This is a genomic window from Paenibacillus sp. J22P165, from assembly GCF_059692015.1.
The window spans coordinates 288,358-345,121 of sequence record NZ_JCAUAP010000010.1 but is presented as its reverse complement, the minus strand read 5'-3'; the positions used below and the strand labels follow the sequence as shown (position 1 = coordinate 345,121).

Here is a 56,764-nt window from a genome sequence, read left to right as displayed (position 1 = left end):
TGTAAGACCCCTTGTAGACGACGAGGTTGATAGGTTCGAGGTGGAAGTGCGGCAACGTATGCAGCTGACGAATACTAATCGGTCGAGGGCTTAACCAAAATTCCTAAGTAATCTAACTTTACGTTGAAGTTTCGTATCTAGTTTTCAGGGAATACTATTCCTGAATCGTATATATATCTTGGAGAGATACCCAAGTGGCTATAAGGGGACCCTCTGCTAAGGGGTTAGACTGCGTAAGTGGTGCGAGGGTTCGAATCCCTCTCTCTCCGCCAGTTCCAAATATATATACACTTTTATGTGGCGGCGTAGCTCAGCTGGCTAGAGCGTACGGTTCATACCCGTAAGGTCGGGGGTTCGAGCCCCTCTGCCGCTACCATAAAACCAAAACACCAGATGGAGGCTTAGCTCAGCTGGGAGAGCATCTGCCTTACAAGCAGAGGGTCGGCGGTTCGATCCCGTCAGCCTCCACCATCTTTACGCCGTTGTAGCTCAACTGGTAGAGCAACTGACTTGTAATCAGTAGGTTGGGGGTTCAAGTCCTCTCGACGGCACCATTTTTATGGTTTAACCTTTTTGTAGCATGGAGCTGTGGTGTAGTGGCCTAACATGCCTGCCTGTCACGCAGGAGACCGCGGGTTCGAATCCCGTCAGCTCCGCCATTTCTTTTACAATTAATGTAGGACATGCTATAAATAATCATTTTGGCTTTGTAGCTCAGTCGGTAGAGCAGAGGACTGAAAATCCTCGTGTCGGCGGTTCGATTCCGTCCAAAGCCATTGAGATGGTTGTATTGCTTTGGCAGTACGGGTATCTCGTATCTGGAGGCTTAGTGAAGTGGCTAAACACGGCAGACTGTAAATCTGCTCTCTTCGAGTTCGGTGGTTCGAATCCATCAGCCTCCATTTTCCCTACGAGTCATTAGCTCAGTTGGTAGAGCACCTGACTTTTAATCAGGGTGTCGTAGGTTCGAATCCTACATGACTCACTTTTATAAGTAAACTCAAGACCGTAGGGTCTTTTTTTTGTTTTTAGGCTATAAGAAAAAGCATCCCTTCAAAAGGATGCTTTTTTGTATGCAGGCCTGTTCAGAGCTTGTCTGCGACAGACTGCATTTTTTGTTCCATGGAGGCGGGCTTGTCGCGGCGATCATCGATTTTGATGGACGTGGAAACACGCGCAGCGCCATGCAAGAAGGGAACCTCGTGGACGGCACGGATGACCTCGAATAAACGGTCTAGGGGGCCTTCCAGGATGGTGCCCATGGGTGTCATTTGAAAGCGGATATCAGTATGACGCTCTAATTCTTTATGGAGGTCAGCGACATAGCCGCTTAGGCTGGTTGTGGCTGTTCCGATGGGGATGATGGTGAATTCAGCAATTGCCATAGGGATACAGGCTCCTTCTTTTTATGTACTTGCTGTTAAGGATAACAATCAGGAGCTAGCAAGGTCAATAATGTAATCAGCTGTTCGTGCTGCTAGGGCCATTACGGTAAGCGTAGGGTTGCCTCCACTGGAGGTGACGAATACGCTAGCATCGCAAATGAACAAGTTAGGTATGTCGTGACTCTGTCCATATGAATTAACTACGGATGTCACAGGGTTATTCCCCATCCGACAACCACCCATTAGATGTTGTGTATCTGGAACGGTATAGGCGATCTCGCCACCAGCGGCCCGGAGAATCAGCTTCATATTTTCAACAGCATGATTAAGGAGTTTGAGATCGTTCTCGCAGTAATCAAAGGTCAGGGATGCCAGGGGCATACCGTATTCATCTTTTTCATCAGAGAGGGCTATGTGATTGTTCCAAGCAGGCAGCACTTCACCTACCATTTTGAGACGACCATAATAGTTGTAATCTTGCATAGCTTGTCTGAATGATGAGCCCCATAAAGGGGCATCTGTGGCTTTACGAATACCTTCTGCCATTTCAATAGGCCTAGAGCCATGAGCGTGCAAGGTATAGCCGCGGACAAAGCCTCTACGTGGATCAGTTTCATAGAAATCTTGGGTGGACGCTAGCACGGGAGTTCCTTTGTACAAGCGAACTTCCTCTTCAAACTTAGCATAAACGTCGTTACTGCTATGTGTCATTATCGCCCTGCCAACCCAACCGCTGGAATTTGCCAAACCATTAGGGAACAGAGGTGTAGCTGAATGTAGGAGCAGGCGAGGTGTCTCTATCACATGCGCGCAGAGGATGACGGTTTTGGCTCGTTGGCGATAGGTAACACCTTCATGGACAAACAGAACGCCGCAGGCATGCCCATAGTCATTAACTTCAATTTGAGTGACTCTGCAGTCCGCTAGAATTTCTGCACCAGCCTGAACGGCTTTAGGAATGTGCATAATCAAGGTGCTAAATTTGGCATTAGTCATACAACCTTGTAGACAAAAACCGCGATTGGTGCAAGAGGAGCGGTCTTCTAGTGGCGTAGATAGGATGGCTAAAGGTGTAGGTGTAGATTGGATGCCAAGAGATTTGCAGCCTTTGTGAAATAAGACAGCATTGGGGCTAAGCGAATCTAAAGCTGGAAAGGGATAGGGACCTTGAAAGTTCCCCCATGGGAAGTGCTTCGGGCCGGATACGGATACTTCTTTTTCAATTCTCGTGTAATATGGCTCCAAATCTTTGTAATGTATGGGCCAATCTTCTCCAACGCCATCGATAGCCTTTGTTTTGAAATCAGACTCATGAAATCGCAGAAATACACCAGTAAAGTTCTGAGTGCCTCCTCCAATCCCCATACCTGATTGATGCTTGCCTGTAACGAAAGGCTGAGCAGCATCCACAAGGCGCGTATCCTCCCAACCTAATCGTTTCATGCTGAGCTCATCACTAGCGAAATCCCTCTCTGGATCGCGCCACGGTCCCGCATCAATGACAACGACTCCAAGTCCTGCTTCACTGAGTTCCTTGGCTAGAACCCCTCCAGCAGCGCCAGCTCCTACGATGACAATATCCACGGTATCATTTTCAAAGCGCCACTTCATAGTCATTTCACAGCCTCCCAGGACTCTAATTCACCAGGACTGTTAAGTGTGTACCCGCGTGGATAAGCAGGTCCTCCAAAACCAATTTCGGACCAAACCAAAGGATGAGCATAGTAAGCTTCAATACTTAGTTGAAGAAGCTTTTGAAACAAGATTTTCTGAGGGATACCTTCCAAATTTGTCGTTGGTGGATAGCTGTCGTTGCTGATCTGAAGCATGATGCTGCGTTGGTTCGTCTCATCCAATTGAAAGAATGGCTGACTATTCGCAATCCATCCCGTTTCATCAATGGCTTTAAGACCTTGACGGATAAGAGTTCGAATCGGAGGTGCGTCCGCTTTTCTGTTTCCTTCACCTTTATTGTTAGCTAGTACTTGATCGATATGGCTAATGATGTATTGAATGATTTCTCCACGATGATCATCCATAAGCAGGGAACACCAAATACGCAGATTTTCGGCCTCAACGAATGTTAAATAGCCATACGCCTGCTCACGAAGGAGGCGGCCCGTCACAATAGATCTGGTGTGGGCATCCCATTCCTTGCTTTCTTCCATGACATCATAAGTTGGGTAATGATTATGATTTTTCATGCTTATCACCTCCATAGTTACGAGAATAAATTCGAAATAAAGTGCTACTACAATTATTTCCAATTCCACGGAGAATATGAGACTAGCTATGAGGATGTTGATTGAAATCACAAAATGAAACAATTGGCATCATTGCCAATGTCATGGATGTTAGGAAATATTTTAGGAATGAAAGTCTTTTCATTACCATGGTAATCTTGTACTAGTAACTGAGAAGTTTTCCATTTTAGCCAATTCAATTCACCCAAGAGAGCATGTACAGGAGGAAATACAATGTTAAAGAGTCTTGCACAACGCACATTAGGAATCACTGCTGCGATCACGATCGCCTTATCAGCTACAACAGCTGTTTCCGCGTATGCCGCAAATGATGATATGGATGCCGTTTCTTTAGCCAAAAAAATGGTGGGTGTCGATTACGCTAAAAGTAATGAAGCACCGTCTGCCGGATTTGATTCGTCTGGACTGATCTATTATGTCTATGAAACGCTAAATTACACAGTACCTAGAACTTTAGCAGCGCAATTCAACATGAAATCAACGAAAATTACAAAAATAGATAAGGCAGAACCAGGGGACATTTTGTTCTTTGGGAGTGGTTCAAAACCTTCTTTTGCTGGGATCTATGTGGGCCAAGGCAAAATGGTTATGGCATCCCAGAGCAAAGATGAAGTTATCACTCGCAATGTTAGTGAACTTAAGGGCAGCTTCATTGGCGGAAGAAGTATTCTTTCCTCTAAGGATCGTTTGAAAGCAGAACTGATTTTGACAGCTCAGAAATATCTTGGAGTTCCCTATGAATTTGGTGCCAAATATGGTCAAACCAAAACCATGGACTGTTCTTCTTTTACCAAAACAGTGTTCGCTGCTTATGGAATTACGTTGCCGCGTGTATCGCGTGACCAAGCTAAGGAAGGCGTTTTCGTTAGCAAAAGCAATTTGCAAACCGGGGACTTGGTTTTCTTTACAACGGTTGACTCCGGTAAAAACATTGGACATGTAGGGATTTATGTTGGTAACGGCATGATGATTCATACGTACGGTGAAGGTGGCGTGAAATTCACATCTATTAATAAAGATTGGTGGGCTGATCACTACGTAACAGCTCGTCGCGTAATCAAATAGCACTTCTTACATAAGGGCCCTCAAGTCAATCTGACTGGAGGGTTCCTTTCCATTCACAGCAATAGGCAGACATATGATACAATAGAGAGAAAAATATAGAAGATGCTATAGGCAATAAGGAGTGAAGGCAGATGATTTGGGAGCATGTCAAAGAGCGATTGGAAGCGGTCTTACAGTCGCCAATACAGATAAGCCTGATACCTGAGTCCGATTGGCACCAGCTTGTGGAGGATCAGGGAGAGCGCCACGAAGGATTAAGTCGAAGCGTGATCCGGGGCCAGGAAGTTCTTTTTTTCGTTTCAATGGAGCATAAAGAAGTTCGTGTCCTGCAGATGGATGGGAGTAAACTTACTACATCAGAACGCAAGCTTGTTGAACTAACGATTGAATCCAAACAAACCTTAGAGAAGAAGCAATTTGGTTCGTATCTGTCGGAAGATGAAAGAAAATCTAACCAATTAAGAGAATGGCTGCTGCAGCAAATGGAACGTGGCACGAGTCATGCTGAGTTGCCAGATGCGCTTGCTTCGCAGTCATCATTGTACTCCACCAAAATTCCATTGCTGTTATATGGAGACTATCCTCAGAATCAGCGTGTTTCCTATACGGAGCTTAAAAAGCTTTTGGAATCATTTTTTGAAGCCGAAATTATTCTTATTCCTTTATTGGAAAAGGAGTGGTTGATCCTCGCACCAGAGGTCCTTATTACTAGCGGTAGTGAGGAACGTGATGGAGACGAGGAAGAGAGTGTTGAGCAGACGCTCGATGCACTAGGCTCAGGTTTATATGAGATGTTGGCAAATGAATGGGTAGGCGAATGCCACTTAGCGATTGATTTCCCTGTAAAACCAGCGAAGTCTATGTTTGCTACGGTGCTTAAGCTGCGCGAGACCATTATGCTGGGTAGATCCTTCCATGTAGGCAGTTTTATTCATTTGCGTTGGGAACTTCGCTTAGAGAAGTTGCTGCACCTCATTGAGGAAGAAGAAAAAACTGATTTCCTAGAGCAGGTGCTCCGCGGCACGGATCATGTGCTGGATAGCGAGACGGTAACGACGCTGGAGCATTTCTTTACACTCGATTGTAATGTTAGTGAAACAGCGAAGAAGCTTTATATTCATAGAAACACGTTGCTCTATCGGTTGGACAAGTTCAAGAACGAGACCGGACTGGATGTTAGAACGTTTAATCATGCGGTTTTGGTACGTCTGGCCTTGCTATTGTACAAAGTAACGAAAAGAAAGTGATTTTTTTGTAGGGATTGTGCATAGTCAGTCCGCCGTTCGTAGGGTAAGATGTGTATATAGAAATGTTGAAAAATAAAGCAGTTGAACGATAAATTGTAGGGGGAATGAAATCATGGCAGGCGTACGTTTAAATCATATCGTTAAAAGATATTCTGGTGCAGAAGAATCAACAGTTAAAGATTTCCATCTTGAAGTTGCTGACAAAGAGTTCGTAGTACTTGTTGGTGCATCCGGTTGCGGAAAATCCACAACTCTTCGTATGATCGCAGGCTTAGAGGAAATCACTGAAGGTGAACTTTACATCGGAGACCGCCTTGTAAATGACGTAGCTCCAAAAGATCGCGATATCGCGATGGTATTCCAATCCTACGCTCTTTATCCGCATATGACTGTTTATCAAAACATGGCATTCGGATTGAAACTTCGTAAATTCAAAAAAGCTGATATCGATGCTCGCGTCCGCGAAGCAGCGAAAATTCTAGATATCGTTCACTTGCTTGATCGTAAGCCAAAAGCTCTTTCCGGTGGTCAACGTCAACGTGTTGCCTTGGGTCGTGCGATTGTTCGTGAGCCACAAGTATTCTTAATGGATGAGCCGCTTTCCAACTTGGATGCGAAACTTCGTGTACAAATGCGTGCGGAAATTACTAAATTGACAAAACGTCTTGGTGTTACGACAATCTACGTAACGCATGACCAAATCGAAGCTATGACAATGGGAGATCGTATCGTTGTTATGGATAAAGGTATCATTCAACAAGCTGCTACACCTGAAGAAATCTACAACTTCCCAGTTAACATGTTCGTTGCGGGCTTCATTGGATCCCCATCCATGAACTTCATGTCCGGAACATTGGCTGCTGAAGGTGGCGGTGTATTCTTCAAAGCTGGTTCCGTAAACGTTGAAGTTCCAGCAGGTAAAGCACAAGTTCTTAAAGACAAAGGATTTGTTGGCAAAGAAGTGATTCTGGGAGTTCGTCCAGAAGATATTCACGAAGAGCCAGTATTCTTGGAAGCTTCCCCGAACACAGTATTCAACGTTAACGTTGAATTGACTGAGAACTTGGGTCACGAAATGTACTTGTACTTGAACGGTATCGGCGCTAACACAGTAATCGCTCGTGTTGACGGTCGTTCCGGAATCAAAGAAGGTACAAACGTTAAATTGGCACTAGACATGAACAAAGTTCATTTCTTCGATAAAGAATCCACACTTTCCATCTTGGTTAACCCTAACCTATAAGGATTGTACTGAAAGGCCAGCCGTTATCGGCTGGTTTTTTTGTTTATTTTGAGCATCATGAAACACAGTAGTTGATTTCAACTAGGTATTCCATTACGATGAAACTATTGGAAGCCTGCGTGCGTGCTACAAAGGCAAGCACATGGTACATAAGCAAATTCGAAGGAGCTAGGACGATGGCCAAAAAGGTAAAGGTTTCCGAAATGATGGAACAGCTACATATGGAAGTACTGGCAGGTGAGGGTGGCTTAAAGCGTCCAATTACAACAGGGGACCTCTATCGACCTGGTCTTGAGATGGCTGGATATTTCAACTATCATCCCAAAGAGCGTATTCAAATGCTGGGAAAAACAGAAATTACGTTTATAGAAATGTTGACGACTGGTGTTCGGAGAAATCGGGTTGAGCAGCTTTGTGCTTCTGAGGAAACGCCATGTATTATTGTAACAAGAGGGCTCGATGTTCCCGTTGAGTTGCTTGAAGAGGCGACCAAACGGGACTTGCCGGTGCTTCGAACGCAGCTATCTACGACGATTTTTGCAAGTCGCTTAACAGGGTTTCTCGAAAACAAGCTAGCTCCAAGCACGACTATACACGGTGTACTTGTTGATGTGTACGGTGTAGGTATGTTGATTACCGGAAGCAGTGGAATTGGAAAAAGTGAAACAGCCCTAGAGCTTGTGAAAAGGGGACACAGACTTATTGCGGATGACGCAGTAGAGATCAGGCAAAATGGAGATAAAGTACTGACGGGTAACGCGCCAGAACTTATTCGGCATTTACTTGAAATCCGCGGCGTTGGTATTATCAATGTGATGACGCTGTTCGGCGCGGGCGCGATTCGTAACGTGAAGAAGATCTCGGTCGTGGTTAAATTAGAAAACTGGCAGCAAGAAAAACAATATGATCGTTTAGGCTTAGATGAGGAGCTGACTCGGATTATTGATACCGACTTGCCACTCGTTACGATACCTGTGCGACCAGGTCGAAACTTAGCCGTCATCGTCGAGGTTGCGGCGATGAATTATCGTTTGAAACGTATGGGCTACAACGCGGCTCTGCAGTTTACGAATAAATTGACAGAATCGTTGAATGAGGATTTTGAGGATTTTGATTGACCACAAACTAAGGGAGTGAAACTATGTTAGAAAGTGTTGCGTTCTCCCTCGGACCGATTCATGTCCGGTGGTATGGCATTATTTTAGGTACAGCAGCATTAATAGGTTTAATGTTGGCGATCAGAGAAGGAAAACGATTCAAAATCGTGCCTGACTTCTTCATGGATTTATTGTTAATTGGGGTTCCATCTGCCATTATTGGGGCTAGAATTTACTATGTTGCCTTCCAATGGGATGATTATAAGGATAATTTATGGGAAGTATTCATGATATGGCATGGTGGGATTGCGATTTATGGCGCACTCATCGGTGCTATCATTGGGACCTCGTTCTACATTCGAGCGAAGGGCTATAACTTCTTTCGTATCGCCGATATCCTTGCGCCAGGTCTGATTGTAGGACAAGCGATTGGCCGTTGGGGAAATTTCATGAATCAGGAAGCTCACGGGGGGCCAGTTGAGGAGTCATTCCTGAGAGATAGCCTGCATTTACCTAACTTTATCGTGAATCAAATGAATATTGAGGGTACATTCTACCACCCAGCGTTCCTCTATGAATCGGTTTGGAGCTTTGTAGGGCTGCTGCTCTTGTTATTGATTCGTCGGAGACCGTTCTTGCGGGCAGGGGAGCTATTCCTAGGATATTTCATCTGGTATTCAATCGGACGCTTCTTCATCGAAGGGGTACGTACAGATAGTTTGGATATTACAGGGCCTTCGTGGCTGGCTTCCTTAATGAATACGCTTTGGTCACCTATGAAAATTATATTTGAACCTGGCGTTCTTACTTATGGAGGCAACATCAGATTCTCACAATTGCTGGCGCTTCTGATCGTTATCGCGGCAGTGACGATGATTATCATTAGAAGGAAAAAAGGGTACTCGAATGCGCGTTATTCGGATCCTATTGTGTCGACATTAGCGGTAGATAAAAACAAAGTGATGAAAGAGGAAGAGACAGATAAAGGAGTTAACTATGATTCAAACCGTACTCTTTGATTTAGATGGCACGATTGTAGATACAAATGAGTTGATTGTACAATCGTTTTTGCATAGTTTGGAAGGTGAAACGCCAGAGCCTGTTAGTCGGGAACTGATTATTCCCAATATGGGGCGTCCGCTAGTGGAGCAGATGGAGTTTTTTACAGGTCGTAAAGAAGTTGAAGCGCTCATTACAAAGTATCGTGAGTTTAACTTATCTAAACATGATGAGCTTGTGAAAGAGTTCCCGAACGTACGTACGGTGATGGCGAAGCTTCATGAAAAAGGTATTAAAATCGGCATCGTGACGAGCAAGATTAGACTTACGACGTTGATGGGACTGAAGCTTTGTGGGTTGGATTCTTATATCAGTGTGATTGTGACCGTGGATGATGTTAAGGAGCCGAAGCCAAGTCCTGAGGGCATCTTTGCAGCGTTGAAAGAGTTAGGCAGCAAGGCGGAAGAAGCCATGATGGTAGGCGATAGCCATTATGATATTGAGGCTGCGCAGAATGCAGGAGTTACCTCTGTCGGTGTATCCTGGTCATGGAAAGGGCGCTCCTATCTGGAGCAGTATAACCCTGATCATATTGTTGATGATATGTTTGACCTGTTACCGTTAGTAGGGATCTCGGCGGAAGTGAAGGCTGATTGAGGCAGACAGAGAAGTACCCAGTAGATGGCCCGAACGCGCTATGGCAGATTTACCAGACCGTAAGCAGATGGAAGGCTATGCGGAATTTCATTTTTATTCAAATTACGCGCTATTCCCCGTCCTTGCGTTTGAAAAACTGGATTTATCGTCATGTTCTAGGTATGACCGTTGGTGAGAATTCGGCATTTGCTCTGATGGTGATGGTAGATGTTTTTTTTCCAGAAAGGATTCATATTGGAGGCAATACGATCATTGGCTATAATACGACGATTCTGGCGCATGAGTATCTAACAAAGGAATATCGATTAGGTGATGTAAATATTGGATCCCATGTGATGGTTGGGGCTAACACAACGATTCTGCCGGGTGTAACAATTGGTGATTACGCGATTATCGGCGCTGGCTCTGTTGTTCACAAGGATGTAGCTCCACACAGTTTCGTTGCGGGCAATCCTTTGCAAGTCATTCGATCGGGTAGTGCGTAATAGGCATATAGTGGATTCAACATCTTAGGATGTTGGGTCTTTTTTTTGTGCCAATAATTGTTAGAGTTTCCTTATTTGTTCGAGCAGAATTTCAAAAAAACGACTAATACAAATGACAGATAGGGAATAGTAAAGACGCAGTGAAATTATAGTCAAAGGGAAGGTGTCGCTTAAGTGCAGCAATGGAATCGTAGTAAAAACGTAGATGGGAAAAAAGGTAACTTTGGATGGTCGATAAGAAAGCGTGTAGGTGCAATCGTGTTTGCCCTTATGCTAATTGTAGCCTTGCCAACGACGAGTTTGGCCGTAGGTAAGCCGGCACATGGACCTGATGTATTTGTTATCCAAGGGATGCTGAAATCACTAGGCAGTTATTCTGGTGATATTAACGGTTACTACGATAACGCGACAGTTCAAGGCGTCAAGTATTTTCAAAAAAAGCATGGATTGCCGGTAACCGGCGCAGTTGATAATCGTACGCTCGAGTCAATTACTTATGGTTATCTGAAACTTAAAGGCGTTGGTCAGGGTCAAGGCCGCGGTAAAGGCGGAGGCAAGGGCCAAGGTGGCGGTAATGGCTTTGGCGGAGGTCAAGGCCAAGGTGGAGGTAACGGCGGTGGAGGAGGCCAAGGCCAAGGTGGAGGTAATGGCGGTGGCGGAGGCCAGGGCCAAGGTGGAGGTAACGGCGGTGGCGGAGGCCAAGGCCAAGGTGGAGGTAATGGCGGTGGCGGAGGCCAAGGTCAAGGTGGAGGTAAAGGCGGTGGCGGAGGCCAAGGCCAAGGTGGAGGTAATGGCATTGGCGGAGGCAAAGGTCAAGGCGGCGGTAAAATCGAAGGTGGAGGCAACGGTGGAGGCCAAGGTCAAGGCCCGAGCGCTACGCAAACACCTGGTCCTAATGGTGGACCAAAGCCAGCACCAAACGGTGGACCAAAGCCAGCACCAAACGGTGGATCAACGCCAGCGCCATATGGCAATGGCAACGGAAATGGACAAGCTCCAATGCCAAATGGCAATGGAAATGGCAATGGTCAGTATCAGTCGCCAAATGGAAATGGGAATGGCAATGGTAATGGTAATGGGCTAAATGGAAGTAAAGCGCCGAATGGTGGTCAAATACAGGCACCTAATGGTGAAAAAACGCCGAATGGGCCCGTAGAGGAAGATTAATTCATCGTTATTTTCAAGAAGGCATGCTGCCGTGACAGCATGTCTTTTTTACTTGTTTAGCACAGTTGACGTGGTATGGGTTTATATGCCATTCTTAAAACGGATTTCATAAATAAAAATCATGTCAAATATGTTCTGCAAATTGAGCTGTTCAACATGGCCTAGATGATTGACGCTCTATAGGATACGTGTTAAAATAGCCGTACATTCTTTATTTTGGTAGTATGGTAGCACGTTAACGCACTAAAGTAATTTGAACTAAGATATATGAAGATAACGATTATACTCCTACTTATTGAGGTGAGACGGTGTCTAAGCCAAAAGTATTTGAAAAGCCGTTAGGCGCGAAAGATTATTTGCCTGATGCGGTTACGAAACTAAGAAATATAGAATTCCGTGTATTGGCCTGTATGGGACGCTGGGGATACAACCAGATTATTACACCTACACTTGAATATTACGATACAGTTGGCGTTGCTAGCTCCACAGAAGATAAGAAGCTGTTTAAGCTCCTAGACCGTAAGGGGAAAACACTAGTTCTGCGCTCTGAACTTACAGCTCCTATTGCACGTGTTGCTTCTTCACTTTTAAAGGAACAAGCATTTCCACTCCGTCTTTCCTATCATTCAAATGTTTTCCGTTCGATTGAGGAAGAAGCGGGCAGAGATTCGGAATTTTATCAGACTGGCGTTGAACTGATCGGGGATGTGTCGTCGGAAGCTGATGCAGAAGTTGTGGCGTTAGCGATCGCTTCACTGCAGGCAGCTGGCGTAGAGAAATTTAAAATCGCATTGGGCCATGTTGGCTTTCTGAACGGATTATTCCAAGAAACCCTGGACGGGCGCACAGAGGCTCAGCTTGCTTTGAAGGAGCATCTGCTTAGCCGTGATTACGTTGGGTACCGGGAAGCTATCAAAACGTTATCCCTAGCGCCTGATGTAGAGCGTGAGCTGGACGGCGTGCTAAGGCTGCGTGGCGGTGACGAGATTTGCGAGCAAGCTCGCATGGTTTCTCAACATCCAATCGCTCAGGATGCGATTCGACACCTTTGTGAAGTATGGGACGTTCTGAAGGCATATGGCGTGAGTGAGCATGTTGTGATTGATTTAACGATGATTGGAGATTTCTCCTATTATACAGGTATGACGTTTGAGGGGTATGCAGCTGATTTGGGCTTCCCTGTGTGTAGCGGGGGGCGTTACGACAACTTACTGAGTCAGTTTGGACGTCCAGCACCAGCAACAGGGTTCGCGTTGAAAACAAATCGCATCCTCGAAGTAACAGGTAAGGAGCAGGTGACACAACCGAAGCGTGTGCTCATTGCCTATGATGCGGAGCATCGCGAAGAAGCTTTGCAGCAGGCAAAGAACCTGAGAAGCGATAACAACTTGGAAGCTAGTGTGGTTATCACGCAACTTATTACGCCTACTCAGATCAAAGATCTGGATGAAGCAGGATATGCTGAAGTCATTAAGTTGATAGCGGAATAACCTCTCAGCGAGATGAGGGAAGTTAGAAGGAGGTTGGAACGGTGGATGACATTCTAAAAGTAGCGATGCCGAAAGGCCGTATCTATAAACAAGCAGCAAAGCTGTTTACGAAAGCAGGATTGCCTATTCCTGAGGATTTGGAAGAAGGTCGTCGTTTAATTATCCCTGTGCCAGGTGCGAAAATGGAATTCATTTTGGCCAAACCGGTTGATGTGCCGACCTATGTGGAATACGGTGTAGCTGATATCGGGGTTGTAGGGAAAGATGTTCTAATGGAAGAAAATCGGAATGTTTACGAATTATTGGATCTAGGAATCGCGCGATGCCGCATGTCGGTCATCGGTCTACCGGATTGGAAAGAAGTCATCAACCCGCGTGTTGCGACCAAATATCCGAATGTGGCCTCTCAATATTTCCGTGAAAAGGGACAACAAGTCGAAGTAATCAAGTTGAACGGTTCTATCGAGTTGGCTCCCCTGATTGGACTAGCTGACCGCATCGTAGATATGGTGGAGACCGGACAGACTTTGAAGGAAAATGGGCTTGTTGAGCAAGAAGAGATTTTTCAAATTACGAGCCGCTTAATTGCGAATCGAGTAAGTTACCGGATGAAGAACGATTCCATCCAACGGTTGTGCGATATGCTGCAGGTAGTATTGCCGACAGTGAAGCTATAAATTGAAGCGGGAAGTTCGAAATGCTTGAGTGAGTGCAACAAAAAGTTCTGAAGAACGCAAGATGAGAGAGGATGATGAAGATGCGGATCATGCCCGCCTCCGAATTTCAATTAAACCGCGAGGTCGAATACGGCTCACCGGAGCAAAATGAGTCCGTCCGCCGCATCATCGATGAGGTGCGGCAGGACGGAGATACCGCACTGCGGCGCCTAGCGCAGCAGTTCGACGGTGTTGAAGTCGCTGAGCTTCGCGTCAGCGACGAAGAGATCCAGGCGGCGTACGCGCAAGTCGACGCCGCATTCTTAGCGGCGCTGCGTCAAGCCGCCGCTAACATTCGTGCGTTTCATGAGAAGCAGAAACGCAACTCTTGGATGGACCTGCAGCCGGACGGCAGTCTGCTGGGCCAAATCATCCGACCGCTGAAGCGGGTCGGATTGTACGTGCCCGGAGGGAAGGCGGCATACCCGTCCTCCGTGCTCATGAACGCCATCCCTGCGATCGTCGCAGGGGTGCCAGAGATCGCGATGGTGACGCCACCGTCCACCGCGGGCGAAGAAGGCATTAACCCGCATATTCTCGTGGCAGCAGCCGAAGCGGGTGTGAAAGAGATCTACCGCGTAGGCGGGGCGCAGGCGATTGCCGCGATGGCCTACGGGACAGAGTCGATCGCGCCGGTCGACAAAATCGTCGGCCCGGGCAACATCTACGTCGCGCTGGCGAAGCGCTTCGTGTTCGGCGTCGTCGATATCGACATGATCGCCGGACCAACGGACATAGTCGTGCTCGCTGACGAGCATGCCGATCCTGAGTACGTCGCGGCCGATTTGCTGGCGCAGGCCGAGCATGATGAGATGTCACCGTCGATTCTGGTGACACCTTCACCTGAGCTAGCCGAAGAAGTACGGCTAGCGTTATGGCGGCAGCTGGATGTGCTGCCGAAGAAAGCCATTGCCGCCGTCTCGACGGCGACGAAAGGCGCGATCCTGCTTGTCGACTCACTCGACGAAGGTGTGGACGTGATCAATCGCTTGGCTCCAGAGCACTGTGAGCTGCTCGTGCAGGATCCTTTCACGTGGCTGCCGCGCATTGAAAATGCAGGTGCCATTTTCCTAGGCGCCTACAGCACAGAGCCTGTCGGTGATTATTTCGCCGGTCCTAACCACGTGTTACCGACGAATGGTACAGCACGTTTCTCATCGCCACTGAATGTGGACGATTTCCTCAAAAAATCAAGCGTCATTCACTATAGCAAGGAAGCATTACTCGCGAACGGTGAGATGATCATGACTTTGGCCCGGAATGAAGGGTTGGAAGGTCATGCGCGTGCCGTAGAAATCAGACTTAAAAAGGAAGGGAAGTTGACCTAGATGGCGGAACAGGATCAAGTAAGAACTCGCTCAGCGAGTGTAGCCCGTAGGACGAATGAAACGGACATTAAACTTTCTTTTGACGTAGACGGTACAGGAATTTCGGAACTCCAAACGGATGTTCCTTTTCTGAATCATATGCTCGATTTGTTCACGAAACACGGTATCTTTAACTTGAAAGTGGATGCGAAAGGCGATATCGAAATCGATGATCATCACACCGTAGAAGACATCGGGATTTGTCTAGGCCAGACCCTGCGCGAAGCGCTTGGCGACAAAAGAGGCATCAAACGCTACGCAAGTGTATTCGTTCCGATGGACGAAGCATTGGCACAAGTTGTGATTGATATCAGCAACCGTCCGCATTTTGAGTACCGTGCCGAATACCCGACAGCGAATGTTGGCAGCTTTGAAACACAGCTGGTAAAAGAGTTCCTTTGGAAATTTGCGCTAGAAGCACGTATTACTTTGCATGTTATTGTGCATTACGGTGAAAACACACATCACATGATCGAAGGTGTGTTCAAAGCGTTGGGACGTGCGCTGGATGAAGCAACATCGATTGATCCTCGTGTGCAGGGGGTTCCTTCGACGAAGGGAGTGCTGTAAGAATGATCGCCATTATTGATTATGGAATGGGTAATTTACATAGCGTGAGCAAAGCAGTCGAGCGGCTCGGCTATGAAGCAGTTGTCACCGGAGATCCGGCGCAAATTATGGCGGCAGAAGGCGCGATTCTTCCTGGTGTCGGAGCGTTCGGGGATGCGATGGAGCATCTGCGTGAATCGGGCTTGGATGAGGTTGTTAAGCAGTATGCAGCGTCTGGCAAGCCTATGATCGGCATTTGTTTAGGGATGCAACTATTGTTCTCCAGCAGTGAGGAACATGGACAACATGAGGGGCTAGGGCTTCTGCCAGGTACAGTTGTACGTTTCCGCGGAGACTACAAAGTGCCGCATATGGGCTGGAATCGCCTGAGCTATAAGCAGAGTGAGAGCCCTATTTTCAAAGGGATTGAAGAAGGGCATGTGTATTTCGTACATTCCTACCATGCGAAGCCGGAGCGGGAAAGCGATCTGTTGGCAGTAACGGACTACTATCAACCCGTAACGGCCATTGTAGGTCGTGATAATGTCTACGGCATGCAATTCCACCCTGAAAAAAGCGGCGATATCGGTATGCAGCTGTTGGGTAATTTTTTGACCCTGTGTAAATAAGGTGAAATAGTCTCAAGGAGGTGCTGAGCATGTTAGCCAAAAGAATTATCCCTTGTCTCGATGTCAAGGATGGCCGAGTGGTGAAGGGCGTAAATTTCGTGAATTTACGTGATGCTGGTGATCCGGTTGAGCTTGCGGCGATTTATGATAGGGAAGGCGCGGATGAGCTCGTGTTTCTCGATATTTCGGCTTCGGTCGAAGGGCGGGCAACGATGGTTGAGGTCGTTCGTCAAACAGCAGGCGAGATTACAATTCCGTTCACGGTAGGCGGTGGAATCTCAAGCGTCGAGGACATGAAACGTCTTCTTCGTGCAGGTGCGGACAAAATCGGGATTAACACGGCAGCGGTTCTTAATCCTCAGCTTGTTTCGGATGGTGCGCGGAAGTTTGGTTCCCAGTGTATCGTGGTGGCGATTGATGCGAAGTTCAACTCGGAGTGGGGCGAGTGGGAAGTGTACACCCATGGTGGACGCAAACCAACCGGTATCCGAACTTTGGAATGGGCTAAGCGCGTTGAAGAGCTAGGTGCAGGAGAAATTTTGTTAACGAGTATGGATGCTGACGGAACGAAGGATGGTTTCGATTTGAAGCTGACACGTGCGGTATCCGAGCTGCTGACGATTCCCGTGATTGCTTCTGGCGGAGCGGGAAAAGCCGAGCATTTCTACGAAGTATTCACCGAAGGTAAGGCTGATGCGGGGCTGGCGGCAACGATTTTTCACTATAAAGAATTAACGATAGACGGGGTCAAAGCTGACCTGAAAGGTAAAGGGGTTGAAATTCGATGACATTTTCAGTAGATCAAATTAAATATGACGCGCAGGGGCTAGTACCTGCCATCGTGCAAGATGCGGTAAGTAAAGAAGTTCTTATGCTGGCTTACATGAACAGCGAGTCCTTGCAACGCACGATTCAAACGGGGGACACTTGGTTCTGGAGCCGTTCACGTAATGAGCTTTGGAATAAAGGGGCAACTTCGGGTCATACGCAAAAGGTAAAAGCACTTCGCTACGACTGCGATGCGGATACGCTGCTTGTACTAGTTGAGCAAGTGGGACCTGCTTGTCACAACGGGACCTACACATGCTTCACAGCGAACATTGCAGTGGAAGGTGTTTCCGAAGAAGCTGCACCAGCTGCTGGTGGCGACCGTTTCGCTATTTTAGCTGAACTTGAAGCTGTGATTGCTTCCCGTGACGCGGAGCGTCCTGAGGGTGCGTATACGACCTACCTTTTCGAAAAAGGCGTCGATAAAATCCTCAAAAAAGTAGGCGAAGAAACGGCAGAAGTCATTATTGCAGCTAAAAATAAAGACAATGAAGAGCTGCGTTATGAAGCGAGCGATCTTATTTTTCACTTAATGGTCCTTTTACGTAATAATAAATTGCCATTGGATGATATTATGAAAGAGCTGGCTAATCGTCACGTCAAAAAATAAAGTAAACGACCTGGAGTGAATTCACGATGTTGATTGATTATCATACACATCATGTGCGCTGCGGTCATGCCTCTGGGGAACTGGAGGAATACGTCAAACGCGGCATCGAGATCGGGCTTACCCAGTTGGGGCTTTCTGATCATATGCCGCTTTTGCATGTCGACCCGCAGACGTATTGGCCAGAAATGGCGATGCCGAAGGAGGAGCTTCCCCGCTATGTGGAAGAATGCCTTCTTCTCAAAGAGAAATACAAAGATCAGATCGATATCCGTGTGGGTTTGGAAGGCGATTATGTGGAAGGCTACGAGACGGAAATTGCCGCCATCATTAACGCGTACCCTTGGGATTATGTGATCGGATCGGTTCATTTTCTCGGTGAGTGGGATATTTCCGATTTTAGACAGCTCGCGGGTTGGGAAGGTAAGGATATTTTTGAAGTTTATACCCAATACTACGAGGCAGTGAAGAAAGCAGTCCGAACCGGACTGTATGACTATATCGGTCATATCGATATGATCAAACGATTTGGTTATGTGCCGGATCGCGATACGTGGGAGCTGGAGAAGGCTGCTTTAGATACTGTGAAGGAATACGGAATGGCGATTGAATTGAATGCTTCCGGCCTGCGTCATCCGTGTAAAGAGATGTTCCCGAGCCGTCGTATGCTGGAATACTGCCATAAGGTGGGAATTCCCGTGACCCTCGGATCTGATGCGCACCAGCCGGAACGGTTGTCTCAGTATTTGGATGAGGCTAGAGAGCTATTAAAAACGATTGGATTTAACGAAATAGCCACATTTTCTGCTCGAAAACGACAACTTGTGACTTTTTAATTTCGACACGTATCATGTATAATGAGTAGGACTGTATAATCTATTTAATGAACCTTCGGAGGTAACCATTAACCATGCATAGCGACAATGTTAAAATTTTTTCCGGATCTTCGAATCCGAAGCTTGCGGAAAGTATTTGTAAAGAGCTCGGCCAGCCGCTAGGACAAATCAAATTATCACGTTTCAAAAGCGGAGAAATTTATTGCCTTTACGAAGAAACGATTCGTAACTGCGACGTGTTTCTGGTACAAACCTTCTCCCATCCGATTAATGAGCATATGATGGAGCTTTTGGTCATGATGGATGCGGCGAAAAGAGCATCTGCAAAAACGATCAACCTTGTCATCCCATACTATGGTTACTCTCGTCAAGAACGTAAAGCAGCTCCGCGTGAGCCGATTTCAGCTAAATTAGTTGCTGACTTGTTCGCGTCAGCAGGCGCAACTCGTGTTGTTACGATTGATCTCCATGCGCCAGCGATTCAAGGTTTCTTCAATATCCCTGTGGATCACCTGACAGCACTTGATCTTATTAGTGATTGCATTAAAAAGAAAAATTTACCGAATCCAATTATCGTTTCTCCGGATGCGGGACGTGCGACAACAGCTGAGAAAATGGCTAACATTCTCGATGCGCCTTTCGCAATGATGATTAAGAAACGCCCTGAGCATAATGAATCTGTGATTACGCACGTGATCGGGGATGTTGCAGGACGTACACCGATTATTATCGAGGATTTGATCGATACGGGTACTACGATCGTTAACGTTGTGGAAAGCTTAAAAGAGCGCGGTGCGCTGGATGTTTACATCTGTGCAACACACCCAGTCTTCTCTGGCCCAGCGTTGCAACGTTTGGATCACCCAAGCATTAAAGAAGTAATTATTACGGATTCGATCGCGATTCCAGAGGGCCATTCAAGTAAGTTTAATGTACTTTCCGTGGCGCCATTGTTGTCCGATGCAGTTCGTATTATTACTGACGGTGGGTCCCTATCCTCCCTATTCAAATACGGCGGCGTATAGGTCCAAATCTTACCTTCGGATAATGTTTTTGGCTTCTTAGCGATCTATGGTATAATTTGAGTGTAATCAAATTGCCGGAGGTGTCTTGCTATGGAAAAGAAAAAGCGCATATCCGAAGCGCCAAAACCAAAAGTTATCTCAATTAACATGGATGCCGCATTCTTTTTCGAGAGAGCGGTTCAATCTTTGGATCGGTTTCATTATGATAAGGCATTGAAATATTTCCGGCGGGCGGCAGAGTATGAGCAGGATAATCCTGTGAATCACTGCAATCTCGCAGGAGTTCTCTCCGAAGTGGGCAATTATGACGAGTCGAACCAAATTTTGCAGCATATCCTTGAAACCATCGATCCCGAGATGACAGAATGTCACTTTTATATGGCGAACAACTATGCCAACATGGAAAACTTCGAGCAGGCAGAACAGGCATTGGTTCGGTATTTGGAGAATGACCCCACGGGGCAATTCATGGACGAATCCGAAGAAATGATGGAAATGCTGAGCTACGAGCTTGATCGTCCCGCCCCTCTCACTAGCATCAAGAGTCGAGAAGGGCTGTTCGAGCATGATAAGGCCCGTGCGTTGCTGGAGGAAGGTAAGTTCGCAGAAGCGGTAAGGCAGTTGGAGAAATTAGTGAAGAAGCAACCTGATTTCACCGCAGCCCGCAACAATTTAGCGCTGGCTTATTATTATATGGGCCAGTTCGAGAAAGCAATGGAAACGATCCGCGAAGTGCTGGTTATCGATCCTGGTAACCTCCATGCACTTTGTAATATGGCGATTTTCCATCAGCATTTCGGCAACAAGAAGGAACTTGCAGAGCTTACCGAGCTGTTAGGTAAGACGTTTCCGTTCCAACAGGAGCATGTGTTCAAGCTGGCAACGACGATGGGGATTCTTGCTCAACATGAGAAAGCGTACCATCTGTTCAAACGTCTGCTGAAGGCTGGGGACGGTGGCACAGATCCTTGCTTGTATCATTATGCGGCTGTTGCTGCGTGCCATATCGGTCGTTTCTCTGAAGCGTACCGCTTATGGAAGCAGGTTCAGAAGCTGGATCCAGGTGCTGAAATCTCGAAGTTCTACTTAGAGCAGCTACGGATAAGAGAGAAGTCAGCGCTTCCGCTGACTTGGAGCTATCACTATCATCTGCCGTTCGAAGAGCAGTTCCGTGCACTTGAGAAATCAACGCAAGGCATTCCCGATCAACTGAAGAAAGACCCGCTTGTGCGGTCATCGTTCTTCTGGGCGTTGCGTCATGGCGATGTAGAGACGAAGCTTCAAGTCATTCAAGCCTTTGGTTTGATTGCGGACAATGAAGTGAGAGACGCTCTTCAGGATTTCATTCTAGATCACAAAGAGGATGATTATTTGAAGAAGGTTGCCATCTTCGTTCTACGAAGTATGGGCATTCGTGAGTCCCTTCCTGCCTATCTCGAGAATAAGGACATCATGGTAGAGGCTTCTCCGTACTCGCCTCATCTTCCCGTATGGGATGCAAGTTGGCAGCGAGTGATGGAAACGGCGCTATCGCATATGCACAAGCGTTACGATATGGTTCAGCAGTATGACTTAGAAATTCTGTGGGTTGAATTTCTAACGAAGATGTACCCGAATGTGCCTAAGATTCTTAAATCGGAGGGCTGGGCGGCAGCGTTAGAATATTTGATTGCCAAAATGCATCGCCGTACGATTTCCTATCAGGAAGTGGCTACACGTTATGGCGTCACGGTTTCCACGGTGAGTCGGCATGTGAAGCTTATTGACGATACCTGTGGTTTACGTGAAAAAATGGATGCGATTTTTAACAAGTTTACAAGTCTTTGATCGCCGAGCTTGATCCATTATGAAAGTTTCGGCTTTCATACATATAGATGAATGGATTGTTAAACTAAAGATAGCTTTCCTCAGGAAAGCACCTAGGAGGGAAATCATATGTACAAATCAGTCGTAGTAGGAACAGGACCATCCGGTCTAACAGCAGCTATTTACCTAGCGCGTGCGAACCTTAGCCCGCTTGTTATTGAAGGACCAGAACCAGGCGGTCAATTGACAACAACTACAGAAGTTGAGAACTTCCCAGGATTTCCCGAAGGGATTATGGGACCTGAATTAATGGAAAACATGCGCAAGCAGGCTGAACGCTTTGGCGCTGAATTTAAAACAGGTTGGGTTAACTCTGTTGAATTGACGAACCGCCCTTTCAAACTGCAAGTTGAGGGTCTAGGTGAAATCGAAACGGAAACACTGATTATTTCCACAGGGGCATCCGCAAGATTGCTTGGAATTACGAATGAGAAAGAGAACATCGGGCGCGGTGTAAGTACATGTGCAACGTGTGATGGCTTCTTCTTCCGTGGTAAAAAGATTATCGTCGTTGGCGGCGGTGACTCTGCTATGGAAGAGGCAAACTTCTTGACTCGTTTCGCTTCAGAAGTGCGATTGGTTCATCGCCGCGATGAGCTTCGTGCCTCCAAAATCATGCAAGACCGCGCTCGTGGTAACGAGAAAGTGAAGTGGTCGCTGAATAACACGCCGTTAGAAGTTGTAGCGGGTGACAAAGGCGTTACTGGTCTTAAAGTGAAAAACAACCAAACAGGTGAAGATGAAATCCTTGAAACAGACGGTATCTTTGTAGCCATCGGTCATACGCCGAATACGAAGTTCCTCGGTGGACAAATCGACACAGATGAGCATGGTTACATCGTCGTGAAACCAGGTACGACAGAGACGAATATCCCAGGCGTATTCGCTTGTGGTGACGTGCAAGATACGAAGTATCGCCAGGCTATTACAGCTGCTGGAAGCGGATGTGCTGCAGCACTGGAAGCTGAGAAGTTCCTTGAAGGCAACAGCGTACACGACTGGAGTATTTCTCTGTAAGTCGTTATGGCAATTCAGTTAACGTGGAGGGCTACGCTTTCCACGTTTTCTCTTTTAATAGGGTGTGGATGAATCTTGACCTCCCGGCAGTGTTGTCTTATAGTGGGAACAGGAGCAAATGCCCGAAAATTTTATGATTATTCATGAGGTGACCTTGTAATGTCCAATCAAATTTATATCGGTGTAGATCTAGGCGGCACGAATATTAAAGTAGGTATTTGTGATGAGCAAGGTAAGCTTCTTAAGACGTTAGAGGGTCCAACTTCACCAGAACTAGGTGCAGAGTCAGTCCTTGAACGTATTGCGCAGTATGTACGTCAAATTGTCGAAGAGTCTGAGTTTTCGTGGGAGCAAGTAGCAGGAATTGGTGCAGGTTTAGCTGGATTTATGGATATTCCAGAAGGCTTCGTGAAGTTCTCTCCGAATCTGCAGTGGCATAACGTACCGGCGAAGAAGACGCTTGAAGCACTTCTGGGTAAACAAGTTAAAATTGATAACGATGCGAACGTTGCTGCTCTTGGAGAAGCTTGGGCTGGCGCAGGTACGGGCATTCCGAACGTAGTGTGCTATACACTTGGAACGGGTGTTGGCGGCGGTATCATTATTAACGGTAAAATTTATCAAGGTTCTGCTGGCATGGCTGGCGAGCTTGGTCATATGTCCATCGTACCTGACATTGAAGCGATTCAGTGCGGATGCGGACAAATGGGTTGTCTTGAAACGGTTTCTTCTGCAACAGGCATTGTTCGTATGGCTAAGGAAGCGGTGGAACGCGGTGAGCGTACATCATTAGCTCTTCACGAGAAAATTGAAGCTAAGCATGTGTTTGATGATGCTAAAAGCGGAGATGAAGTGGCTTTGCGCATCGTGAATCGTGCAGCTTATTATATTGGGCGTTCCATGGCGGCGTTAGCTGTTGTGATTAATCCTAAGCGCTTTATTATTGGCGGTGGCGTGTCGAAGGCTGGAGAAATTCTATTCCAACCTATTCGTGAAACATTCCTTAAATTTACACCAGAAGCAGCTGCTGAAGGCGTTGAGATCGTTGCTGCGACACTTGGCAATGACGCAGGCGTTGTTGGAGCTGCAGGGTTGAACTTGCGCTAGAAGGCTAGACCGGGTTCGTAGATGAACAGGACAGAGCTGGTCTGCGAAAGCCCCCCAAAGGAAGGTGTCATTCATGGAAGAAAACCACCCTTTAGCGAAACTGGTCATCATTACTGGAATGTCGGGTGCCGGCAAGACGATTGCTGTTCAAAGTATGGAGGATCTAGGATTCTTCTGCGTTGATAACTTACCTCCCGTCTTAATTCCGAAGTTTGCTGAATTAATCGTGCAATCGATGGGTAAAATCGGCAAAGTAGCTTTGGTTATTGATCTGCGCGGACGTGAATTTTTCACTGCGCTCCAAGAGTCTTTGCGTTATATCCAAGAGAATTACACGCTTAGCTATGAAATCCTATTCCTGGACGCGACCGATGGGACACTTGTTCAGCGGTACAAAGAAAGTCGACGCCGCCATCCTTTGGCGCCAGATGGGGCGCCCCTTGAGGGAATAGGTCTTGAACGTAAGCTGCTCGAAGAACTCAAAGGTCTGGCTACGCAGGTCATTGACACTAGCAGTTTGAAGCCGGTGCAGCTGAAGGAAAGAATCATTTCCAGGTTCACCAATCTAGAAGCTAATCGCATATCTATAAATGTTATCTCATTCGGTTTCAAGTACGGTGTCCCTATTGACGCTGATCTCATCTTTGATGTGCGTTTCTTGCCCAATCCTCACTATGTGGAGCAACTGCGACCACAAACGGGTCAAGATCCAGATGTCTACGACTATGTGATGAAGTGGTCGGAGACACAAGAATTCCTGACGAAGCTGCTGGATATGCTGAATTTCTTAATGCCTCAGTATAAGAAAGAAGGCAAGAGTCAGGTTGTTGTGGGTATTGGCTGCACAGGAGGCAAACATAGATCAGTTGCAATTACGGAATATCTAGGTAAAGTCATGGGGAACAGTGAAACTGAAACCGTGCGTCTAAGTCATCGCGATTCCGAGCGGGACCGTTTATAGACGGCTATGTGACCCCGTTAGAAAGTATAAGTTTCCGATTACGAAAACTGCTTTCTAATTGGCGATAAAACCTTCCTATTACAGCGGTCGCTCAGCTTTGAACGACTTCGATAGAGGTTTTCTCATTAAGAGGGTGAAAGAAGTATGGAGCTTGGTCAATTACAACGTAAACCCAGAATAGTCGTTATTGGCGGTGGAACAGGGCTCTCTGTTATGCTGAGAGGACTGAAGGAAAAGCCGGTTGATATCACTGCTATCGTGACCGTTGCAGACGATGGAGGAAGTTCGGGTATCTTGCGAAGTGAACTGCAGATGCCGCCTCCGGGAGATATTCGAAATGTGCTAACATCACTAGCGGATGTCGAGCCTTTATTGTCTTTGATGTTGCAATATCGATTTCAGAATGGTACAGGTTTAGCCGGACATAGTCTGGGAAATCTAATACTAGCGGCATTGACAGATATTACAGGTGATTTTGTTACCGCTGTGCAAGAAATGAATCGCGTATTTGCTGTTCGTGGAAGAGTCCTTCCGGCGTCGAATCAAGCGATCGTGTTGAAGGCCATTATGGAGGACGGGACTTTAGTTGTTGGGGAGTCCAAAATACCGAAGGCTAATGGACGAATCAAGAAAGTATTCATTGAGCCGGCGGGTGTAACACCACTCACCGATGCGATCCAAGCTATACGCGAGGCGGATGCTATCTTGTGCGGTCCTGGCAGTTTATATACAAGTTTGCTGCCGAATCTGCTTGTTCCAGGGATTGCGAAGGAGATCGAGGCTTCGAATGCTGTGAAATTGTTCATATGTAATGTCATGACACAGCCTGGCGAAACCGATGATTATTCCGTTAGCGATCATCTGGATGCGATTTATGATCACTTAGGTCAGCATTTGTTCGATTATGTGATTGTGAATAATGGTGAGATTCCACCGCAGGTGCAAGCCAAATATGCGGAAAAAGGTTCAAAAGCGGTTCATTTAGATTTGGATGAAGTGACGAAAAGAGGATATCGGGTAATTGCCGATCGATTGGTCTTATTCCGTACTTATCTTCGTCATGATGCAGAGAAATTGAGTGACCATATCTATCAGCTCGTCGAAAGCTGGCTGTTAAGGAAGAAGTGAGTCCCTTGTCCTTTGCGGCAACAACCAAAAAAGAATTAACTTTAATCAATGATTCGGAGCCTTGTTGTGAAAAAGCGGAACTATCCGCGCTCATTCGCATGAATGGGGCTGTTCAGTTAACGAGTCAGCGTGTTGTCTTGGATGTATCCACGGAGAACGCAGCGATAGCTCGGCGGATTTACTCGCTGATCAAGAAGACGTATAATACACACACGGAGCTACTTGTGCGTAAGAAAATGCGTCTTAAGAAGAATAATGTGTACATTGTTAGGGTTCCTGGTCAAGTACAAGAACTTCTCAGCGATTTGAAGATTGTCTCTGAGGGATTTATCTTTACGACGGGGATTAACAAAGACATTATTCGCGGCAATTGCTGTAAGCGTGCTTATCTTCGGGGAGCTTTCATGGCTGGCGGTTCTGTTAATAATCCGGAGGGATCTTCCTATCATTTGGAAATCGCTTCGATTTATGAAGAACACTGTAAAGCATTAACACAGCTTGCGAACAAGTTCGATTTGAACGCCCGTTTCATTGAACGCAAGAAAGGGTTCGTGCTGTACATCAAGGAAGGCGAGAAAATTATCGAGTTTCTCAACATCATTGGGGCTCATCAGGCGTTGTTGCGTTTCGAAGATGTCCGTATTATGAAGGACATGAGAAATTCCGTTAATCGCATCGTGAACTGCGAGACGGCGAACTTGAACAAAACGATTGGGGCCGCTGTTAGGCAAATCGAGAATATTCGCTTGTTGCAACGTGAGATTGGTCTAGATAGCTTACCTGAGAAGTTGAGAGAGGTCGCGGAGATTAGACTTGCGCATCCTGACTTGAATTTGAAGGAAGTTGGCGACATGCTTTCGGGCAGTGTTAGCAAGTCAGGTGTGAATCATCGCCTGCGGAAAATAGACGAATTAGCCGAAAAACACCGAAATTCGTAGATAAGACGGGGCTGTACATCGCTTGTATAAGTTTTTCGCATTTTTTCTAGTGTACTTGAAGGAAAAATGCTATAATATTAAAACATAAGGTAAACGCTGTTATTAATAGTAATCCATATAAGCTCCACACTAGGGGGAATTAGTTCCATGTCCAGACGTCCAGTCGTTGTGAAGTTGAGAACAGGACTTCATGCCAGACCTGCGGCATTGTTTGTTCAAGAGGCGAATAAGTTTTCATCGGAGATCTTTGTTGAGAAAGATGAGAAGAAAGTGAATGCGAAAAGCATCATGGGAATTATGAGTCTTGCGATCAGCACAGGGACCGAAGTCTTCATAAGTGCAGAAGGTTCGGATGCAGAGCAGGCTGTAAACGCTTTAGTCACATTAGTCAGTAAGGAAGAGTTGGAAAACCAATAATTCTTTAAAAGCCTACCTTTCGAGGGGGCTTTTTTGCACTTTATTGAAGCGAATCATGATCATTCTAAAAGTGTCAAATTTGTTAACATTTAGTGGTATGTGGCAACCTTTTTCATTTGGCTACGTCTAATAAACGTGGTCGTGATGGATAAGGCTATTTGTATTTCTAAGCCGCCGCCTATCCTAAGCTTGAAAGAAGGAGCCGAAGTGAAATGAACGTAGTTAAGAAAGAAATGATTGCTCTACTTGCCGTACTCGTATTTCTAGTAAGCACAATTACAGCACCAGCTGCTCACGCAGTATCAACAAGCTCGTCCTTTATTTTACTTTATATCGATAAAGCAGAAGCGTTTGTGAATCAGGAACAGATTCATCTCGAGTCTCCATCAACGATTATTGATGGGAGTACCTTCGTTCCGGCCAAATTCTTGGGTGATACGTTAGGATTTAAAGTGGAATGGAACGAATTGTCCCGTACGATTCAAATGGCTCCACCAGGCTACAACATTGTTCTAGATTCCGATCACAAGACGGTGACAACGAATGGGGTCGACATTCCGTTTAACTCTGTAGCTGCCATTGTGAATGGTAAGTTGCTTGTGAAGCTGACATGGTTAGCCGATTACATGGGTGCAAAGTACACGTATAACAACGAACTAAGACGTGTAGAAATCGTGCATTTTAAAGCGCCTGAGGGCATCTACATCGATCAAGATAGCAATTCTCGCCCAGTTGCCAAGTTTGCCACTGCGAAGCCTACATACAGGCTTGGTGAGCCTGTTAAGTATTTGGATTTGAGTTATGATCCAGATGCGGAAGGTATCGTATCTTTCGATTGGACAGGGAAGCAAGAAGCATTCTTCAAAGCTGGCCAATATCCAGTAACCTTAACGGTGAAAGATGGTCATGGACATGTAAGTAAATTGTTCAAAAGCTATGTAACCGTAGTGAATGAACCGTATTTATCTGAAGTCGAGTACCCGATATACATGAAGCCAGTTGGCGGGTTCATCAAAACGAACTGGGCAACCATTTGGAATCATTTTAATGAATTGCCAATGCTTCCGAAGGACGTGAAAGAAATGCAAGGGCGCACGCTGCTTGTCAGCGACAGTCCGGAAGAGTTCACATCCAGCGGTATTTTGTATCAAGACAATATCAATGGTAAAGCACGTTTATACGCGGACCATATCAACGGTACGAAAAACAAGATGACAATGGCAATCTTCGCTACAAACAATACCGATAAACCGGTTACGATCAAAACGACGAATAAAGGTGAGGTTTATCCTTCCGTTTATGCGAACTTGATCGGCAGCGAAGCTTCGGTTGATTTCCTTCTAAACAATGTGTACACGGATGAAATGACGGTTCTGCCAGGGGCAAGCTATGTGTATGCGAAATTGCCTGACTTCTATCCTGGGCAAGGTGTGAATTTGTTCTATGATGTCGAGACGAACGGCGTGCTACAAATGTCCTTTATCGCAACGGATAAAATGCTGACGCCAACGACAGTGAAGGAGTTACCTTTACTCGCTTTTAACGGGCATGTTCGCGGGACTTTCCCGGTTTCTGAGATTCAATGGAAAATTGATGCCTCCAGCTTTACGAAACCTTCCGTACTCACGATCGGCGATAATAAGACCGACCCGTTCGTCAAGGGTTATGATGTGGTGCGTAAGCAAGAGGTGGAGAATGGCGGGAATTACGGTGTGGTCTATAAGATCCATGCGGATAAGCCGCGCAAAATGGCAGTGATGATCATGGCTAGAGGCGGCGTGTTCAAAGGACCGTTCAAAATTAACGGTGAGATCATTCCTGTACCGTACTCCGGTGTTATTACCGCGTTCGATGGCTTGGAAGTATTAGCACGCACGACAGGGACGGAAGAGGCACTGGATATTGAGTTTACACCTCCAGCAGGCTCCGCGTTCCCGATTGATTTAATTTTCTACCCACTCGAAGATCTGAAATAAGACAAACAAAAAACCAGCCGATCTTCAGCGCTCAGGGCGAGCGTGAGGATCAAGCTGGTTTTTTTCATGTATAAAATTAGACGCGTTCGATGACTTTATCGATGAGACCGTATTCGGCTGCTTCTTTAGCACTCATGAAGTTATCACGGTCTGTATCCTTCTCGATGCGCTCGAACGTTTGTCCTGTACGCTCTGCAAGGATTGTGTTCAGGTTGTCTCTCATTTTCAAAATGCGCTTCGCGCGAATTTCGATATCAGAGGCTTGACCTTCTGCACCGCCAAGTGGTTGGTGAATCATGACTTCGCTGTTCGGAAGCGCGTAACGCTTGCCTTTGGCACCAGCAGTGAGCAAGAAAGCACCCATCGAAGCGGCCATACCAACACAGATCGTGGATACGTCTGGTTTGATGAACTGCATCGTGTCGAAGATCGCCATACCGGCTGTGATGGAGCCGCCTGGGCTGTTAATGTAAAGCGAGATATCTTTATCAGGATCTTGTGCGGCCAAGAAGAGCAACTGAGCAATGATGGAATTCGCCACAACATCGTTGACACCCGTGCCTAAGAATATAATGCGGTCCTTCAGCAAGCGAGAGTAGATGTCATATCCTCTTTCACCGCGCGCGTCCTGTTCGACGACCATAGGAATAAAACTCATGAGAATGACCTCCTTGGGGTTGGGTTACCTACTATTGGGTACATACTATTTACAGTATCTACAAGTATGATAACGAAAAAACCTCCGAAGGTCAAGAAAGGTCAAACTAAACACAAAAAAAATCAGCTAAGGGCTGATTTGGGGTACTTCCTATCTAATTATTACTGGACGCGCCCGAAAGGAATCGAACCTTTATCTCAGGCTTCGGAGGCCTACGTCATATCCATTGGACCACGGGCGCATAGTTTAGAAATAGTGAAGCAAGGGTTATTATAAGTCAGCTTTCTAGAAAAAGCAAGATGGTAAGCCCTTACAGGCCCATTTGGAGAAAAATGTTTGAACAAATGTTGAATGTTGCGCAGGAAATGGTTATAATAAGAACTGTAATCGAGAAACAATATAAGAAATGCGCAAGGAACTTTTTTTTCACCCGGGTGGGACGCAAAATGTATACCCGGGACATAAAACGTCCAACAATGGATCAGGAGCGTTCAAAGTCGTCCTATGAGAGAGATTCTAGACATACAGAAACAGCTCATGCCTGATCTTATGGACATCATGAAGAAGCGGTACTCGATTCTGCAGCACATCTTAGTATCCGGCGTTGTCGGAAGAAGGACCCTAGCGTCCTCACTCGACATGACGGAGCGCGTGCTCCGCGGTGAAGTTGATTTCCTGAAGGAGCTTGGGCTTCTGGAGTCGGACGCAAGCGGAATGAAGATCAGCGAGTCTGGTCGTCAGTTGCTGGAAGATATGCAGCCGATCATCAAGATGGCGTTTGGTCTGACAGATTTAGAAGACAGCATCGCCAAAGCCTTTCACATCTCACATGTGATTATCGTCCCAGGGGATTCCGATACTTCGGTGTTTACGAAGAAGGAGCTTGGACGAGCGGGTGCGGCCGCTCTACGCAAATACGTTGCCAAAGATGATATCATCGCGGTGACGGGTGGATCGACCATGGCGCAGATTGCGAATAACTTGGCGATATCTTCTTCGATGAAGGGCAGCTGGTTCGTCCCTGCACGCGGTGGGCTTGGTGAAAGTGTGGATATGCAAGCTAACACGATTGCTTCCATCATGGCTAAGAAAACTGGCGGGAAATACCGATTGCTGCATGTGCCCGATCATCTTGGAGAAGAGGCATATCAATCGCTGATTCAAGATCCACAGATTCAGGAAGTTGTTGACGCAGTGCGCAGTTGTCGCATTGTTGTACATGGTATCGGAGATGCTATGGTCATGGCACGCCGCCGTAAGGTGGATGCTGGGACTACGAGTAGTCTGAAAGCCGATGGGGCGCTTGCTGAGGCGCTTGGCTATTATTTTGACCGTCAAGGGAATGTGGTTCATAAGATGCCGACAGTCGGATTACGGCTTGAGGATCTGCAACGGGTGGAAGTGGTCATTGGTGTCGCTGGCGGGAAGAGCAAAGGTGAAGCCATTGCTTCTGTGCTCAGACATGGGCAGGAAGATGTGCTAGTAACGGATGAAGCAGCGGCTTTGGAAATTATGAAGCATGTAGAATGAAGAAGTTTGACATCATAACGTGTGCCCTTATCGGCTTACGTTTTGAAATATATATATCATGCATGTAAACCTAGGAGGAACTGACTATGACAACAAAAGTAGGTATTAACGGTTTTGGACGTATTGGTCGTAACGTATTCCGCGCAGCATTGAACAACCCAGATGTACAAATCGTGGCAGTAAACGATTTGACAGACGTTAAAACATTGGCTCACTTGCTTAAATATGACACTACTCACGGTAAACTAGACGCTACAGTTGAAGCTGGTGAAGGTGAATTGATCGTTAACGGTCGTTCCATCAAAGTTTTTGCTGAGCGTAACCCTGGGGATCTGCCATGGGCATCTGTAGGCGCTGAAATCGTAATCGAATCCACTGGTATTTTCACAGCGAAAGAAAAAGCAGAACTTCACTTGAAAGGTGGAGCTAAGAAAGTTATCATTTCCGCTCCAGCTTCTGACGAAGATATCACAATCGTACTTGGTGTTAACGAAGACAAATACGATCCAGCTGCACACACAATCATCTCCAACGCTTCTTGTACAACAAACTGTCTAGCTCCTTTCGCGAAAGTTATCAACGATAGCTTCGGAATCGTAAAAGGTATGATGACAACTGTTCACTCTTACACAAATGACCAATCCGTTCTAGACGTTCCACATAAAGACCTTCGTCGTGCTCGTGCAGCAGCTGAGAACATCATTCCTTCCAGCACTGGCGCAGCTAAAGCAATCGGTCTAGTTCTTCCTGAGCTTAAAGGCAAATTGAACGGTATGGCTATGCGTGTTCCTACACCTAACGTATCCGTAACTGATTTGGTTGTTGAACTTAAAGTTAACGTAACTGTTGACGAAGTAAACGCAGCTTTGAAACAAGCTTCCGAAGGCCCGCTTAAAGGCATTCTTAACTACACAGAAGATGCACTTGTATCCAGCGACTTCAACGGTGACCCAGCTTCTTCCACAATCGACGCTTTGTCCACAATGGTAGTTGGCGACAACATGTTGAAAGTTGTTTCCTGGTACGATAACGAGTGGGGTTACTCCAACCGCGTTGTTGACTTGGTAGCTTTCATCGCGAAAAAAGGTCTGTAATTTCATAATCATCACATACAAAACCACATGAAGGGGAGAAGCGATTCTCCTCTTTATGTGCGATTTACACATAGAAAAAGTTAGATCCGGAAGATAACCATACACGCTCAGGAGGCTTTTACGATGAATAAGAAAAGTGTTCGCGATGTTGAAGTAGCTGGTAAAAGAGTATTTGTTCGCGTTGATTTCAACGTGCCTGTAGAGAACGGACAAATCACTGACGATACACGCATTAGAGAAACGCTTCCTACGATTAAATTCTTAGTAGAAAAAGGCGCTAAAGTTATTCTTGCTGCTCACTTTGGTCGTCCAAACGGTCAAGTGGTGGAAGAGCTTCGTTTAACACCAGTTGCTGCGAAATTGGCTGAGCTTCTTGGTCAAAACGTGATCAAAGCGGATCAATCCGTTGGTGAAATCGTGAAAGCACAAGTCGATGCGCTTGAAAATGGCGACGTTCTATTGCTTGAAAACGTTCGTTTCAACGAAGGCGAAGAGAAGAACGATCCAGAACTAGCAAAAGCTTTCGCTGACCTAGCTGATCTGTTCGTGAATGATGCTTTCGGTGCTGCTCACCGTGCACATGCTTCAACTTCAGGTATCGCAGCGTACATTCCAGCGGTTTCCGGTCTTTTGATGGAAAAAGAGCTTGATGTTCTTGGTAAAGCGTTAAACAACCCTGAGCGTCCGTTCACTGCGATCGTTGGTGGATCCAAAGTTAAGGACAAAATTGCTGTTATCGAAAACCTTTTGAACATTGCAGATAACGTCTTGATTGGTGGCGGTCTGTCCTATACATTCTTGAAAGCACAAGGCTATGAAATCGGTAAATCGCTTTTGGATAACTCCAAACTTGATCTAGCACTTAGCTTTATTGCAAAAGCCAAAGAAAAAGGTGTTAACTTCTTACTTCCTGTAGATATCGTTGTTACGGATAAATTCAGCGCAGATGCGAACACGCAAATCGTTGATATTGACAGCATTCCTGCAGATTGGGAAGGTATTGATATCGGACCGAAAACACGTGAGCTTTATGCAGACGTAATCGCGAAATCCAAACTAGTTGTTTGGAATGGACCGATGGGCGTATTCGAAATCGAGCCTTTCTCCCATGGTACGCTTGCAGTAGCACAAGCTTGTGCAACATCTGAGGGTTACACAGTTATCGGTGGTGGAGATTCCGCTGCAGCAACTGAGAAATTCCACTTGGCTGAGCAAATGAACCATATGTCCACAGGCGGCGGCGCTTCCTTGGAGTTTATGGAAGGTAAAGCATTGCCGGGCGTAGTAGCACTTAACGATAAATAGAAATTATTTTCCCATAAAAGGAGCCTGACTCATGAGTAGAACACCGATTATCGCGGGTAACTGGAAAATGTTCAAAACGGTTTCCGAAGCAATCAGCTTCGTAAACGAAGTGAAAGGCAGCACAGTTGAAGGCGTGGAGAGTGTTATTTGTTCCCCTTTCACTAACCTACCTGCACTTGTTGAAGCTACAAAAGGTACAGACGTACACGTTGGCGCACAAAACCTTCACTTTGAAGATAACGGCGCGTTCACAGGTGAAATCAGCGGCGTGATGTTGAAAGATCTTGGCGTTGAATATGTCATCATCGGTCACTCCGAGCGTAGAGCTTACTTCGCTGAGTCCGACGAGATCGTGAACAAGAAAGTCGTTGCGGCTTTCAAACACGGCTTGAAACCAATTCTTTGCGTAGGCGAGAAGTTGGAAGAGCGTGAAGCAGGTCAAACGAAAGACGTTTGTAAAGTACAAACAGAAGCAGCTTTTGCTGGTCTTAGCGCAGAGCAAGCAGCACAAGTGGTTATCGCATACGAGCCAATCTGGGCAATCGGTACAGGTAAATCTTCCACAGCGGAAGATGCACAAGACGTGATCGGTTACATCCGTACATTGGTGAGTGGTCTTTACGGCGCAGCAGTAGCTGATGTTGTTCGTATCCAATACGGCGGCAGCGTAAAACCGAACAACATTGCTGAGTACATGGCACAGCCTGACATCGATGGCGCACTTGTAGGTGGAGCGAGCCTTGAGTCCGCTTCTTACATCCAACTCGTCCAGGGGGCGAAGTAACATGTCCAGACCGAAACCGGTAGCACTCATCATTCTCGATGGCTTCGGACTCCGCTCAGAAGAGCAGGGGAATGCGGTTGCTCATGCTAAAAAGCCTAACTACGACCGTTACTGGTCGACGTTTCCTCATACAACCCTCACTGCTTGCGGTGAGGCTGTAGGTTTGCCAGAAGGCCAGATGGGGAATTCTGAAGTAGGACACCTGAACATCGGCGCGGGCCGTACGGTATATCAGGATCTGACGCGGATTTCGAAATCGATTCGTGATGGTGAATTTTACGATAATGAAACGATTCTAGGCGCAGTTCGTCATGCTAAAAATAACGCTAAGAAGCTACACCTCTATGGTTTGCTTTCCGACGGCGGCGTTCACAGTCACATTCAGCATTTATTTGCACTGCTGGACTTGGCGAAGAAAGAACAGTTCGGTGAGGTTTACATCCACGCATTCCTGGACGGCCGCGATGTGGCTCCAGATTCTGCGAAGGGGTACATGCAGAGCTTGCTAAACAAAATCGAGGAAGTCGGCGTAGGCAAAATTGCGACCGTACAAGGCCGCTATTATGCGATGGACCGCGACAAACGCTGGGAGCGTACGGAGAAATCCTACCGCGCGATGGTGTATGGCGAAGGACCTACTTACACGGATCCGATGCAAGCGATTGTGGAGTCTTACGAGAAATCCGTCTATGACGAGTTCGTTATGCCAACGGTTATCGTTGGTGACGACGGTAAGCCGGTAGGACTTGTAGAATCAGGCGATGCCGTTATTTTCTTCAACTTCCGTCCAGACCGTGCGATTCAGCTGTCGCAAGTCTTCACGAATGAAGACTTCCGCGGCTTTGATCGCGGTCCTAAAGTAGCAAAGAACCTTTACTACGTGTGTCTGACGCTGTTCAGTGAGTCCGTAGACGGTTTCGTAGCGTACAAGCCGAAGGATCTCGATAACACGCTTGGCGAGGTGCTGGCTCAGAACGGTCTGAAGCAGCTTCGTGCAGCAGAAACCGAAAAGTACCCGCACGTAACGTTCTTCTTTAGCGGTGGTCGGGATGCTGAATTGCCAGGCGAAACTCGCCTTCTGATTCCTTCACCGAAGGTTGCTACGTATGATTTGCAACCGGAAATGAGCGCTTACGAATTAGCGGAAGCGGTTGTGAAGGAAGTTGAAGCCGAGAAGCATGATGTTATTATCTTGAACTTTGCTAACCCAGACATGGTAGGTCACTCTGGATTGCTTGAACCAACGGTGAAAGCGATCGAGGCGACAGACGAGTGTCTTGGTAAAGTGGTTGAAGCGATCCTAGCCAAAGGTGGCGTTGTCTGCATCACAGCGGACCACGGCAACGCGGATGTGGTGACGAATGCAGACGGTTCACGTAACACGGCACATACAACGAATCCGGTGCCTTTTATTGTGACGGACAAATCTGTTACACTAAGAGATGGCGGTATTCTGGCAGATATTGCACCAACGATGCTAGATTTCTTGAAATTGAATCAACCACAGCAAATGACGGGTGCAACAATTCTAAAAAAATAATTTATATTATTGAAGGAGTGTTTTATCACAATGACAATTATTTCTGATGTTTACGCACGCGAAGTATTGGATTCCCGCGGTAACCCAACGGTTGAAGTAGAAGTATACCTAGAGTCCGGCGCATTCGGCCGTGCTATCGTACCTTCAGGCGCTTCCACAGGCGCATACGAAGCTGTTGAGCTTCGTGATGGTGACAAAGGTCGTTACCTTGGTAAAGGCGTTCTTAAAGCTGTTGAGAACGTAAATGAAATCATCGCTCCTGAAATCATCGGACTAGACGCTCTTGATCAAGTTGGTATCGACAACAAAATGATCGAGCTTGATGGAACTCCTAACAAAGCTAAATTGGGAGCTAACGCAATTCTAGCAGTTTCCATGGCTGTTGCTCGTGCAGCTGCTGACGCTTTGGACGTGCCATTGTACGTTTACCTTGGTGGATTCAACGCGAAAACTCTTCCAGTTCCAATGATGAACATCATCAATGGTGGAGCACACGCTGACAACAACGTTGACGTTCAAGAGTTCATGGTTCTTCCTGTAGGCGCTCCAACTTTCAAAGAAGCTCTTCGCATCGGCGCAGAGATTTTCCATAGCTTGAAATCCGTATTGAAAGAAAAAGGCCTTAACACAGCAGTTGGCGACGAAGGCGGTTTCGCTCCTAACTTCAAATCCAACGAAGAAGCAATCACGACAATCCTTACAGCTATCGAAAACGCTGGTTACAAACCAGGTGTTGACGTATTCTTGGGTATGGACGTTGCTTCCACAGAGTTCTTCAAAGATGGTAAATACCACCTTGAAGGCGAAGGCAAATCCTTCACATCCGCTGAGTGGGTTGACTTCTTGGCTGCTTGGGTTGATAAATACCCAATCATCACTGTTGAAGATGGTTGCTCCGAAGACGATTGGGAAGGTTGGAAATTGCTTACTGAGAAATTGGGTAACAAAATTCAACTCGTTGGTGACGATCTGTTCGTTACGAACACTGAGCGTCTATCCCGCGGTATCGAAGAAAACATCGGTAATTCCATCTTGGTTAAAGTTAACCAAATCGGTACGCTTACTGAGACTTTCGATGCAATCGAAATGGCTAAACGCGCTGGTTACACAGCAGTTATCTCCCACCGTTCCGGTGAGAGCGAAGACAGCACAATCGCTGACATCGCTGTTGCTACAAACGCTGGTCAAATCAAAACAGGTGCTCCGTCCCGTACGGACCGTGTAGCGAAATACAACCAACTTCTTCGTATCGAAGATGAGTTGTTCACAGTAGCTCAATACGCTGGTAAAAAAGCATTCTACAACTTGAGAAACTTCAAATAATTCGCTTCGTATATAAATACAAGGCGGGCAGGTGGCTTACACCTGCCCGTTTTGGCGTATAATGGTAGTAGAAGTCGCTTAGGTAAAGGAGGATGCCTGTTTATGAGCAACTGGGTAAAAACGATTCTGTTTCTAATAGGTTCCGCGGTGCTAACGCATTGGCTCCCTACTTCGTTTTTTCGAAACCTAGACACGATGGTGCATGAGTTTGGGCATGCGGTCGCTACCTTGGCGTTATCCGGTAAAGTCATGTATATCGAGTTATATAGCAATCATAGCGGTGTCACGTTATCCACGATGACAAAGTCATGGGCGATCATTCCAGTGTCGTTGGCTGGCTATATGACAGCCTCGGTATTTGCTTGGTTTCTATTCTCGGCTTACGCAAAAGGGAAGCAACGGCTTGGCTTGCAGGTGACGGCTGCTGTATCCATTCTGTCCTTGGTTTTATTCGTGCGTAACGGGTTTGGTGTTATGTTTTTGGTTGGATTTATTATCCTGACAGTTGTCGTGTTGGCGTTAACACCGAAATGGCTGCGTGACTTCTACTACCTGCTGCTAGCTTTCTTATGTTTGGAAGAGTCGGTATTTGGGCCGGCATCTTTAATTGTCTATGCGGTGCAAAATGGAGGCGCCGGTGATGCGAGTAACTTGGCCAACCATACGGGGATACCCGCCATAATATGGGCGATCGGCTTTACGTTATTTGCACTTTGGTGTGCCAAACGAGCAGTGAGTGCTTTCTTAGGGCGAAGTAAGAGAGCTAGAAGTTCAAGCAGACCTGCTACGATGGGTTCCTTTCGCGATTAGAGCCAGAGGCATCGTTTAGGCGATTTGGTTGTATTTGTGGACGAACTATGTTAAAATACTCATGCTAGTTGTATAAGGCAAAGAATAGGCAATTGGGGTGCTAATATGTTAATCTTTATGAAAATTTTGTTAATCATAGCTTCGGTTGGATTAATCGCGATTGTCCTTTTACAAAAAGGGAAAAGCGCAGGCTTGTCCGGTGCCATTTCCGGTGGCGCAGAACACTTATTTGGTAAACAAAAAGCTCGTGGTTTGGAACTATTTTTGTCCCGTGCAACAATGGGGCTTGCTGCTGCATTCTTTATTCTTTCGATTGTCGTAGCCTACGTAGTGAAGAGCTAACACACATAAAACGATAACAGCAGGGGAACTATACTCCTGCTGTTTTTTCATTTATGTACAAGTGTTGGTGAAAGGATGAGTTCTCATTATTGAAGAACGGATTTATAAGTCGACAGAGCCATTCTACTGGAAGGGTCATGGCCAGAAGCAAGGAACTGGCGTTTTGATGATTCATGGCTTCACAGGTTCTCCTTCGGAATTCAGAAGAATTGGCTACACCTTGCGGGACGAGGGTTATACGATCCAAGCGGTCAGATTGCCAGGGCATGGCACTTCACCTGAGGATATGAGGAACACCGGATGGACGGATTGGTATGGGCATGTCGGAGTTGCATATTTATAAGGAATCATCCCATGGTTTATTGCTAGATCAAGAGCGGGAGCAGATTTACGCTGATATTTCTGCGTTTATCCTTTCGTTGCAGGTGGCATACTATGGAGTAAGGGACTTGAAGACAGCGGACTAGAACAACAACAAGAAGGTGAAGAGAGTAAATGATAAAAGAGAATGAAATTATAAGTTTGATGCAAGAAGAGGCTTATAAGCCTATGTCCTATAAAGAGCTTGAGAAGCATTTCGGAGTTGGAAGTGCCAATGAATTCAAAGAGTTTATTAAAACGTTAAATAAATTAGAAGAAACCGGTCACATCGTAAGAAGCCCTAATGATCGCTATGGCGTTCCGGAACGGATGAATTTGGTGAAAGGCAAGTTGCAAGCGCATGCGAAGGGTTTTGCTTTCCTTATTCCCGAAGATCGCGAGCATCCGGATGTCTATATCAATGCGAATGACCTGAATACAGCGATGAACGGCGATATCGTTTTTGTAAAAATAACAGCCCGCAGCCAAGGCGGCGGCCGCTTGGAAGGTGAAGTCGTTCGTGTTATTACACGGGCGAATTCGCAGATTGTTGGTGTTTTTCAAAGCCAAGAAACGTATGCTTTCGTCATTGCGGATGATAAGCGTGTGACAAGGGATATTTTCATTCCGCAGCATGCTTTTATGGGAGCTGTTTCGGGTCAGAAGGTCGTTGTGAAAATCGTGAACTACCCAGAAGGGCGTTCCGCGGCCGAGGGCGAAGTTATTGAGATTCTGGGTCATAAAGATGATCCAGGTGTAGATATTTTGGCTATCATACGCAAACATCAACTGCCAGAAGCTTTCCAACCAGAAGTTCTAGCGGAAGCAGAAGCGGCACCAGATTCAATTACCGAGGAAGAAATCATCGGCCAAGGCCGTCGGGATCTTCGTGGGAAAACTATTGTAACTATTGATGGTGAAGATGCGAAGGATTTGGATGATGCCGTAAATGTGGAGCTTCTGGAGAACGGCAACGTTCGATTAGGCGTTCATATCGCTGATGTGAGCTACTATGTCCGGGAAGGTACGGCGCTTGATATTGAGGCGTATAATCGCGGATGTTCCGTGTATTTGACAGACCGTGTGATTCCGATGCTGCCACATCGTTTATCGAATGGGATTTGTTCGTTGAACCCGCAAGTGGATCGATTGACGATGTCTTGTGAGATGGAGTTTGACCAGGATTTGAAGGTGGTCAATCATGAGATTTTCACCAGTGTCATCAAAACAAAAGAACGAATGACCTATACGAATGTACGTAAGCTACTGACAGGTGAAGCAGAGCAGGAAATCGTGGAGAAATACGCGTATTTAATGGAAGATTTCAAACGAATGGAAGAACTAGCAGCTAGATTGCGTTCCAGACGGATGAAGCGCGGCGCGATTGATTTTGACTTTGAAGAGTCCAAAATCCTTGTAGATGCTGACGGTAAGCCTACTGATATTGTCAAAAGAGAGCGCTCCGTCGCGGAAATGATGATCGAAGAGTTCATGCTAGCCGCGAATGAGACCGTTGCTGAGCATTTTTCGTGGTTGAAAGTACCGTTCTTGTATCGTATCCATGAAGATCCGGATCCTGAGAAGCTGATGAACTTTATGGAGTTCGTAACGACCTTTGGCTATGCGATGCGTGGTGGTAAAGGTGGGGCGATTCATGCGCGTTCTTTGCAAGCTCTTCTTGAGGATATCAAGGATTCGCCGGAAGAGACCGTCATTAGTAAAGTGATGCTGCGCTCGATGAAACAGGCTAAGTATGATGCACAGAGTTTAGGGCATTTTGGCCTAGCGGCAGAGTTTTATTCCCATTTTACATCACCGATTCGTCGTTATCCGGATTTGGTCATCCATCGTGTTATTCGTGAGGTGTTGGAGAACGGCGGAACGCTTCCAGATAAACGACATGATTATTTAGCTTCGCGTATGAACGATATTGCCCAACAGTCCTCCGAGCGTGAGCGTGTTGCTGTTGATGCAGAACGAGATACAGAAGCCTTGAAGAAAGCACAGTACATGCTGGATAAAGTCGGTGAAGAATTCGAGGGTATTATCTCGAGCGTGACGGGCTTTGGTATGTTCATTGAATTGGATAACACGGTTGAAGGCTTAATTCGCTTGAGTGATTTGACAGATGATTATTATAATCATCACGAGAAGCAGCACGCGTTGATTGGTGAACGCACATCTAAGATCTATCGTCTAGGTGATAGCATTAAGGTGCGGGTTGCTCGCGTGAGTATGGAAGATCATACGATTGATTTTGAATTATTGGATATGAAGCCACGTAAAGAGGGCGGATTTAACCGCGGCGGTGGCGGCGGAGGTAAATTTAAAGGCGCAGGCGGGTTCAAAGGATTCCGCGGCAAGCCCGAGAATGGCCGATCCGATAAAGGTAAAGGTGGCAGGCCAGAGAAGGGTAAGGGCGGCTACAAAGGTAAGGGTGGCTTCGCCAAAACGCAACCTGGCAGCAATCGCAGTACTGTTGTTGGGCAAGATGCGGGGGCCAATCCGGGTGGTGATGCTTCTGGCAACCAACCAACAGGCAATCAAGGGAAGAAGCGTGGCCGTGCAGATCATGGGGCTGCTCGTCGCATTGAGATGGCGGCTCGCGGCAAAGCCGAAGGTACTAGTGGAACGGAAGGATCAGAACAGGGCCGTAGAAGATCCAGAGGCAAAGGCTCGAATAAAGCGGATGCGGGTAGCCGTGGTGGAGCTGATGGCTATGCTGGAAACGGGGATGGCAAAGCCGAGAACATTGCGGGCATTGGCACAGGCCAAGGCGGCTTCTCCGGAAATGCAGCAGGTCAAGGGAAATCGCGCCGCGGTAAGGGTGGCAGTAAGCCTTGGAGCGATACGCGCGAAAAAGGCGGTAAGATCGGCGAAGGCGGCAGCTTGCGCCAGCGTTTGCAATCCGTCGGCGCAGGGCGGACGGATAGTGGAGCGGGCCGCAGCGGCGAGCGCGGCCGTGGGGTTTCGCTTGGGGGCGAAGCCCAAGCGGGTGGTGGCGGTGGCGCTGCTGCGGAGCGCAGCGGCATCGATTGGGCGAGCGGCGTGAACGCGCTCGCCAAGGGCGGTCGTCGTCGGAGTGACGACGGCGATGGCAGCAAGAAGCGGCGGAGATAGTCGCCGGTTCTTGCTTTTCGGGCTTGATCTTGCTACAATAGGTTGCACATTGTAGCAAGATTTACCTGCATTTTAGCGTGCGGGAGGAGGATCTCACGTGGCAACTAAAAAGGCTGATGGCAAACTACTGGCTCAGAATAAAAAGGCTTCACACGATTATTTCATTGAAGATACTTATGAATGCGGTCTTGTCCTAACCGGCACGGAGATCAAGTCCTTACGGGCAGGTAAAGCCAACATTGGCGACAGCTTTTCGACGATTCGGAATGGTGAAGCTTTTGTCCACAATATGCATATTAGCCCTTTCGATCAAGGGAACCGAAGCAATCCCGAAGATCCTACACGGACGCGGAAGCTATTGCTGAAGAAAGTGCAAATCGCCAAGATCCTAGGTCAAGCTAAGCAAGAAGGGTATACGGTTGTTCCATTAAAGGTATATATCCGGAATGGTTATGCGAAGCTGTTGATTGGTATTGGTAAAGGGAAGAAACAATACGACAAGCGCGAATCCGCTGCTAAGAAAGACGCTCAACGCGATATTCAACGTGCTTTGCGTGAGAAGCAGAAGATTGCTAGATAGCTTGGCTGTGTTGGAAGGTAACACCTTGTCTTCCATGAACCTAGTGTTCACTTTGCTGAGGCATGTGGTATACTAGTAAATGTAACGAAGAGATTTCAAGTGTAACTTGGCTCTACAGCTTGTCCTTTAACCTTCACCGTCTATGACGGTTACGAAGGCAATCCGGGGGTGTTCTTGGATTCGACGGGGATAGTTTGAGCGCGGGTTGCGGGTAGTGGGGCCGCGTCCACTATAAAACGCTAAAGCCTATTAAATGGCAAAACACAAAACAACTACGCTTTAGCAGCTTAATAACCTGTTAGCGTGCTTCTACTCAGCATCGCCCATGTGACTGGGATAGGGGCTCAACTATAGTGGGATACGACGTTTGGTCTCCGCCTGGGGTCGGACGTAGGAAGACAATCAGGCTGACCCAACGCATAGCCGGTTACGGGGCGATGCTCGGGTGACATCAAAACTGTGACTACACCCGTAGATGCCTGTGTGGCAATATTTTCGGACAGGGGTTCGACTCCCCTCACCTCCATACAAAACAAGAGACACCCATTCGGGTGTCTTTTGTTTTTATAGCGGTGTGAGTAGGGGGTTGAAACCCTCAAGGGTTCGCCCGCGCGGACCGGAGCGATAGTGGAGGGAGCACGGCATAGCTGGCGATGGATTTCTTAATCTCAGGAATGTCTCGCTTAGCTACGTAGTCCTCGAACTGAGAAAGTAGTTGTCGCAGAGTATCCTCTGTGATGGCTGCTATTTCATTATTCTGTGGCGTAATCTTCAATTTTTGATAGATTGAAAAATGATGTTGCCAAAGGTTAAATATGGTAATGTAGTTAATGAATATATGTCGAAAGGCGAGTGGATTTATGATAAGACGGTTTGTTTCTTTATTCATTTTATTCTGTATGGTGGTCGGTATGCTGCCGGGTTATGCTTCTGCAGCTAACCCATCGGTTCCATTTTTCAAAGATAATTGGGGGTACGGAAATATTGTTTTTAATGGTGCTGGAAACATAGGGGGATCCAGGGATCTTAAAGACGTGGCTTATGGCAACGGGTTGTATGTGGCGGTGGGTTCGGGTCTTATTGCGACATCAACTGACGCGCAGCTTTGGTATCCACAAAATTTTCCGGATGCAGCAGGGATTAAATTTACTAATTTTAATGGTATTGCATATGGCAATGGCATGTTTGTGACGGTAGGTTGGGGCGGATATATCTTCACCTCTAGCGACGGAGCAAATTGGACGCTTCGCCGGAATATGACGGGGCTAGATCTGAATAAAGTCGTTTATGGGAATGGCATGTTTGTGGCGGTGGGACAGGACGGATCGATCGTCACTTCAATTGATGGGGACAACTGGATGAGTCTGACGTCAGATGATTTCTCAACTCTATATGGCATCGCATATGGCGGTGGTACGTTTGTGGCAGTAGGGCAGAATGGGACGACCCTAACCTCGCGTGATGGTGTAAAATGGACGAAACAAGTATCGGGGACGACGAAGGAGCTATATTGTGTAACGTATGGTAACGGTATTTTTATCATAGGCGGCCGACTCGAATTGATCCGCTCTTCCATGGAGGGAGACAGCTGGGTCAGTCGTTCAGTATCATCTCGACTTACTCCACTGGATGTGACCTATAACAACAATATCTTTTATGCGGTTGGGTATAGCGGATCGCTCTCAACCTCCCCAGATGGGATAGTCTGGGATGAACGATATATCGCTGGAGTTACTGGTGAAATTAGGGGAATTGTTTTCAATAATGACACCGCTGTGATTGTGGAAGCTACTTCCCGTATTTTGTGGAAAAAGATACCGGGCATCTACAGATTTGCCTATGACGGAAATGGCAACACGTCAGGATTAGTGCCCGCGCCACCTGAGTGGTACGCGCAAAATGACCTTTTATGGATCAGTGGAAATAATAGCAACTTAAGAAAAAATGGCTATACATTTGATGGCTGGAACACTGCAGCCGATAGAAGCGGAAAGTCCTACTCAGGTTATTGGAAGTTTAACGATGACTTCATTATTGGCACTGAGAATGTAACGTTGTACGCACAGTGGAAAGCAAATTCGCCGTTGTACAACGTGATCTATGATGGCAATGGCAGTACGGAAGGGACCGTGCCTGCTGTTAGCAAATATGTTCAAAGCGAATCGGTTACCGTCATGGAAAATAAGGGAAACTTGATTAAAAAAGGCAATACGTTCGCTGGTTGGAACACGGCGGAAGACGGAAGCGGTACGAGTTATGCTCCGAATGCTACGTTCACTATGGGTAATAAGCATGAAACTCTTTATGCTCAGTGGGAAGTGGGCAGTAATGCTGATCTGAGCGGGCTTGATTTATCGAGCGGCACCTTAAGTCCTTCATTTGATGCGGGCCAAACAAGTTACACCGTCCAAGTAGACAATAACGTGAGCAGTCTAACGATTACACCGAAGGCAGCTGACAACAGTGCAATCGTGAAGGTGAACGACTTGGAGGTAACGAGCGGTACTGCATCCAATGCGATCAATGTGAGCGAGGACGGTCAAACGATCAGTGTGTCGGTGACAGCTCAGAATGGTACGATGAAGATGTACACCTTGACGGTGAAACGAGCGGATGAGGCTAAGAAAGAGGAGAAACCACAAGATAATTCCATTAAGCTGTACGTGAACGGGACTCAACTGGAATCTCCGACTTTTATTGACGGCAGTGCTATGGTGCCCGCCCGTATGGTTTCCGAACAGCAAGGTGCCACGGTCGAATGGGATCCTAGCACGCAAACCGTCCAAATCGTACTTGGCGGCAAATACATATCTATGACGATAGGTAGTAATGTTTCTATTGTGAACGGTGAGGAAATACAGTTGCCAGTTAGCCCGATGATTAATGAGAGCGGTGTTACGCTGGTGCCATTCCGTTTCATATTTGAGGCATTAGGCGCGTCAGTAGAGTATAACGAAGAAACGAGAACAATCAACGTCTTTAAATAGAGAAGGTATGACGAGAATAAACAAGCATAGTTATACCCGGTGTAAGAACAGGAACGGTTCCACCATCCGCAGATTGTCGAGAAACCCACGTCATGATATCCATGACGATGGGTTTTTCTTCTTTTTGCACATGGAAGGATACCGAGTTTTCTTGTTGCCCTTATTCCAGATTGGCATGATTCTTAAACATAGTGGCACCTTGAAGTTCTTTTATCTCCATAAGGCTTAGTACGACCGTATCCAGCAGCAGCAGGAGGGCTTGTTCGAATAAGCTTCCCATAGGCTGCCTGGAGCTGCCCGATGTGCTTTCTTTGATAGAAGCGGGAATGCGTACGACCGTAGAAGATAATTTACCTAAGGTTGATTCTGGTACAATTGTAATGGCAGCAACCGAGGCGCCTGTGTTTTGGGCTTTGGATGCCATTGCCGTCAAGCTTTTGGTCTCGCCGGACCCTGACCCAACCAGAAGCAGGTCACCTTGGGTAATACCTGGTGTTATGGTCTCGCCTACCACATAAACACGGAGTCCCATATGCATAAGTCTCATCGCGAATGCGCGCATCATCAGCCCAGAGCGTCCTGCTCCTACTACAAAGATCGTTTCAGCTGTTAAAATCTGCTGAGCAAGCTCATCAATCTCATTCGGTTGAATACCTTGAAGCGTGCGCTCCAGTTCTTGAAGAATAGAGGATACAGATTGCAACGTACTCATTTCCATTATCCCTGTCTGATCAGTTGCTGCATTTGAGCTGCAACTGCTGGTTTGTCTTCAACGCCGGTAATACCGCCGCCTACGATAACCAGATCAGGCTGTGCGCGAATGACTTCAGGCAGTGTCTGAAGTTTAATGCCGCCAGCGATTGCTGTTTTTGCCTGTTTTACGACACGCTTAATTGTTGCCAAGTCCTGAAAAGAGTTTTTACCCTCTGCTTGATGGTCGTAGCCGGAATGTACACAGATATAGTCAACGCCAAGGTTGTCGATTTCTACTGCACGTGCGGCAATATCTTTCACATTAATCATATCAACCATAATTTTTTTGTTTTGTTTCCGAGCTTCTTCCACAGCACCTTTAATCGTGGAATCGTCGGATACACCAAGCACGGTAATGATATCAGCTCCTGCTTCGGAAGCTTTCATCACCTCATAACCGCCGGCGTCCATGATTTTGAGATCGGCGAGTACTTTAAGCGATGGGAATTCCGCTTTAATTTCTTTAACGGCGCGAAGCCCTTCGTTGATCACAACAGGAGTTCCAATTTCCACGATATCGATATAAGGCGCTACCTCTTTTATAAGTTGTTTTGCCTCAGGGATGTTGACCAAGTCGAGTGCCAGTTGAAGTTCCATATAATGAAATGTCTCCTTTAGATGAATTATTATTTTAGGGATGAGTTCATAGTAGGACGATACCGAAATTTATGGAAGTACGCACTTTCAAGTAAGTCTGTATCCTGTAGGATACTGTAAAGCGCAAAAAAGCAGACTCCATGCGGAGTCTGCCGGTTTGTAATAGATATAATGCTCGTTTATTTTTCAGTAGTTTGAAGTGGTATTAGCTCAGAATTAGAGGTTCTACCGAGCACTTCTTCGCCATAATTTTTTCCCCAGTTGTACATCAGCTTAAGAATCGGGACGAGGCTTTCTCCATATGGAGTAAGCTTATATTCAACCTTTGGCGGGACAACCGGATACACGGTTCGCTCGACAAGCTGGTCTTCTTCCAGCTCGCGGAGCTGGTTGGTTAAAATCTTTTGCGTGATATGGGGAATGAGCCTCTGAAGCTCACTAAATCTCTTAGTACCGTCGATGCCCAGATGCCAGAGGATAATAAGTTTCCACTTGCCTCCGATTAACGCGAGAGTGAGTTCTTTCTCACAGTTAATTTGATCAATTTCAATTCTTGAACGGATATCTTTCGCCAAAGCTTAAGCACCTCCACATTCCTATAGTGTCACAATAGATTACAGGATTATAGGGCACATGTCTATGAAAGAAGATGTCGAGTATTTCAGAGAAGAGCTCTGTCAATATCCTGAATTTGTAAATTGATGATATAATAAGGCTATAGCGTCAGGTAGCTGTAAGTGGTTAGATCAAAGAAATGATTTTATTACATCTGAATGGGGTTAACATCAATGCGTGATAGGCTTAGAAGTGATTTGATACAGTATCAAAAAGCACATCAAAATAAATGCAATCAAATACTTCATTATTTTGCTTTTTTATGTGCCTTTCTTGCTTGGATTTTTTTATTTATTGATTTAAAAGTTACACTTGGTCTAGGGGTATTCCATTATATACTTTCATGGATTGGGCATTTTTACTTTGAAAAGAATAAACCTGCTTCCTTCAAGCGGCCATTATTAGGTTTTTATGCAGGGTTTACATGGTTCTTTTTGCGGAGTTTTGAACTGTTTACAGGTAGGAAGGTATTACCTTAATCCAGTCAGGGGAAGGATCTCTTCATGAACTTTTTTAAAAAGAAAAGCAATGGCTATATTTGTTCGTGCTGTGGTGAAAAGCATGATGAACTTCTAATGAGTTATGGTAGTAATGCTCCATATTATTGGTTTCAATCAGAACCAGAAGAGAGAGATGCTAGGTTTAATCTTGATTCAGACTTATGTGTAATAGATGACAAGGACTATTTTATACGTGGTAATATTGAAATCCCTATAATCAATAAAAAGACGACTTTCGTATGGGATGTTTGGGTTTCACTAAGCAAGAGTAATTTTGAAAAGGTAGCATCATATTGGACAAAAAAGGGGAGAGAGAAGGAGTTAGAACCAATGTTTGGGTGGTTATCAACTTCAATCCCATGTTATTCAGAACAGACAATTAATTTAAAAACGATGGTACATACTCGCAAGGTAGGTATTAGACCTTCAATTGAACTTGAACCAACAGCCCATCCACTTTCAGTTGAACAAAGAAATGGTATTACAATGAGAAGAATTCAAGAAATAGCCGAGGGTATACTTCATATGAATGGTTAAATAAAACATGGATTTCATTTGTCAAGATTCAGGACAGATAAAACGAGAATACCAAAAGGGGGAGCAAAACCCGAAATGGATACTTCCTTTAAGATTTTTACATTAATATGGCTTATATTCATATATGCTTTAGTTGTATATCGTACTTTCATTAGCAAAAGTGATAAAAGACATACACGAGAGAATGTTGGTCTAATCCTAATATTATTTATATTGATTACGATTAGTAATCTATTGAACGTATATTTAAAAATAGGATTTTATCTAGTTGGTCTTATTCTAATGATTTTCACGCTTAGGAAAAACAGAAGGAGTCACATTGAATAAAAGAGTAAGTTTGATTTGAATTCAGACATAGCTGCTGCATATTTTGCGCAGCTTTTTCTTTTAATGAAGAAGCGTCCTGTAACGTATCGCAAAAACCATTTTTTAATGAAAGAGCAATTTTATATGAAGGGAAGGATAGAAATGATTTCACAAGCGTTGATTATTCAGGATGATAAAGTTCTTATGGTTCAACAGTACGTCGAACGTGGAGATATCGTATGGAATTTCCCTGGTGGCGGTATTGAGGAAGGGGAAACAGCCGAACAAGCATGTATAAGAGAAGTGAAAGAAGAAACAGGATATGATGTTGTTATTGAGCAACTCTTGGACTGTACGGACGATAAGTACACTTATCTAGCTAAGATTAATGGCGGAGAAATGTTTCTGGATTCGGAGAATGAAGCGAATGAAGATATTATTGAGATAGCTTGGGTTTCAGCCAACGACATAAATAAATGGGATATGTATACGACCCCTATTTTCAATATGTATCATAGAAAAACTGTATAAAACATGGACCTGATTGAACAGGTAGAAATATGCAAGAAAGCAATTAGTTTTTGTGCAAGGGGACTTATATGATAAATCCACAGTTCGGAACTAAAACAGAGATACAATTAAAGGTGTTAAACGAAATCAGTGCAATATGTACATTAATCGATTGCAAGTTCTGGTTGCGTGGCGGATGGGCAATCGATTTTTTACTTGGCGAGGTCACTCGACCACATGACGATATAGACGTAATTACATGGATACAGAACCGAGAGAAGTTAGAACAGGCTCTTGCAGAAGCTGGTTTTGAAAAGACACCTGTGAAAGAGGAGTTTAGAGGTAGGCAGTCCGATTTCCGTAAGGATGACGTAGACATTACTTTTGGCTATATAACCAGTACCATGGATGGAAATCTTATTATGAGTGGTTTACCCGATTGGGTATGGCGGTCGGATTCCTTGTCACAACAAAGTTTTATGTTGAACAATATAACGGCACTTGTCTTAAGTCCAAGACAACTTTTGGAAGAAAAAGAGGTTTACGAGCGAATTGGTAGGAAGCCTAGACAAAAGGATTTAGAAAGCAAAAAGACATTGCATCGAATAATAGCAGAGTTAAATTAAGTCGAAAAGATTGGACTGCATATTCGTGTTCTAGACACCCAGTCGGGTGTCTTTTGTTTTTACGCTGGCGTGACTAGGCAGTTCCCCCGTCCAAAGTATAGAAATTCATAAAAAGTATCGTTTTTACTACAAGCAACCTTCGCTTAAGTGTGGTTTTCTACGCCAATTTCCGATTTACACTGCTCCTGAAGCGATGGTAATCTGAGGTCAACCCAAAGGGACCAACACGACAAAAGGAGGAGACGATGTGGGGAGACGGGGAAGAGTTCTGCTCCGAAACGTACCATTGCTCATAATGACACTGCCGGGATTGTTGTTATTGCTGGCATTCCATTACTTACCGATCGGCGGCATCTTGATTGCATTTAAGGATTTCAGTTATTCCGGCGGAAGCTTACTAAAGAATTTTGCTAATAGTCCTTGGGTGGGTTTGAAGAATTTCTCATTTTTCATCCAAACGCCAGATGCGTTCATTATTACACGGAACACGATTCTGTATAATTTGGCGTTTATCATCTTAGGGACGGGTATCGCGGTACTCATGGCAATTGCTTTTAACGAATTGAGGAACCGAAAGCTGGCCAAATTGTATCAAACTACACTGTTACTGCCTTATTTTTTATCGTGGATAGCGGTGAGTTACTTGTTTTACGGTTTTCTTAGCGTGGATATGGGTATCATTAACAATTCCATTTTAAAACCACTAGGCATTGCCCCTGTCGCTTGGTACAGTGAAGCCAATCTGTGGCCGTTCATTTTGGTGTTCGTGAACATTTGGAAGTATGCCGGCTATAACTGCATTGTGTACTTGGCAGCTATTATCGGGATCGACCATGACTATTATGAAGCAGCTTCACTAGACGGTGCATCGAAGTGGCAGCAGGTCCGTTACATTACGATTCCGTCGATATCCCCTGTCATCATCTTAATGGTACTGCTGGCGATCGGACGAATGTTTTTCGCGGATTTTGGTCTGTTCTACCAGGTGCCGTTAAATTCCGGCGCAATTTTCAACACCACGAATGTGATCGATACTTACGTATATCGCGCTTTAATGAACAGCGGCGATATCAGCATGTCTTCGGCAGCGAGCACGTTTCAATCATTTGTTGGCTTTGTGCTAGTGCTCCTCTCGAACTGGATCGTGCGCAGAATCGATAAAGAGAAAGCGATTTTCTAGGAGGAATTACTATGAAAGCCGAAAGCAACATGAATGCCATTTCGCCCTCCACGAATGCGGTCATTCATCTTGTATTTATTGCTATGAGTCTTACTTGCATCATCCCTCTGCTACTCGTCGTCGCTGTCTCCATATCTAATGAACAGAGCATCGTTGCCGATGGCTATCGATTCATACCTGCTAAGTTATCGCTGGATGCTTACCGTTATTTATGGCAGGAAAATCGTATGATTATGAACGCCTATGGCGTAACGATCTTTACGACACTTATCGGTACTGCGCTAAGCCTGCTGATTATTGCTTTATTCTCCTATCCCTTAGCTCGGCGTGACTTTGCTTACCGCAAGCTGTTTACGTTTCTCGTTGTATTTACACTGTTATTTCAAGGCGGATTAGTGTCTTGGTACATGGTAACGACGCAAATTTTGCATTTGAAAAATAATATTTGGGCACTGATCATCCCGCATCTGTTTAATGGCTGGTACGTCATGATCATGCGTACTTATTTCCAGACAACGATTCCAGATGCCGTACTTGAGTCAGCGAAAATTGACGGGGCAGGGGAGTTTCGGACCTTTTTCTCTATCGTCCTAAGACTGTCTCTACCGGGTCTGGCCACAATTGGGCTATTCAATGCCATTGTATATTGGAACGACTGGTGGCTACCGCTCATGCTTATTACCGATGATAAGCTGCTTAATATGCAGTACCTCATGTACAAAGCGCAGAGCATGGCGAACTACTTGTCTAGCGCAAGCGGTGAGCATTTTGGTACCGTGATGCAAGTAGCACCGCCTTCACTGACACTGCGGATGGCGCTGGCGGTAATTGGCATCGGGCCAATCGTGCTGGCATATCCATTTTTTCAGAAATACTTTGTAAAAGGGCTTACGATTGGCGCTGTCAAAGGCTAAACCCAGGAAACTGGTTGGCATATAAACGATAAATGAGGAGGGTTTTCATTGGTACAACGAAATCGCACTTGGTTCGGGTTACTAAGCGTGGCACTTGCAGTGACTGTAGCTGGCTGTAGCAGCACCAACACAACAACACCTGTGAGTTCATCAAGTACTAGCACAGTGGCCACTACGCCGGCTAAGCAAGAGTTATCGCCATACGTGATTGATTGGTACATCATCGGAACAGGTCCACAACCGGACAACGAGCTTGTCGAAGCCGAGGTCAACAAAATTATTCAACCCAAAATTAATGCAACACTGAAAATGCACATCATTCCTTTTGCCGATTATGATACGAAAATGACAGCACTTCTTGCCACTGGGGAAAAGGTCGATATGATGTTCACTTCAAATGGAAATATGAACTACAGCTCCTTGGTAGGTAAAGGCGGCTTGGTAGATCTGACTGATAAGCTGGATAAGCTTGCGCCGGATGCGAAAAAGCTGCTCTCCGAAGGATTCCTTGAAGCGAGCACGATCAACGGTAAGGTGTATACGCTTGCCGCTTACAAAGAGAAGGGTTCCTGGCTCGGTTTCACGGCCAATAAAGCCCTCGTCGACAAATACAAGATTGATCTGAATAAAATCAATAGCTTGGAAGATATGGAGCCCTATTTGAAGCAAATTAAAGACAATGAGCCGGGAATTACGCCGTTATTTGCCGCAGGAGCTTCCAAAATTCCAAACGTGAACACACGTTATTTGTGGAATGCTTCGCCTGTGCAATCGCTCGTTTTGAACAAAGAAGGAACCGCTTACACATTGGAACTAGATGAAGCGCCTTACATGCAAACACTCAAAACGTTATATAAATACTATCAAGCTGGCTATCTCCGTAAGGATGCTCCGGTATTGAAAGCAACGAATGACGATAAGGCAAAATCAATGTTCAGCTTTGGCCAATTAAAGCCGTATGTTGATGTGCAAGTGTCTAATCAATTAGGCGTGCCATTCGTGTATCATAATTTTGGCAAGCCGATTACAACAACGAATGACCTCGTTGGTTCCATGATGGGTATTCCGACGAATTCTAAAAATCCGGATCGCGTGCTCATGTTCTATAACATGATGTATACGGATGAGAAGCTGATTAATCTAATTGGTCGCGGAATCGAAGGCAAGCACTATGTGAAAACAGGTGACAAACGTATAGATTTTGCACCTAGCACAGAAGGCGGCAAGAAATCCGGCTACAACCCAAATACAACTTGGGCATATGGAAATCAATACCTAACCTATTTAATGCCAGGTGAGCCAGACGATATTTGGGAGCAATTCAAAAAGTTTAATGCAGAGTCGGAAGCTGTTCCTAACTTAGGATTTAACTTCGACAGCGCACAATTGAAAACGGAAGTCGCAGCGATCAAAAACGTGGAGACGGAGTTCCGTCCGATCCTCGAAACAGGCTCTGTAAATCCGGAAGAGTTCGTACCGAAGTTCAAAGAGAAGTTAAAGGCGGCAGGAATTGATAAGGTTATGCAAGAAATGAATAAGCAATATAACGAGTGGAAGGCTACGAAGAAAAAATAGGACCTTCCAGGGAGGCTATACATGGATATCCGCAAGCGTTTACAAGGGAGTCGATACTTTTCTAGACTTTTGCTTTTTCTGTCTACCTTGATTTCCGTTGTCATTCTTGCGGTATCCTACATCCTCTACGTGCAATTCGTCGGAATCGAAGAAAAACGTACCTATGATTATGCGGAGGAATCTCTTTCACAAATCAGCACAACAGCTGACGCGATGTTGGAAAATGCCAAAATGGCCATCTCACAGGTGCTATTAGATAAAGAAATCCCTAAAATCTTTTATCAAAATCAGCTTGATGCTGTAGAAATGAAAACCGTTTCGGACCGAATTAGTCTCATTGCTTCCATGCCCTTCTTACATTCTGTCTATTTATATAATGAGAAGCTGGATATGTTTTACACGAATACGACTGGACTGCTACCGGGATCATTTTTCAGTGATTCTGGCATTACTCAGCTGCTCAAAAATTTTGATCCAGCAAACAACTTGAAACCCTACACGCGCGTTATCCCGCATACGACGGATTTTGCCAACATGGATCATAATGTGTACACATTTATTTACTTCGAGCGTCTAGGGCCAGGCAGCAGCTACGCGATCGTCCTGAACATTTCCGATTCGTGGATGAAGAAGGCCATTACGTCCATGGATAAAAAGAAAAACGGCAGTATTATTATCATGGACAATAATGGCGTGCTCGTGAGCAGCGTGTACCATGATCAAATTCTAAGCGATGTTTCGCGTCAAGCGTTCGCGCAGCGCATTCTGCAATCCCAGGAATCATCGGATCATTTCATTGGAGATGTCGATGGTGTGAAATCACTCGTAACCTTTAATTCGTCGAATTCACTCGGATGGAAGTTTGTGAGGTATACACCTTATAGCGATGCCGTACATGAAGTCGATGCGATGAAGAAACGCACAATTGCGATTTCAATCTTTCTATTAATCATAGGGTTCACATTGTCCTATACATCCTCGCGAATTTTAAACCGTCCAATAGCGGATATGTCAAAGCTGCTTGTGCAACAACATAAGGCAATCAATGAGAGCTCTCATACGATAAAACAAGAGTTTTTACGCAAATGGCTGAACTCCGAGCAGCCTCAGTCGCTGAACGAGAGCGCACCGCTTTATGCGAATTTAAGAATCACGTTAAACGGCACAGAGCCGATTCGGCTATTGCTGTTTCGTATTGATGGTTTCAAAGCATTTACTTCACAGTACAGCTTCAAGGATCGCAGTTTGTTTCGTTTTGCAATGATGAACATAGCATCAGAGCTGCTATCGCATTATGATGCATGCGAGGCTGTCGATGCTGGAGATGATCATATCGTGCTTATTTTGCAAGGTAAAGGAGCGGGTAATCTAGCTGGTGTTGTCCGTGAGATTCAGCATAATATCTCCACGCATCTCAAATTTAGTGTGACGATTGTATTATCAGCTCCGCTAACTGCTCGTATCGCTGGTGTCAGGGATTTGTATATGGAGACATTGGCAGCTTCGCAATACCGATTGTTTGCCGGATGGGGCTCTGTCATCGATTTTGCAGAGGCGAAGGAGCTTGATGTCCGTCAACTTCGGTATCCACTGCATAAAGAGGAACAGCTCACAGACGCATTAATGCTGGGTCATATGGAGGATGTTCGCAGCATCTGTATGACGATTCTGGAGACGATGGAGGGCTACTCCTATAAGAGCTTTCATCTCACGGTGTTCCGATTGTTTTTTGCTATTCATATGGTCGTCGATACGCTCGAGAAAGCATCTGGCTATGAATTTGATATCCCGTTTCATGATCTATTCGCTCATTTATCTGAGCAGGAACGGCTTACAGATATGAAGGCCGCATTTGCATCTTTGTTTGACCATATTGAAGATAAGCTCGGGGAGAAGAAGAACGCCAAATACGATGAACTGATTCGCATTATTACCCAAATGATCGCAGCACAATATATGCGAGAGGACTTAAGCCTCGACACGATCGCTGAAGCGTTAAATATGTCTCCTGTATATTTGGGCAGGTTGATCAAGAAATACACCTCGAAGACGTTGACTGATTTTATCAATGAGTATCGTATGGAAAAGGCGCAAGAGCTTTTGCGCGAAACGGATAAACTGATCGTCGTCATTGCGGAAGAGACCGGCTTTGCAAGCAACAGCTATTTTGGCAAGGTATTTAAAAAATATCAGGGTATAACGCCTAATGAATATCGACTGCGAACTCGAAACGCGGCTCAATAACCAATTTTTCGCAGGCATTGAGCCTCAGTAGAAGAAAGGAATATATATGAAACCACAAAACCTCATTTATACGTACGTGAGTATGGCTTCGCATTATGATACGGATTGGGGCCACGGCAGCCCAGATGAAGGGGTTGACAGGACGGCCCGAACGGCGCATAAGTATGGCATACCTGTCACTTGGATTGTAAACAGCGGCTCAATTCCATTACTCGGTGACCGTATTCGAGCCTGGCATGAGCAATATGGTGATGATGTGATCCTGAAGTGCCCGAACTATTATCGGGATGCACGCAAATCTAAGGAGAAGTTGAGAGAGCTACTAGATACGGAGTGGCAGTGCCTCCAGCAAGCATTTCCCTGGGCAACGACCAAAATCGCCGGCTCTGGTGTTGTAGACAGCGATGTTATTAGTGTGCTCGAGGATGCAGGTTTCCAAGGTTTGTGGGGCTACTGCTGGGAGCAGGTGTGGTGGGACGGGATTACGAACCAAGGCGTGCCCTGGGGATTCTGGTACGTTGACCGTGATCGATACAAAATCCCTCATCAAGGTCGCGGCCAAATTGTGGCATGTGAATGGACCGCGCGCGATTTGAACTTGTCTTATCACACGACAAGCCCATGTGTGTATTCTACAGATCCTAATGATGTGCTGAGAGCTGGTCTATGTACAGGTGAGAATATCGACTACTGGAAACACCTGTTTGATAATTATTTGCGGGGAACGGATGTGAATGACCGCGTCTTTTTCCTCCAGCATCAGGAGGCGCATGAGATGGAAGTTAGTGAGGCGTTCGCGGTATATCCGTTCTCACATGTCGAAGCGTGCGATGCCATGCAGGAGTTGTTCTTTCAGTACGTGCGCGAATTCCCAGTTACACTAGCAACGCTGCCAGAAGCTGTTCGTA

At 45.9% G+C, this 56,764-nt stretch carries 53 protein-coding genes, 9 tRNA genes, 1 rRNA gene and 1 other RNA gene (1 of these 64 cut by a window edge); 56 read left to right on the top strand and 8 right to left on the bottom strand.

The window, feature by feature from the left end; all coding sequences use genetic code 11:
• The 9 genes from AC58QM_RS26120 to AC58QM_RS26080 form a co-directional block, all read left to right on the top strand.
• Window positions 1–98: ribosomal RNA gene (locus AC58QM_RS26120) — 23S ribosomal RNA — on the top strand; the annotation flags it as partial.
• An 82-nt stretch (window positions 99–180) separates the two neighbouring features.
• Window positions 181–272 (top strand) — tRNA-Ser (locus AC58QM_RS26115).
• Window positions 273–299: 27 nt separating this feature from the next.
• Window positions 300–376: transfer RNA gene (locus AC58QM_RS26110), tRNA-Met, on the top strand.
• Between the two features lie 19 nt (window positions 377–395).
• Window positions 396–471 (top strand) — tRNA-Val (locus AC58QM_RS26105).
• A gap of 7 nt (window positions 472–478) precedes the next feature.
• Window positions 479–554: transfer RNA gene (locus AC58QM_RS26100), tRNA-Thr, on the top strand.
• A 28-nt stretch (window positions 555–582) separates the two neighbouring features.
• A tRNA-Asp gene (locus tag AC58QM_RS26095) sits at window positions 583–659 on the top strand.
• Between the two features lie 44 nt (window positions 660–703).
• Window positions 704–776, top strand: a tRNA-Phe gene (locus AC58QM_RS26090).
• A 44-nt stretch (window positions 777–820) separates the two neighbouring features.
• Window positions 821–902: transfer RNA gene (locus AC58QM_RS26085), tRNA-Tyr, on the top strand.
• Window positions 903–912: 10 nt separating this feature from the next.
• Window positions 913–985, top strand: a tRNA-Lys gene (locus tag AC58QM_RS26080).
• Window positions 986–1,085: 100 nt separating this feature from the next.
• Here the strand turns inward: AC58QM_RS26080 and AC58QM_RS26075 are convergent.
• From AC58QM_RS26075 to AC58QM_RS26065, 3 genes are read right to left on the bottom strand one after another with little or no spacing between them, the layout of a single operon-like run.
• Complete coding sequence (locus AC58QM_RS26075; protein WP_310502443.1) at window positions 1,086–1,385, bottom strand: MTH1187 family thiamine-binding protein; 300 nt, start codon at window positions 1,383–1,385, stop codon at window positions 1,086–1,088.
• Window positions 1,386–1,433: 48 nt separating this feature from the next.
• Entirely contained in the window at window positions 1,434–2,996 is a 1,563-nt protein-coding gene (locus tag AC58QM_RS26070; protein ID WP_497287741.1) for a GMC family oxidoreductase, read from the bottom strand.
• A 2-nt stretch (window positions 2,997–2,998) separates the two neighbouring features.
• Window positions 2,999–3,589 carry a gluconate 2-dehydrogenase subunit 3 family protein gene (locus tag AC58QM_RS26065; RefSeq protein ID WP_497287730.1) on the bottom strand — a complete coding sequence of 197 codons (591 nt, stop codon included), beginning with the start codon at window positions 3,587–3,589 and terminating at the stop codon, window positions 2,999–3,001.
• A gap of 273 nt (window positions 3,590–3,862) precedes the next feature.
• Here AC58QM_RS26065 and AC58QM_RS26060 point away from each other — a divergent pair, with 273 nt between their 5' ends.
• The 25 genes from AC58QM_RS26060 to AC58QM_RS25940 all read left to right on the top strand — a co-directional run bounded on the left by AC58QM_RS26060 (window position 3,863) and on the right by AC58QM_RS25940 (window position 29,066).
• Window positions 3,863–4,714 carry an NlpC/P60 family protein gene (locus AC58QM_RS26060; RefSeq protein WP_497287729.1) on the top strand — a complete coding sequence of 284 codons (852 nt, stop codon included), beginning with the start codon at window positions 3,863–3,865 and terminating at the stop codon, window positions 4,712–4,714.
• Between the two features lie 131 nt (window positions 4,715–4,845).
• Window positions 4,846–5,961: a PucR family transcriptional regulator gene (locus AC58QM_RS26055; RefSeq protein WP_497287728.1), complete on the top strand. Its 1,116-nt coding sequence runs from the start codon at window positions 4,846–4,848 to the stop codon at window positions 5,959–5,961.
• 112 nt (window positions 5,962–6,073) lie between these two features.
• Window positions 6,074–7,204, top strand: a complete 1,131-nt coding sequence (locus tag AC58QM_RS26050; RefSeq protein ID WP_310502438.1) for an ABC transporter ATP-binding protein — start codon at window positions 6,074–6,076, stop codon at window positions 7,202–7,204.
• Window positions 7,205–7,380: 176 nt separating this feature from the next.
• Window positions 7,381–8,322 carry an HPr(Ser) kinase/phosphatase gene (gene hprK / locus AC58QM_RS26045; RefSeq protein WP_497287727.1) on the top strand — a complete coding sequence of 314 codons (942 nt, stop codon included), beginning with the start codon at window positions 7,381–7,383 and terminating at the stop codon, window positions 8,320–8,322.
• 23 nt (window positions 8,323–8,345) lie between these two features.
• Window positions 8,346–9,320 carry a prolipoprotein diacylglyceryl transferase gene (gene lgt, locus AC58QM_RS26040; protein WP_497287726.1) on the top strand — a complete coding sequence of 325 codons (975 nt, stop codon included), beginning with the start codon at window positions 8,346–8,348 and terminating at the stop codon, window positions 9,318–9,320.
• On the top strand, window positions 9,298–9,957 hold the full coding sequence (gene ppaX, locus AC58QM_RS26035) for a pyrophosphatase PpaX (protein WP_497287725.1): 660 nt from the start codon (window positions 9,298–9,300) through the stop codon (window positions 9,955–9,957). The genes lgt and ppaX overlap by 23 nt, the downstream gene beginning before the upstream one ends.
• Entirely contained in the window at window positions 9,954–10,442 is a 489-nt protein-coding gene (locus AC58QM_RS26030) for an acyltransferase (protein WP_497287724.1), read from the top strand. Before ppaX ends, AC58QM_RS26030 begins: the two co-directional genes overlap by 4 nt.
• Window positions 10,443–10,616: 174 nt before the next feature.
• Window positions 10,617–11,609, top strand: a complete 993-nt coding sequence (locus tag AC58QM_RS26025) for a peptidoglycan-binding domain-containing protein (protein WP_497287723.1) — start codon at window positions 10,617–10,619, stop codon at window positions 11,607–11,609.
• Between the two features lie 308 nt (window positions 11,610–11,917).
• Entirely contained in the window at window positions 11,918–13,099 is a 1,182-nt protein-coding gene (locus tag AC58QM_RS26020; protein ID WP_497287722.1) for an ATP phosphoribosyltransferase regulatory subunit, read from the top strand.
• A gap of 41 nt (window positions 13,100–13,140) precedes the next feature.
• Complete coding sequence (gene hisG, locus AC58QM_RS26015; protein ID WP_497287721.1) at window positions 13,141–13,776, top strand: ATP phosphoribosyltransferase; 636 nt, start codon at window positions 13,141–13,143, stop codon at window positions 13,774–13,776.
• An 80-nt stretch (window positions 13,777–13,856) separates the two neighbouring features.
• On the top strand, window positions 13,857–15,143 hold the full coding sequence (hisD, locus tag AC58QM_RS26010; protein ID WP_497287740.1) for a histidinol dehydrogenase: 1,287 nt from the start codon (window positions 13,857–13,859) through the stop codon (window positions 15,141–15,143).
• Window positions 15,144–15,752 carry an imidazoleglycerol-phosphate dehydratase HisB gene (hisB, locus tag AC58QM_RS26005; RefSeq protein ID WP_056611294.1) on the top strand — a complete coding sequence of 203 codons (609 nt, stop codon included), beginning with the start codon at window positions 15,144–15,146 and terminating at the stop codon, window positions 15,750–15,752.
• A gap of 2 nt (window positions 15,753–15,754) precedes the next feature.
• Complete coding sequence (hisH, locus tag AC58QM_RS26000) at window positions 15,755–16,360, top strand: imidazole glycerol phosphate synthase subunit HisH (protein WP_497287720.1); 606 nt, start codon at window positions 15,755–15,757, stop codon at window positions 16,358–16,360.
• Window positions 16,361–16,389: 29 nt separating this feature from the next.
• A complete protein-coding gene (gene hisF, locus AC58QM_RS25995) occupies window positions 16,390–17,148 on the top strand; it encodes an imidazole glycerol phosphate synthase subunit HisF (protein WP_497287719.1) in 759 nt (252 codons plus the stop codon).
• Complete coding sequence (hisIE, locus tag AC58QM_RS25990; RefSeq protein ID WP_497287718.1) at window positions 17,145–17,798, top strand: bifunctional phosphoribosyl-AMP cyclohydrolase/phosphoribosyl-ATP diphosphatase HisIE; 654 nt, start codon at window positions 17,145–17,147, stop codon at window positions 17,796–17,798. The genes hisF and hisIE overlap by 4 nt, the downstream gene beginning before the upstream one ends.
• A 26-nt stretch (window positions 17,799–17,824) precedes the next feature.
• Complete coding sequence (hisJ, locus tag AC58QM_RS25985; RefSeq protein WP_497287717.1) at window positions 17,825–18,631, top strand: histidinol-phosphatase HisJ; 807 nt, start codon at window positions 17,825–17,827, stop codon at window positions 18,629–18,631.
• A gap of 74 nt (window positions 18,632–18,705) precedes the next feature.
• Complete coding sequence (locus AC58QM_RS25980) at window positions 18,706–19,656, top strand: ribose-phosphate diphosphokinase (RefSeq protein ID WP_310502426.1); 951 nt, start codon at window positions 18,706–18,708, stop codon at window positions 19,654–19,656.
• 90 nt (window positions 19,657–19,746) lie between these two features.
• A complete protein-coding gene (locus AC58QM_RS25975) occupies window positions 19,747–21,483 on the top strand; it encodes a tetratricopeptide repeat protein (RefSeq protein WP_497287716.1) in 1,737 nt (578 codons plus the stop codon).
• 108 nt (window positions 21,484–21,591) lie between these two features.
• Window positions 21,592–22,539 (top strand): thioredoxin-disulfide reductase, encoded by a 948-nt coding sequence (gene trxB / locus AC58QM_RS25970; RefSeq protein WP_056611271.1) that lies wholly within the window; start codon window positions 21,592–21,594, stop codon window positions 22,537–22,539.
• Window positions 22,540–22,698: 159 nt separating this feature from the next.
• Complete coding sequence (locus tag AC58QM_RS25965; protein ID WP_497287715.1) at window positions 22,699–23,646, top strand: ROK family glucokinase; 948 nt, start codon at window positions 22,699–22,701, stop codon at window positions 23,644–23,646.
• Window positions 23,647–23,719: 73 nt separating this feature from the next.
• Window positions 23,720–24,607, top strand: coding sequence for an RNase adapter RapZ (gene rapZ / locus AC58QM_RS25960; RefSeq protein ID WP_057310218.1), 888 nt, complete (start codon window positions 23,720–23,722; stop codon window positions 24,605–24,607).
• Between the two features lie 144 nt (window positions 24,608–24,751).
• Complete coding sequence (locus AC58QM_RS25955; RefSeq protein ID WP_497287714.1) at window positions 24,752–25,735, top strand: gluconeogenesis factor YvcK family protein; 984 nt, start codon at window positions 24,752–24,754, stop codon at window positions 25,733–25,735.
• 5 nt (window positions 25,736–25,740) lie between these two features.
• Complete coding sequence (whiA, locus tag AC58QM_RS25950) at window positions 25,741–26,673, top strand: DNA-binding protein WhiA (protein ID WP_310502448.1); 933 nt, start codon at window positions 25,741–25,743, stop codon at window positions 26,671–26,673.
• A gap of 147 nt (window positions 26,674–26,820) precedes the next feature.
• Complete coding sequence (locus AC58QM_RS25945) at window positions 26,821–27,090, top strand: HPr family phosphocarrier protein (protein ID WP_028555561.1); 270 nt, start codon at window positions 26,821–26,823, stop codon at window positions 27,088–27,090.
• A gap of 212 nt (window positions 27,091–27,302) precedes the next feature.
• Window positions 27,303–29,066, top strand: coding sequence for a stalk domain-containing protein (locus AC58QM_RS25940; protein WP_497287713.1), 1,764 nt, complete (start codon window positions 27,303–27,305; stop codon window positions 29,064–29,066).
• 76 nt (window positions 29,067–29,142) lie between these two features.
• Here the strand turns inward: AC58QM_RS25940 and clpP are convergent, their stop codons facing one another.
• Complete coding sequence (gene clpP / locus AC58QM_RS25935; protein WP_028555559.1) at window positions 29,143–29,724, bottom strand: ATP-dependent Clp endopeptidase proteolytic subunit ClpP; 582 nt, start codon at window positions 29,722–29,724, stop codon at window positions 29,143–29,145.
• Between the two features lie 169 nt (window positions 29,725–29,893).
• A tRNA-Arg gene (locus AC58QM_RS25930) sits at window positions 29,894–29,965 on the bottom strand.
• A gap of 263 nt (window positions 29,966–30,228) precedes the next feature.
• Here AC58QM_RS25930 and AC58QM_RS25925 point away from each other — a divergent pair.
• From AC58QM_RS25925 to AC58QM_RS25865, 13 genes are all read left to right on the top strand, one after another.
• On the top strand, window positions 30,229–31,254 hold the full coding sequence (locus AC58QM_RS25925) for a sugar-binding transcriptional regulator (protein WP_497287712.1): 1,026 nt from the start codon (window positions 30,229–30,231) through the stop codon (window positions 31,252–31,254).
• Between the two features lie 86 nt (window positions 31,255–31,340).
• Entirely contained in the window at window positions 31,341–32,348 is a 1,008-nt protein-coding gene (gap, locus tag AC58QM_RS25920; protein WP_056611251.1) for a type I glyceraldehyde-3-phosphate dehydrogenase, read from the top strand.
• 123 nt (window positions 32,349–32,471) lie between these two features.
• Window positions 32,472–33,653 (top strand): phosphoglycerate kinase, encoded by a 1,182-nt coding sequence (locus AC58QM_RS25915; RefSeq protein ID WP_497287711.1) that lies wholly within the window; start codon window positions 32,472–32,474, stop codon window positions 33,651–33,653.
• A 31-nt stretch (window positions 33,654–33,684) separates the two neighbouring features.
• A complete protein-coding gene (gene tpiA, locus AC58QM_RS25910) occupies window positions 33,685–34,437 on the top strand; it encodes a triose-phosphate isomerase (RefSeq protein WP_056611245.1) in 753 nt (250 codons plus the stop codon).
• A 1-nt stretch (window position 34,438) separates the two neighbouring features.
• On the top strand, window positions 34,439–35,977 hold the full coding sequence (gpmI, locus tag AC58QM_RS25905; RefSeq protein ID WP_497287710.1) for a 2,3-bisphosphoglycerate-independent phosphoglycerate mutase: 1,539 nt from the start codon (window positions 34,439–34,441) through the stop codon (window positions 35,975–35,977).
• 30 nt (window positions 35,978–36,007) lie between these two features.
• Window positions 36,008–37,300, top strand: a complete 1,293-nt coding sequence (gene eno, locus AC58QM_RS25900; RefSeq protein ID WP_056611239.1) for a phosphopyruvate hydratase — start codon at window positions 36,008–36,010, stop codon at window positions 37,298–37,300.
• A gap of 102 nt (window positions 37,301–37,402) precedes the next feature.
• Window positions 37,403–38,110 carry a M50 family metallopeptidase gene (locus tag AC58QM_RS25895; RefSeq protein ID WP_497287709.1) on the top strand — a complete coding sequence of 236 codons (708 nt, stop codon included), beginning with the start codon at window positions 37,403–37,405 and terminating at the stop codon, window positions 38,108–38,110.
• Window positions 38,111–38,215: 105 nt separating this feature from the next.
• Window positions 38,216–38,452 carry a preprotein translocase subunit SecG gene (gene secG / locus AC58QM_RS25890; protein WP_056611230.1) on the top strand — a complete coding sequence of 79 codons (237 nt, stop codon included), beginning with the start codon at window positions 38,216–38,218 and terminating at the stop codon, window positions 38,450–38,452.
• 166 nt (window positions 38,453–38,618) lie between these two features.
• Window positions 38,619–38,795 (top strand): alpha/beta hydrolase, encoded by a 177-nt coding sequence (locus AC58QM_RS25885; protein WP_497287708.1) that lies wholly within the window; start codon window positions 38,619–38,621, stop codon window positions 38,793–38,795.
• Between the two features lie 152 nt (window positions 38,796–38,947).
• On the top strand, window positions 38,948–41,932 hold the full coding sequence (rnr, locus tag AC58QM_RS25880; protein ID WP_497287707.1) for a ribonuclease R: 2,985 nt from the start codon (window positions 38,948–38,950) through the stop codon (window positions 41,930–41,932).
• A 97-nt stretch (window positions 41,933–42,029) separates the two neighbouring features.
• Window positions 42,030–42,512 (top strand): SsrA-binding protein SmpB, encoded by a 483-nt coding sequence (smpB, locus tag AC58QM_RS25875; RefSeq protein WP_057310204.1) that lies wholly within the window; start codon window positions 42,030–42,032, stop codon window positions 42,510–42,512.
• 164 nt (window positions 42,513–42,676) lie between these two features.
• Window positions 42,677–43,041, top strand: a transfer-messenger RNA (tmRNA) gene (gene ssrA, locus AC58QM_RS25870).
• A gap of 331 nt (window positions 43,042–43,372) precedes the next feature.
• Window positions 43,373–45,499, top strand: coding sequence for a stalk domain-containing protein (locus tag AC58QM_RS25865; RefSeq protein ID WP_497287706.1), 2,127 nt, complete (start codon window positions 43,373–43,375; stop codon window positions 45,497–45,499).
• Window positions 45,500–45,659: 160 nt separating this feature from the next.
• Here AC58QM_RS25865 and hxlB read toward each other — a convergent pair whose 3' ends face one another.
• The 3 genes from hxlB to AC58QM_RS25850 all read right to left on the bottom strand — a co-directional run bounded on the left by hxlB (window position 45,660) and on the right by AC58QM_RS25850 (window position 47,424).
• Window positions 45,660–46,211 (bottom strand): 6-phospho-3-hexuloisomerase, encoded by a 552-nt coding sequence (hxlB, locus tag AC58QM_RS25860; protein ID WP_497287705.1) that lies wholly within the window; start codon window positions 46,209–46,211, stop codon window positions 45,660–45,662.
• 5 nt (window positions 46,212–46,216) lie between these two features.
• Complete coding sequence (gene hxlA, locus AC58QM_RS25855; RefSeq protein WP_310502409.1) at window positions 46,217–46,849, bottom strand: 3-hexulose-6-phosphate synthase; 633 nt, start codon at window positions 46,847–46,849, stop codon at window positions 46,217–46,219.
• 179 nt (window positions 46,850–47,028) lie between these two features.
• Complete coding sequence (locus AC58QM_RS25850; protein WP_497287704.1) at window positions 47,029–47,424, bottom strand: winged helix-turn-helix transcriptional regulator; 396 nt, start codon at window positions 47,422–47,424, stop codon at window positions 47,029–47,031.
• Between the two features lie 213 nt (window positions 47,425–47,637).
• Here AC58QM_RS25850 and AC58QM_RS25845 point away from each other — a divergent pair, with 213 nt between their 5' ends.
• The 9 genes from AC58QM_RS25845 to AC58QM_RS25805 all read left to right on the top strand — a co-directional run.
• Window positions 47,638–47,943, top strand: a complete 306-nt coding sequence (locus AC58QM_RS25845) for a DUF962 domain-containing protein (protein ID WP_497287703.1) — start codon at window positions 47,638–47,640, stop codon at window positions 47,941–47,943.
• A 24-nt stretch (window positions 47,944–47,967) separates the two neighbouring features.
• Window positions 47,968–48,501 (top strand): DUF2199 domain-containing protein, encoded by a 534-nt coding sequence (locus AC58QM_RS25840; RefSeq protein WP_497287702.1) that lies wholly within the window; start codon window positions 47,968–47,970, stop codon window positions 48,499–48,501.
• 342 nt (window positions 48,502–48,843) lie between these two features.
• Complete coding sequence (locus AC58QM_RS25835) at window positions 48,844–49,338, top strand: NUDIX hydrolase (RefSeq protein WP_497287701.1); 495 nt, start codon at window positions 48,844–48,846, stop codon at window positions 49,336–49,338.
• A 68-nt stretch (window positions 49,339–49,406) separates the two neighbouring features.
• Entirely contained in the window at window positions 49,407–49,943 is a 537-nt protein-coding gene (locus AC58QM_RS25830) for a nucleotidyltransferase domain-containing protein (RefSeq protein ID WP_497287700.1), read from the top strand.
• 247 nt (window positions 49,944–50,190) lie between these two features.
• Window positions 50,191–51,123 carry an ABC transporter permease gene (locus tag AC58QM_RS25825; RefSeq protein WP_497287699.1) on the top strand — a complete coding sequence of 311 codons (933 nt, stop codon included), beginning with the start codon at window positions 50,191–50,193 and terminating at the stop codon, window positions 51,121–51,123.
• A gap of 11 nt (window positions 51,124–51,134) precedes the next feature.
• Window positions 51,135–52,037, top strand: coding sequence for a carbohydrate ABC transporter permease (locus tag AC58QM_RS25820; RefSeq protein WP_497287698.1), 903 nt, complete (start codon window positions 51,135–51,137; stop codon window positions 52,035–52,037).
• A 48-nt stretch (window positions 52,038–52,085) separates the two neighbouring features.
• On the top strand, window positions 52,086–53,612 hold the full coding sequence (locus AC58QM_RS25815; RefSeq protein ID WP_497287697.1) for an ABC transporter substrate-binding protein: 1,527 nt from the start codon (window positions 52,086–52,088) through the stop codon (window positions 53,610–53,612).
• Window positions 53,613–53,633: 21 nt separating this feature from the next.
• Window positions 53,634–55,856 carry an AraC family transcriptional regulator gene (locus AC58QM_RS25810; RefSeq protein WP_497287696.1) on the top strand — a complete coding sequence of 741 codons (2,223 nt, stop codon included), beginning with the start codon at window positions 53,634–53,636 and terminating at the stop codon, window positions 55,854–55,856.
• A gap of 46 nt (window positions 55,857–55,902) precedes the next feature.
• Window positions 55,903–56,764, top strand: partial view of a hypothetical protein gene (locus tag AC58QM_RS25805; RefSeq protein ID WP_497287695.1) — the 5' portion only. 491 nt of this gene lie beyond the right edge of the window; 862 of the gene's 1,353 nt are visible here — the first part of the coding sequence; it begins with the start codon at window positions 55,903–55,905; its stop codon lies beyond the right edge, outside the window.

What these genes read in the sequence shown, in the direction of transcription:
- AC58QM_RS25885 (WP_497287708.1), top strand. Translation starts at nt 38,619, where the DNA reads ATGATTCATGGCTTCACAGGTTCTCCTTCGGAATTCAGAAGAATTGGC.
- hprK (WP_497287727.1), top strand. Translation starts at nt 7,381, where the DNA reads ATGGCCAAAAAGGTAAAGGTTTCCGAAATGATGGAACAGCTACATATG.
- AC58QM_RS26055 (WP_497287728.1), top strand. Translation starts at nt 4,846, where the DNA reads ATGATTTGGGAGCATGTCAAAGAGCGATTGGAAGCGGTCTTACAGTCG.
- AC58QM_RS25945 (WP_028555561.1), top strand. Translation starts at nt 26,821, where the DNA reads ATGTCCAGACGTCCAGTCGTTGTGAAGTTGAGAACAGGACTTCATGCC.
- AC58QM_RS25975 (WP_497287716.1), top strand. Translation starts at nt 19,747, where the DNA reads ATGGAAAAGAAAAAGCGCATATCCGAAGCGCCAAAACCAAAAGTTATC.
- hisD (WP_497287740.1), top strand. Translation starts at nt 13,857, where the DNA reads ATGCGGATCATGCCCGCCTCCGAATTTCAATTAAACCGCGAGGTCGAA.
- AC58QM_RS25980 (WP_310502426.1), top strand. Translation starts at nt 18,706, where the DNA reads ATGCATAGCGACAATGTTAAAATTTTTTCCGGATCTTCGAATCCGAAG.
- rnr (WP_497287707.1), top strand. Translation starts at nt 38,948, where the DNA reads ATGATAAAAGAGAATGAAATTATAAGTTTGATGCAAGAAGAGGCTTAT.
- AC58QM_RS25915 (WP_497287711.1), top strand. Translation starts at nt 32,472, where the DNA reads ATGAATAAGAAAAGTGTTCGCGATGTTGAAGTAGCTGGTAAAAGAGTA.
- hisB (WP_056611294.1), top strand. Translation starts at nt 15,144, where the DNA reads ATGGCGGAACAGGATCAAGTAAGAACTCGCTCAGCGAGTGTAGCCCGT.
- hisH (WP_497287720.1), top strand. Translation starts at nt 15,755, where the DNA reads ATGATCGCCATTATTGATTATGGAATGGGTAATTTACATAGCGTGAGC.
- lgt (WP_497287726.1), top strand. Translation starts at nt 8,346, where the DNA reads ATGTTAGAAAGTGTTGCGTTCTCCCTCGGACCGATTCATGTCCGGTGG.
- AC58QM_RS25820 (WP_497287698.1), top strand. Translation starts at nt 51,135, where the DNA reads ATGAAAGCCGAAAGCAACATGAATGCCATTTCGCCCTCCACGAATGCG.
- hxlB (WP_497287705.1), bottom strand. Translation starts at nt 46,211, where the DNA reads ATGAGTACGTTGCAATCTGTATCCTCTATTCTTCAAGAACTGGAGCGC.
- AC58QM_RS25940 (WP_497287713.1), top strand. Translation starts at nt 27,303, where the DNA reads ATGAACGTAGTTAAGAAAGAAATGATTGCTCTACTTGCCGTACTCGTA.
- AC58QM_RS25830 (WP_497287700.1), top strand. Translation starts at nt 49,407, where the DNA reads ATGATAAATCCACAGTTCGGAACTAAAACAGAGATACAATTAAAGGTG.
- hisF (WP_497287719.1), top strand. Translation starts at nt 16,390, where the DNA reads ATGTTAGCCAAAAGAATTATCCCTTGTCTCGATGTCAAGGATGGCCGA.
- tpiA (WP_056611245.1), top strand. Translation starts at nt 33,685, where the DNA reads ATGAGTAGAACACCGATTATCGCGGGTAACTGGAAAATGTTCAAAACG.
- AC58QM_RS25965 (WP_497287715.1), top strand. Translation starts at nt 22,699, where the DNA reads ATGTCCAATCAAATTTATATCGGTGTAGATCTAGGCGGCACGAATATT.
- eno (WP_056611239.1), top strand. Translation starts at nt 36,008, where the DNA reads ATGACAATTATTTCTGATGTTTACGCACGCGAAGTATTGGATTCCCGC.
- AC58QM_RS26065 (WP_497287730.1), bottom strand. Translation starts at nt 3,589, where the DNA reads ATGAAAAATCATAATCATTACCCAACTTATGATGTCATGGAAGAAAGC.
- secG (WP_056611230.1), top strand. Translation starts at nt 38,216, where the DNA reads ATGTTAATCTTTATGAAAATTTTGTTAATCATAGCTTCGGTTGGATTA.
- hisIE (WP_497287718.1), top strand. Translation starts at nt 17,145, where the DNA reads ATGACATTTTCAGTAGATCAAATTAAATATGACGCGCAGGGGCTAGTA.
- clpP (WP_028555559.1), bottom strand. Translation starts at nt 29,724, where the DNA reads ATGAGTTTTATTCCTATGGTCGTCGAACAGGACGCGCGCGGTGAAAGA.
- gpmI (WP_497287710.1), top strand. Translation starts at nt 34,439, where the DNA reads ATGTCCAGACCGAAACCGGTAGCACTCATCATTCTCGATGGCTTCGGA.
- AC58QM_RS26070 (WP_497287741.1), bottom strand. Translation starts at nt 2,996, where the DNA reads ATGAAGTGGCGCTTTGAAAATGATACCGTGGATATTGTCATCGTAGGA.
- AC58QM_RS26060 (WP_497287729.1), top strand. Translation starts at nt 3,863, where the DNA reads ATGTTAAAGAGTCTTGCACAACGCACATTAGGAATCACTGCTGCGATC.
- AC58QM_RS25845 (WP_497287703.1), top strand. Translation starts at nt 47,638, where the DNA reads ATGCGTGATAGGCTTAGAAGTGATTTGATACAGTATCAAAAAGCACAT.
- AC58QM_RS26050 (WP_310502438.1), top strand. Translation starts at nt 6,074, where the DNA reads ATGGCAGGCGTACGTTTAAATCATATCGTTAAAAGATATTCTGGTGCA.
- hisJ (WP_497287717.1), top strand. Translation starts at nt 17,825, where the DNA reads ATGTTGATTGATTATCATACACATCATGTGCGCTGCGGTCATGCCTCT.
- trxB (WP_056611271.1), top strand. Translation starts at nt 21,592, where the DNA reads ATGTACAAATCAGTCGTAGTAGGAACAGGACCATCCGGTCTAACAGCA.
- AC58QM_RS25840 (WP_497287702.1), top strand. Translation starts at nt 47,968, where the DNA reads ATGAACTTTTTTAAAAAGAAAAGCAATGGCTATATTTGTTCGTGCTGT.
- AC58QM_RS26075 (WP_310502443.1), bottom strand. Translation starts at nt 1,385, where the DNA reads ATGGCAATTGCTGAATTCACCATCATCCCCATCGGAACAGCCACAACC.
- rapZ (WP_057310218.1), top strand. Translation starts at nt 23,720, where the DNA reads ATGGAAGAAAACCACCCTTTAGCGAAACTGGTCATCATTACTGGAATG.
- AC58QM_RS25895 (WP_497287709.1), top strand. Translation starts at nt 37,403, where the DNA reads ATGAGCAACTGGGTAAAAACGATTCTGTTTCTAATAGGTTCCGCGGTG.
- ppaX (WP_497287725.1), top strand. Translation starts at nt 9,298, where the DNA reads ATGATTCAAACCGTACTCTTTGATTTAGATGGCACGATTGTAGATACA.
- AC58QM_RS25810 (WP_497287696.1), top strand. Translation starts at nt 53,634, where the DNA reads ATGGATATCCGCAAGCGTTTACAAGGGAGTCGATACTTTTCTAGACTT.
- AC58QM_RS25865 (WP_497287706.1), top strand. Translation starts at nt 43,373, where the DNA reads ATGATAAGACGGTTTGTTTCTTTATTCATTTTATTCTGTATGGTGGTC.
- AC58QM_RS25925 (WP_497287712.1), top strand. Translation starts at nt 30,229, where the DNA reads ATGAGAGAGATTCTAGACATACAGAAACAGCTCATGCCTGATCTTATG.
- gap (WP_056611251.1), top strand. Translation starts at nt 31,341, where the DNA reads ATGACAACAAAAGTAGGTATTAACGGTTTTGGACGTATTGGTCGTAAC.
- hxlA (WP_310502409.1), bottom strand. Translation starts at nt 46,849, where the DNA reads ATGGAACTTCAACTGGCACTCGACTTGGTCAACATCCCTGAGGCAAAA.
- AC58QM_RS25955 (WP_497287714.1), top strand. Translation starts at nt 24,752, where the DNA reads ATGGAGCTTGGTCAATTACAACGTAAACCCAGAATAGTCGTTATTGGC.